Source organism: Rhodococcus sp. RDE2 (assembly GCF_020885655.1).
Lineage (GTDB): Bacteria > Actinomycetota > Actinomycetes > Mycobacteriales > Mycobacteriaceae > Rhodococcus > Rhodococcus pyridinivorans.
This window is the reverse complement of sequence record NZ_AP025186.1, coordinates 115344-171608: the sequence shown is the minus strand read 5'-3', so window position 1 is coordinate 171608 and position 56265 is coordinate 115344. Positions and strand designations below refer to the sequence as shown.

Sequence of the window (56265 nt, the reverse complement as noted above, 5' to 3'; positions counted from 1 at the left end):
TTCGATCGACACCGAATCCGGCCGTCAGACCCCGACGGTCTTGAGGGCGATGCCGACGTACTTCTGCGCGACGGCCTCGGGGCTGAGCGTGCCCTCCGCGTGGTACCAGCGCGGGATCGACTGGCACATGCCGAGCAGGGCACGCGTGGTCTCGGCGGGATCGTCCACGTCGAACACGCCCGCGGCGACGCCCTCCTCGACGATCTGGCGCACCAGCTGCTCGACGCCCTTGCGCACCGCGCGGTAGCGCTGGCGGTTCTCGGGGCTCAGGTAGCGGGCCTCACCCTCGAGCGCGGCGAGGCGGGCCCGCAGGGTCATGCGCAGCACGATCGCCTCGATGACGTTCGACAGCCTGCGCACCGGGTCGCCGTCGGCGTCCTCGGCGGCGGCGTGGGCTCGGGAGAGCACGTCGCTGGTCGAGAGCTCGAGAAGGGCGATGAGCAGCCCTTCCTTGTTCTCGTGGTGGTAGTAGAGCGCCGGGACGGTGACGCCGACGCGGCGCGCGATCTCCCGCACCGAGGTGCCGTGGAAGCCGGTCTCGTAGAACGCGTCGAGGGCGGCGGTGAGGATGGGACTGAGCTGCATCGGCTCGAGGATGCGCCAGTCCGGGATCGCCTCACCGTTGGTGAGGGTGTCGGCCCCGTCGCTCGAAGCACCCATGAAACCGCACCTACCTACCGATCGCTACTTCATACGGACGCCCCGAGGATACCCGTATGTTTTGCGCTCGAAGGATCGGAAGGTGGGCGGTATCACCCCATCGGGTCGTCGGCACCACCGCGCGCCGTGTCATGGAAGGGCGCGAGGAAGGTTCCCCAGCGCACACACTCCCAGCCACCGCCGGCCACCGGCACCAGTTCGACCGTCTCGGTGTTGGCCAGGTGGTTGGTGATGGCGAAGCCGGACGGCACCTTCCCGAGATAGGCGGCGACGAGGCGGATGGCGGCACCGTGACTGACGACCACAACGTCGCCCGAACCGGTATCGAGATAGTCGCTGCGCAGCGAGTCGAGGACGGGCAGATACCGGTCGAGCACGTCGAGCGCCGACTCACCGCCCGGGACCCGGGCCCGCAGGTCGCCGTTGTGCCATTCCTCGTAGACCTTCATGAACAACTTGTGCGACTCCTCGTCGCTGCGGTCCTCGAGTTCGCCGACCTGCACTTCGTGCACGCCCTCGCGGACGACCGCCTCGAGCGACACTGCCGGTGCCGCGTGCTCGGCCGTCTGCTGAGCGCGGAGTGCCTGCGATGCGACGAGCAGCGACGGCGTCCGCTCGACGAGGTTCTTCCCGAGCGTGCGGGCCTGTTCGACACCGAGCTCGGTGAGCTCCGCCCCGGGGAGTTTCGTGTCGAGCCTCCGGGCGACGTTCGCCACCGTCTGGCCGTGCCGGGCCAGGATCAATCTGCCGCTCACCGTCAGTCCTCTCCGCGCCGCAGCCGGTCGAGCCACCGCGCATCCTCGTCGTCCGACACGGGTGGGACACCGTGTTCGGACACAGCGGGCCACGATCCGAGGAAGCGCACCTGCGCGAAGCGGTGCAGTCCCTGCAGCGCCTCGGCGACCAGCGCGTCGTCGATGTGACCCACACAGTCCAAGTGGAAGAAGTAGGTGCCGTATTCCCTGCGTGTCGGCCGGGACTCGATGCGCGACAAATCGATTCCGCGCGTGGAGAACTCGGTGATGGCACGCACCAGCGAGCCGGGCTCGTTGGGGAGCTGAAGCACCACCGAGGTGCGGTCGACACCGGTGCGCTTCGGTACCGGCCGCGGCTGCGTGATGAGCACGAAGCGGGTGCGGGCGCCCTCGAAGTCGGCGACCTTGTCGGCGAGGACGGACAGGCCGAGCCGCTCCCCGGCGAGCGCCGTGGACACCGCCGCGTCGACCTTGCCGGACGCGACGTCCTCGGCGGCTCCCGCATTGGAGGCCGCGGTCACGACCTCGGCGTCGGGCAGGTGGTCCTCGATCCAGCGCCGCACCTGCGCCGCCGCCACCGGATAGGCGCCGATTGTGCGGACCCGATCGCGGGTGATCCCTTCGCGGGTGACCACCGTGAACGCGATGTCGAGTTCGACCTCCGACACGATCTGCAGGCGCGGCCCGAGAGCCAGTGCGTCCATGGTGGGCGGCACCGAACCCTCGACGGAGCTCTCGATGGGGACGACGGCACCGTCGACCTTCCCGTCGCGCAGGAGTTGCAGGGCAGCGGGCGGGCTGGCGGCCGAGACGCGCTCGACGTCGGCTGACCCGTCGCCGAGCACGTCGAGCGCACCGAGGCTCTCGAAGCGGTCGAGGGCCATCTCGGTGAACGTTCCCGACGGTCCGAAATAGGCGATACGTGGCACGTGTACGAGGTTACGCATCGGTCGTGACCGGAAGGCGGACTCTGCGTGAACCGCATCCGAGCGGCGGACGCGTGTCAGTCGGTGGTGAGGTCGAGCGCCCCGAGTTCCCGGACGACGGTGTCGGTGTCGTCGACCTCGACGACCAGCAGGATCTCCCGCACCGCCGCAGCGGCCTCAGGCACGAGCCGCCGGAGGCGGGTCACGTCGGGAGTCGCGAGGGCGTCCCGGACGTCGAAACCGCTCAGCGCCGCGACGGTGGCGGCGAGCAGCGCGACGACGTCGTCGGTGCCGGTCGCGCGGGCGGCGTATCCGGTGTCGGCGTGCGCGAGGACGGAGAGGAAGTCGGCGACGGCGTCGGCACCGCGACCTGCGGTCAGGCCGGGGATGTGACCGGCCTCGGTGAGCGCGCGAGCGGCGTCGGCGAGCGCGGCGTCGGGCACGTGCGGATAGACCACCAGGGGTGCCGGCGCGGTGATCGCGAGGACGTCCTCGAGCTCCTCGGCCGCGCAGTCGACCTGGTACCGGACCGGACGCCACCCGGCGGGCGAGGGCAGTTCGGCCGAGGCGTCGAGTTCGACGACGAGCTCGCGGGTCGGCGATCCGGTGACGGCAGCGGCCGGGACGACGGGCGGGGCGAGCATGCGGCCGGTCGCGGCGAGGGCGTCGGTGAGGCTGTCGTGCCGGTGCGTGAGCAGCGCGTCGAGCAGTCCGCGGGGCTCGTCGCGGGACGGCGGCATTCCGAGGGGAAGTGGGATCGGCACCGATCCAGGCTACCGACGGACCACTTGCGACCGCGATCACAATCACTTAGGTTTGCCTCACCTACATCGAGAAGGAGGGTTGGCATGCAGACCACCACATCCGTCATCCCCGCGCCGACCACGGCCGAACGCGTACGCACCGCCCTCATCCGTGCCGACACGACGCAGCTCGCGATCGACGGCTGCGACCCGCTCCCCACCTCGGTCCACCATCTGCTCGACGACGGGCAGGTCGCGGTGGTCGTCGCCGAGGACAGCCTCCCCGTCGCACTCGCCTGGCAGGCCGGCAGCGCAGGCATCCCCGCGATGCTCGAGCTCACCGACCACTCCCCGATCGCCCTGCGCAATCCGGTGCGGTCGCTCATCTGGCTCAGCGGCACCCTGCGTCCCGTGGAGCATCCGCGCCGGCTCGCCGCCGAGATCGCGGAGATCCTCCCGCACCCCGAACTCCTCGACGTCGGACACCGCTCCGAACTGCTGTGCCTGACGCTCGACTCCGTCGTCGCCGCCGACACCACCGGGGCCGAGGCGGTCGACGTCACCGACGTCCTCGACGCCGCACCCGACCCGTTCGCCGCACTCGAGACCGAGTGGCTCCAGCACCTCGAACAGGACCACGCCGACATCGTGCGGCAGATCGCGCGACGCATCCCGCCCGCGCATCGCGGCGGACGGATCCGTCCCCTCGGCCTCGACCGCTACGGGCTGCGCCTGCGCGTCGAGTCCGAAGGCGACGACCACGACGTGCGGATCCCCTTCCACGAACCGGTCGACGATCCCGCCGCCCTGGGTCGCGCACTGCGCCTGCTCGTCGGCTGCCCCTTCCGCAACGGACTGCCGCCGCGCACCTGAGCGGTACGCGGCGGCAGGGATCATCCGAACGATCAGACCTTCTGCAGGTCGATACCCTTCGTCTCCTTCATGATCAACGCGGCGACGCCCGTCGCGACGCACAGCGCCATGATGTAGACCCCGAAGATCCAGCCGATGTCGCAACTGGTCAGCAGCTGGTTCAGGTAGGGCGCGGTGCCGCCGAAGACCGCCACCGAGAAGGAGTACGCGAACCCGATGGCCTGGGTACGCAGGCGGGTCGGGAAGCTCTCCGAGAGGGTGCACGACAGGATCGCACCCGGGATCGACACGATGAGCAGGGCGAGGGTGGTCGACACGAGCAGCGTCCACCCGGCCGACGTGATCATCGACGTCAACGGGATCTGCAGCGCGAACATGAGGACCGCGAACCCACCGAGCATCGGGCGCCGGCCGATCCGGTCGGAGAGCCGACCCCAGAAGGGCAGCGAGACCAGAGCGATGACCTGGGCGATGACGAGCATCCAGTAGGCGGTGTCGGCGTCCATGCCCTTCTGCGTGATCGCGTACGTCGAAACGTACGAGGTCCACGTGTAGTGCGCTGCCGTGACACCCGAGGTCATGCCGATCATCAGCAGGATCGCGCGCACGACCACCTTGCGGGGAATGCGCGGTTCGTCGACCCGGGTCTCCTGCTGGTCGAAGACCTCGCTCTCCTCCATGCTGCGTCGCAGGTAGAGAGCGAACAGTGCCAGGAAGAAGCCGAGGAGGAACGGCACGCGCCATCCCCACTCGCCCACGGCGCTCTCGGAGAGCGTCGAGGTGACCGCTCCGCCGATCGTGTACGCCAGCACGGAACCACCGAAGATCGCGACGAAGGCGACGCTGCCCCACATGCCGCGACGATGCGGCGGCGCGATCTCGCTGACGTACGAGTAGGCGGTCGCCGACTCGCCACCGTGCGCGAAGCCCTGCACCACGCGGGCGAACAGCAGGAGCACCGACGCCCACACGCCGATCGACGAGTAGGTGGGCATGAGCCCGATGACGAGGCTGCCGCCGGCCATCATGAGCATGGTCGTGACGAGCACGAACTTACGGCCGCGCTTGTCGGCGATACGGCCGAACACGATGCCGCCGAGCGGTCGCATCAGGAATCCGACGGCGAAGACCGCGAGCGTGGACAGCAGCGCCGAGACCGGATTGTCGCTGTTGAACATCGCCGCGGCGATGAACGGAGCGAACACCGCGTAGGCGCTCCACTCGTACCACTCGAGGATGTTGCCCACGGAGCTGGCGAGAAGAGACTTCTTCTTCGATGCGAGAGTCACCGAAGTTGTTGCAGCTGGATTCTTCTCAGGTGTTTCGATGTTCATGTCCCTACTTCCGGGTCGCAGACTTCCCCTCGGCCCACAGGCCCCTATCCGCACCCGAGCGATCGATCGGTCGGGCGTGTTGAAGTGTGATGGGTCACAAGGACCGCTGTCAAATTGGACACATCACCGAGAACCGGTGGATCGCCTCCCCGCGGCGGAGGACCCGACCGCCCACGGTCCGGCACAATCGCTCCGGTGACGACCCTCCGCGACTGGCTGCGGCCCGCATCCCGCAATCCCGAGCCGCCCCTCGACCCCACCGAGCGTCGCGCGCTGTGGATCGAGATCACCATCGTCCTGCTCGTCACCTTCGGCCTGAGCGGGATCTCGTCGATCCTGTCGCTGGCCGAGGCGGCACTGGCACCGGAACCGCTGTCGGATCAGACCGTCGCCCTGAACACGCCACGCTCGTCGCAGGGGTTCATCGATCTCGCTCGCCAACTCCTCGGCATCGTGCGCCTGCTCGCCTGGGGTGCCCTCGGCCTGTACCTGCTCTGGCGCAGCGGTGTCGGACCGCGACTCGCGGGCCTCGCCCGACCCGGCCTGCGCCGGGACGTGCTGCCCGGGGTGGGACTGGCCGCCCTGATCGGACTCCCCGGACTGGCGCTGTACCTGGTGGCGCGGGCCGCCGGCCTGAACCTGACGGTCGCGCCGAGCCTGCTCGAGGACTACTGGTGGCGACTGCCCACCGAGGTGCTGTGGGCGATCGCCAACTCCGGGGCGGAGGAGATCCTGGTCGTCGCCTATCTCCTCACCCGTCTGCGGCAGCTCGGCTGGTCGGAGAATTCGTCGTTGCTCGCCTCCGCCCTGCTGCGCGGCAGCTACCACCTCTACCAGGGCATCGGCGGCGGGTTCGGCAACGTCGTCATGGGCCTGGTCTTCGGGCGCTACTGGCAACGAAGCGGCCGGTTGTGGCCGCTCGTGATCGCCCACGCGCTCATCGACACCATCGCCTTCGTGGGCTACCAAGCACTGAGGGGCCACGTCTCCTGGCTGCCCTGAACGTAGAGTTGTCCGGGTGAACGGCGACCCTCGCGACCCTCGGAACCGGCCGCGGCCTCCGCAGGGACCTCTCCCGCAGGGCCCTCCTCCCCGGCGGGCTGTACCGCCGAACCCGCAGCGCGGGGTACCGCCACAACGACCCGCCGGACCGCCTCCGTCACAGCGCCGGGGCGCTCCCCCGCCGTCCCCCGAGGGCACCCAGGTGCTGCGGCGCGACGGACGGCCGCAGTCACCGCAGGCGTGGTCGCAGGCGCCCGCGCCGAACTACCGGCCTGCTCCGAGGCAGGACCGGCAGCAACCGCTTCCGCAGCAACGACGCGACTGGGCACCGACGCAGCGACCCGAACGGTTCGCCGAACCCGCCCCGAACCGTCGCCCGCCGCGCGGGAACACACCGCCGCCCGGACCCCCGCGACGTCCCGCAGCACCGCCTTCACGGCCGGCACCGCGACGTCCGCTCGGTGCCCGGCGCATCCTGCGGCGACTCGCGATCGTCCTGGTCGTGCTCGTCGTCGCGATGGGTGCGAGCATGATCTACCTCGACGGCAAGCTCGCGCGCGTCGATGCGCTCGCCGACTACGACGGGCGCGTCGGCGACACCCCCGGCACGAACTGGTTGCTCGTCGGCTCCGACAGCCGGGTGGGACTCACCCCCGAGCAGGAGCAGGAATTCGCGACCGGCGGGGAGGTCGGCGCCGACCGCACCGACACCGTCCTGCTCGTCCACATCCCGCCCGGTGGCGGTGCCACGACGATGGTCTCCCTGCCCCGCGACTCCTACGTGAGCGTCCCGGGCTTCGGCCAGGACAAACTCAACGCGTCGTTCGCACTGGGCGGGCCGCAACTGCTCGTGCAGACGGTCGAGGGCGCCACAGGCGTGCATATCGACCACTACGCCGAGATCGGTTTCGGCGGGTTCGCGTCGATCGTCGACGCGGTCGGCGGGGTCGACATCTGCGTGCCCTATCCGATCGACGACCCGCTCGCCGGACTCAGGCTCGAACCCGGATGTCAGGAGCTCAACGGAGCGCAGGCCCTGGGCTTCGTGCGCACGCGCGCCACTCCGCTCGCCGACCTGGACCGGATGAACAATCAGCGCCTGTTCCTGTCGGCGTTGCTGAGCAAGGCCACGAGCCCCGGCACCTTCCTGAACCCCTTCCGGGCGTGGTCGCTGATGTCGGGTGCGGCCGGGTCGCTGCGGGTCGACGACGGCGACCATCTGTGGAACCTCGCGCGACTCGCGTGGGCGATGCGCGGCGAGACGGTCACCACGACCGTTCCGGTGGGCGGATTCGAGGACGTCTACGGCATCGGTAACGTCCTGCTGTGGGATCGTGAGCGCGCCGTACCGTTCTTCGGGGCCATCTCGGAGGGCGACCCGATCCCGCCGGAACTGCTCGCTCCGGCCCCCTGACGGACGCCGCGAATCGCTGTCGATCTTGGGGAAGGCTGTCCGAATTTTCCGTAGGGTAGCCGATGCTGCCTTGCGGAAGGGTAGCCAACACTTGGATGAAAAACGCGTTGACCTGCACTAACGTCGTGATCATGACGACGATGGGCGATATGACCAAGACCAAGTTCCACACGCTGCTGCACGACCAGATCCGCCACGAGTTCACGGCGTCGCATCAGTACATCGCCATCGCGGTCTTCTACGACAACACCGATCTCCCGCAGCTGGCGAAGCACTTCTACGCGCAGGCCGTCGAGGAGCGCAACCACGCCATGATGATCGTCCAGTACTTCCTGGACCGCGATATGGCCGTCGACCTCACCGGCGTCGACGCGGTGCAGTCGATGTTCGAGGATGCCCGCGAGCCGATCGCGCTGGCCCTCGCCCAGGAGAAGAAGGTCACCGACCAGATCGTCGAGCTCGCCCGCACCGCGCGCGACGAGGGCGACTACCTCGGCGAGCAGTTCATGCAGTGGTTCCTGCAGGAGCAGGTCGAGGAGGTCGCGACGATGACGACCCTGCTGACCGTGGCCGACCGCGCCGGTTCCAACCTCTTCAACCTCGAGGACTTCGTGGCCCGCGAGCTCAACTCGAAGGTGCGCGAGCCGCGCGGCAACGCCCCGCTCGCCGCCGGCGGCGCCATCTGATCGTTCCTCCATCCGGGGACAGCCCACCCGGAACGACGAAGGCCACCTCCTGCAGGAGGTGGCCTTCGTGCTGTCGTGAGCGCGTCAGCGCAGGGTGACCTGGCGGCTGCGCAGGCCGTCGCGCGACCGGCGCTCGGCGGCGGTGAGCGGTTCGTCCACGGCGAGGGCCTCGTCGAGACGCTGCCCGAACTCGATGGTCGGGGCGACCCACTCGTCGGGGTGCTTCTCGCGGTCGAGGTCGAAGACCGGCACCAGCAGACCGTGGGTGCGGAACGAACCGGCGAACCGCGATCCCTCACCGAGGTGCAGGCCGCCCGCCGCGTGCACGCGCGACAACGCCGCCATCAGCGCGTCCTCGTCCTCGGGTCGCACCCAGCGCAGGTGCGCCTTCTCGCCCGGATCGACCCACCACGCGCCGCGCAGACCGTCGCCCTCGAGACGCGCCGACGGCAGCACGGCTTCGTTCGCGTGCTTGACGGTGTGCGCGATCTCGGCGCTCGGTTCGACACCGGCCGGGATCCACCAGTCGAAATCGTTGTGGACGGTGATCGCCGGCACGGCTGCCGGGTCGATCAGCTCCGCCAGCGGCGGGGTGTCGTCGTCGCCGCTCGCGACCTGCAGCGACGAGCCCGGCTCGGCCGTGTGCGCCCAGTGCAGGGCCGCGGCCAGTTCACCCGCCGGGTCCGGCCCGAAGCCGGCGGCGAGCTGCAGGCCGACGTACGCGACCGGCGCACCGTTCTCCTCGCGGACCAGGGCCGCGACCCCGCCGGGGAGGATGGTCGCACCCACGACGCGACGGCCGTCCGCAGCGGCGGGCAGCTCTGCGAGGGCCGACGGCACGAACTCGCGAAGTGCCACGAGATCGCATTCGAAGGCGAGGCCTTCGAAGGGCCGGGACGTCGCGGCGGCCGCCGCTTCCCGCTCGAGTCGGCGCTGCTCGAGCTTCGCGGCGCGATTGCTGCCGGGCTTGGGTCCGCTGTTTCTCTTGCTCTTCTTGGCCACGGCGTCAAACTACACGGCGACCGGTGTCGCGATGTCGCGGTCGCGGGACCGGGTGGGGGTGCTCACCGATCGAAGGCGGAGTCGAGCTGCAGCTTGGTGCGCCCGGGATGGTTGGTGGCGACCCACTCGACGCCCAGCTCGCGGCACAGCTCGACGTCGGCGGGGTCGTCGACGGTCCAGCAGTAGGTGGCCCGCCCCGACAGCGCGGCCCGGTCGACGAGATCGCGGTGCTCGCGCAGCGTCGCGATCGACGGGCCGACGGCCGTCGCGCCGACGGTGGTGGCGGCGCTGCCGCGCAGGTAACGCGAGGTCTCCCCCAGCAGCACGGTGGGCAGCAGCGGTGCGGCCCGGCGGATGCGCCAGACGGCCCCGGCCGCGAACGACATCACCACCACCCGGGAGAAATCGGCGGAGGCCGGGGTCGCGAGACCGAAGCGGGCCAGTTCGGCGAGCAGTTTGCTCTCCACGAGACCGCCGTAGCGGACGGGATGCTTGGTCTCGACGAAGACCTTCACCGGCACGCTCGTGAAGTCCATGACGAGTTCGAGCAGCTGCCGCAGCGTGAGCAGGTCGGCAGGCTCGCCGGGCCGCCCGTAGTCGTACTGCGCGAGCTCGTCGAGGGTCATCTCGCTGACGACCCCGGTGCCGTTCGAGGTGCGGTCGATCGTGCGGTCGTGCACGCACACCAGATGACCGTCGCGGGTGAGCCGCACGTCGCACTCGACGCCGTCGGCGCCTTCCTTCAATGCGAGTTCGTAGGCGCCGATCGTGTGTTCGGGGAGCGCGGCGGACGCACCGCGATGCGCGACGACCCGAGGATGCGCGCTGCGCGTCACGGCGCCACCGCCTCGGCGCGCTCCTCGTCGTCCGCTCGTTCTCCGGCCTGCTCGTCCGGAACGTCGTCCCGGTCCTGGCGAGCCTGTTCCTGTTCGCGCACGGCGGCGGGGACGATGGGCGCGATCGGTGACGAGGCCGGGCCGGTCGCGTGGGTGAACCGGTGACGGCGCAGCGGCCGTCCCCACAGGTCGGTGTCGTCGAACAGGCGCAGGACGTGCAGGGTCGACAGCGCGACGACCGCGCCGAGCGCCGCGAGGACGGCGGTGAGCAGGACACCGTCGGCGCGGGCCTGCAGGGTGTCGCGCTGACGCCACGCGAGCAGCACCACGACGAGCACGCCGTTGACCACCCACAACACCCACCAGGTGCGGATCGCGCGGAGCAGGCGCGGGTCGCGGTCGGCGATCTCGGCGAGGAAGACACCGGGCATCGCGAGGTTGAGGCCCGGAACGACGAGTCCCGCGAGGATGGACAGCGGCGACCGTGACTCGGCGAGACCACGCTCGGCGTAGATGCGCCGGCGCAGGTCGATCAGCCGCAGCCCGGATACGACCGCCGCGGCCAGCGCCACGACCGGCCCGACCACCTGGGTCGCCCATACCGCGGCATCCGACACCGCGAGCACGAGCGGGTCGACGAGACGGGTGCGGTTGTACAGCAACACTCCGTACCGGACGGCCTCGGCGAGGGCCGCGAGACCGAAGACGACGGCGGTGCCGACGAGCAGCGTCGGCGCGAGGTCGGCGGCGGTCTCGGCGCGATCGGGTTCGACGTCCTCGTCCGGGAGCGGATCGAGCAGTCCCCAGCGGGGCATCTCGCGATAGGACGGGGTCTCGGCCGACGGACGCCCACGCGAAGGCGACGCCGGTTCGGTCGTCGGAGGGCCACCCGCAGGTCGCGCGACCCAGCGGAAGTTGCGGCGCGACGGAGGAACCGACCCGTCGGGGGCGACGGGTGAGAGCAGCACACCGCGGCAGGCCGGGCACCACTGCCGCGGCTGATAGGTCACGGGCCAGCGATTCTCACAGCGCACACAGATCTGATAGGCCGACATCAATAGATCTTTGCCGGTTCGTCGCGCTCGGAGACGAGCGGGAGTCCGTGCTTCTGCCACGCCACCATGCCGCCGGCGACCTGGAAGGTCTCATACCCGATGCGAGCCAGGTACTCGACCGCTCCGAGGGAGCGGCCGCCCTGCCTGCAGATCACGTAGATCTCGGCGTCGGGGTCGAGTTCCTCGATGCGGGCGGGCACGTCGGCGAGCGGAATGTGCAGCGCGCCGGGGGCGTGTCCGAGTTCCCATTCGTCGTCCTCGCGGACGTCGAGGAGGACGACCTCGTCGCCGAGTTCGGGTACCAGGTCGACCGACACGGTGGGCACGTCGGAAAAGCTCACGTCTCAATAGTGGCACGCGGCGTGAACGGATGTGGGTGTGGTCGTACCGATCCTGTTCCACAGGTGGGGCCGGTGGGTCCTCCACAACACTCCCCATCAACCCCATCCGCTGGAGTTATCCACAGTTTCCACAGGTTCATCAACAGGTCTATCCACGCATGGGGAATCACACTCGAGACATCTCACAGTGGACAGGCGCCCGCCGATGCCCCGTGCCGGTTCCGGCGCTGAAATGATCGGGTCATGGAATTACGCATCTTCACCGAACCCCAGCAGGGCGCCACCTACGACGACCTCCTCGCCGTCGCGCAGACCGCGGAACGACTCGGCTACGGCGCGTTCTTCCGCTCCGACCACTACCTGGCCATGAACGCCGAGGGTCTGCCCGGTCCGACGGACGCATGGATCACCCTGGCCGGTCTCGCCCGCGACACCTCGACGATCCGCCTCGGCACGCTCGTCACCTCGGCGACCTTCCGCTACCCCGGCCCGCTCGCGATCTCCGTCGCGCAGGTCGACGCCATGAGCGGCGGACGCGTCGACTTCGGCTTCGGAGCCGGCTGGTTCGAGGAGGAGCACCTCGCCTACGGCATCCCCTTCCCCACACTGAAGGAGCGGTTCGACCGCTTCGAGGAGTCCCTCGCGGTCATCACCGGCCTGTGGGACACCCCCGAGGGCGAGACCTTCTCGTACGAGGGCGAGCACGTGCGGATCGAGAACTCCCCCGCCTTGCCGAAGCCCCACCAGCGTCCCCACCCGCCGATCGTCATGGGCGGCGCCGGCAAGAAGCGCACACCGGCACTGGCGGCGCGCTACGCCGACGAGTTCAACGTGCCGTTCAAGTCGCTGGGCGAGACGAAGGTCCTGTTCGAGCGTGTGCGCTCGGCCTGCCGGGATGCCGGACGTGACCCCGAGGAACTGACCTACTCGAACGCACTCGTGCTGTGCTGCGGTCGGGACGAGGACGAGATCGCGCGTCGCGCGGCACGGATCGGCCGTGAGGTCGACGAGCTGCGGGAGAACGGACTCGCGGGCACGCCGCAGGAGTTGATCGAGAAGATCCGCACCTTCGCCGAGGCCGGGACGGAGCGTATCTACCTGCAGGTCCTCGATCTCGCCGATCTCGAGCACCTCGAACTGGTGGCGAACGAGGTCATGCCCGCCGTCGCGGATCTCTGACGCGCGCCCAGCGGGTCAGTGGCTGCTGGTGGAGCCGAGGAACGCTTCGATGTCCCGGCTCCACTCGCGGCTGCGCCGCACCTCGAGACGCCAGTGCGCGAGGGCGAACAGGCCGCCCGCGGCGGCGGACGAGAACGTCCACAGCGACACCCCGGACAGCACGGCGGTGAACTTCGCGGCGGAGGTGGTCAGCGGGGCCTGCGTGTATTCGCCGGTGGTCGCGTCGACCCAGACCGGCACCTCGCTGCCGGCGGTCGCGAGACTGTCGACCTGGACGAGGGCGTGACGCGTCTCGTCGCCCCAACCCCAGGTCGCGGGCGCCGAGGCGATCTTCACGGTCTCGCCCCATCCGGAGGAGTCGCTCAGGGCGTCGGCGTCGAGGACGGCCGTGACGCTGACGCGTTCGGCGTTCTGCTTCTCGGAGAGTTCGAGCTGGGAGCTCCACATGATGGCGGACACCCACACCGCGACGGGGATCAGGAGCGCCATCACGGCGATCATGAGGGTGAAGCAGCGCGCTTCGAGCCTGTCGGTGCGACGCACGAGCGGATCCCGCCTGCGCAGACTTCGCCGTGTGCGCCGCAGATACCCCGCCCTGGTCGTCATGTCGGCAAGCCGTCCCTTTCCCCCTCTGGAATGATCCCTTTTTCCAGCATGCGTCCGCTTTCGGGGAAGTTCAAGGAACGCCAACGCATCTCACACTCGCACTGCGAGCGGAGATGTGGTGTGCGACACCGTCGGACCCTTCGGGCCGGACGTATTCTCAGGCGCCGAGGCCCACCGGGCAGCTCACGCCGGTGGCGTGGACGGGGCAGTAACCGTTGGGGTTCTTCGCGAGGTACTGCTGGTGGTAGTCCTCGGCGTAGTAGAACTGTGTCAGCGGCGCGATCTCCGTGGTGATCTGCCCGTATCCGGCGTCGGCCAGGCGCTTGCCGAACGCTTCGGCCGTGGCCTCGGCGACCTCGATCTGCGTCTCGTCGTGGGTGTAGATCGCCGAGCGGTACTGGGTCCCGTGGTCGTTGCCCTGCCGCATGCCCTGGGTGGGGTCGTGGTTCTCCCAGAACTGCTGCAGGATGTGCTCGTAGCCGATCACCTTCGGGTCGAAGACGACGAGCACCACCTCGGTGTGCCCGGTCCGGCCGGAGCACACCTCCTCGTAGGTGGGGTTGGGTGTGTAGCCGCCGGAATAGCCGACCGCGGTCGAGTAGACGCCGTCGAGCTGCCAGAACTCCTTCTCGGCACCCCAGAAGCAGCCCATGCCGACGACTGCGGCCTGCAGACCCTCGGGGAAGGGGGGAACGATGCGGTTGCCGTTGACGTAGTGGGTCTCGGGAACGGGCAGCGGTTCGGCACGTCCGGGGAGCGCGTCCTCGCGCGTCACCATCTGCGACTTCGAACCTGCACGGGCGAGGATCTCGTCGAACCAGGACATGACCCGATGCTACGCGCGGGTCGGAGCGGCAGTCCGTTCGTCGGAAGCGACCTGCTTCGGCGCGAGCCAGCGGCTCTTGATCCAGTGCGCGGCCGGAACCTCGACGCTGCGGTACAGCACCTCGGCGACGAGACCACAGCCGATCAGCAGCAGCACGATCGCCGCGGTCGCGCCGACGAGACCGACGGTGTTCTCGTAGATCCGGTACATCACGAGAGTGTGGGTCAGGTAGATGCAGTAGCTGCGGGTCGCGACCCAGGAGACGACGGCCGAGCGCGCGAACCGTCCGTCGTACCGGGCGACCAGCACGACCGCTGCGAAGACCACCGACACTGTCCACAGGTAGCGGCTGCCCGACCAGTAGACGTTGATGTCCGTGGCCATCACGATCACCGCGATCTGCGCGAACATCGCCGCCAGCAGGGCGCGCAGCGAGATCAGGCCGGCCCATCCGAAGTACACGATCTGCCCGAGGAACAGGGTCGGCAGTGTCGACGCGATCTTCGACAGGAACGGAACCGTGTACGGCTCGGGCACGTACAGGTTGTAGAGGAGCACCAGCATGCACAGCACGGCGCCGAGCATCGGCACCGCCACCGGCGCCGTCCGCAGCAGCGACCGTCCCGCCACGCACCACAGGTAGAACGAGATCTGCGCGGCGAGCGTCCACACCACGCCGAGCACGATCACCTGCGGTTTCAGGAAGAACGCGCCGAGGAAGAAGGACAGGAACGCCTCGGAGACCGACACGGTGGTGTGACCGCTGAAGGTGCCGTTGATGCCGAGCCACACGAGCACGACCGCGGCGAGGATCGCCACCCAGAAGGCCGGCAGGAGCCGCGCGGCCCGGGCGATGAGGAACTTCCGGCGGTCCTGCCGGATCGCGGACCGGGTGACGAGCATGCCCGTGAGCATCATGAACGCCGTCACGCCGACGGACGACAGGTGCTGGTTGAGGCCGGCGCCCTTGACGAGCACCTCGTAGGTGAGGTCGATGCCCCACCAGCCCGTCCCGAGGTCGTCGATCAGGTAGAAGGCGATGTGGGAGTAGAGCACGGCCGCGACCGCGACGAACCGGACGACATCGACGCCCGGCAGATCCACACGCGGTGCATCGGCCCCGCGTGTCGGTTCGTTCAGGAAGGGCCGAAACACGCGCCAATGTTAAGGTCCCGTTCACGCAGCTGTTGCCGATGGTCCCGTTATCCGGCTGTTCCCGCTGGTGAGGGACGTTTCCGGAGGCAGGGACGGTTTCGGGTGCTCTCCGACACAGTCGGGGTCCGATCGTGTCCGCATTACGGCGAATGTTGCGGACGGTGTAGTTATGGACTTGGGTGGAAACCCGAAAAGGTACGGAATAACTGCACGGGCCGAACGGCCCGGTGAAGAAGGGACCCTTCGTGGCTGAATACACACTTCCGGACTTGCCCTACGACTACGCAGCGCTCGAGCCGCACATCTCGGCGAAGATCATGGAGCTGCACCACTCGAAGCACCACGCCACCTACGTCGCCGGTGCGAACACCGCTCTCGAGAAGCTGGCCGAGGCTCGCGAGAACGGCACCATGGCGGCCCAGGCGACCAAGCTCGAGAAGGACCTCGCCTTCCACCTGGGTGGTCACACCAACCACTCCGTCTTCTGGAACAACCTCTCCCCCGAGGGTGGCGACAAGCCCGAGGGTGAGCTCGCTGCCGCGATCGACGACGCCTTCGGCTCGTTCGACAAGTTCCGCGATCACTTCTCCGCGAACGCGAACTCCATCCAGGGCTCCGGCTGGTCGATCCTCGCGTGGGATTCGATCGGACAGCGTCTGATCATCGTCCAGCTGTACGACCAGCAGGGCAACATCCCGATCGGCCTGACCCCGCTGCTCATGCTCGACATGTGGGAGCACGCCTTCTACCTGCAGTACCAGAACGTCAAGGCCGACTACGTCAAGGCCTTCTGGAACATCGTCAACTGGGCGGACGTGCAGGCTCGCTTCGAGCGCGCTCGCACCGCCACCTCGGGCCTGATCGTCTAGTACGGATCGGTCACAGGTCGCGAGACCGACAGCGAGGGCGCCGGGAGACCGGCGCCCTTCGTCGTCTCCGGGGCCTGGTCTTCCCCCTCCGCTACAGAAATCGCCATTCGCCGCAGCAATTGCTGAGGCGGATAGCAAAAGGTGGAGCGGAAGTGCTGGCACTCGACACCTCTTGTGTGCCAACGGAGAAAACGGGCATTCTCCCCTTACCGACCGAGAGGGAGGAGTGGGATGAACGCCGAGGAACACAGCCGCATCGAGCTGTCCGCATTCCAGTCCGACGGGTCGCTTCGAGGTTTCGTCGTCTCGGGCAGATGGCCCGCGACCACCCGTGAATGGGCCCAGGTGCTGGCGATGACGGTGCGGATCGCGTCGCTGCCGGGACTGCTGCCCACCTCGACGGTGTTCGGGGTCAAGGAAGAACTGCCCGACGACCCCGCACCCGGAACCGTGGGTCTCGTGGTCGCCGAAGGTCCGGTGCTCGGCGAGCGTGCCGTGCAGCCCGGACGGTTCGCCGAGCATCAACCGCCGGCGCTGATCATGCTGCATCCCCCGTCGGAGACGACGCCGTCACTCCCGGAGAATGCCGGCGCCGCCTCGGGCTGCGTACTGCTCCCCGGGATCCCGCATCTCGGACTCGAGCATCGCGCCGCGTGGGTCGAGGCCGAACCGGACGGCACGGTGACGGCGCTGGTCAGCAAGGTGGGAGTGGATCCGGGCAACGATCCCGACACCGCGATTCTGGCCATGCTGCTCGCGTCGTGAGGGCGCCCTGACAATGAGAGTTCGGTTCTCCGAAAGTTAGCATTGCCTTTACAGAAATCGGTTCGCCGGGCTAACGTTGTCGTCGACGAAGGGGAGTAGCCCCCAATCGCAGGGTCGACATACTGGCGGCGCCCGAGAACGGCAACGCCCGGCCCCGCGGACCGGATCATCCTCCGGTGGGCGAGACCTTCGGCCGCTGGTCGCACCGTGCGTCCGGCGACCGGAGGAAGCCCCGTTTCCTCCATACGGAAGGAGGAAACGCATATGTGGTCCGCTCTCGTCCTGTCCTTCGCAGTCGTCTTCGTCGCCGAACTCGGCGACAAGTCCCAGCTCATGGCGATGACCTTCGCCCTGCGCTATCGCTGGTGGGTCGTCCTGTCGGGGATCCTGTTCGCGACCACCGCGGTCCACCTCGTGTCGGTGGCCGTCGGGCACTATCTGGGTGTCGCGATCCCCGCGACCGCCATCTCCATCGTCGGCGGCATCGCCTTCCTGATCTTCGGCGCGTGGACGCTGCGCGGCGACTCCCTCGACGACGACGAGCAGTCCAAGGCCGGACGCGTCGCGCGCTCCGCCTTCCTCGCCGTGACCTCGGCGTTCTTCCTCGCCGAACTCGGCGACAAGACGATGCTCGCGACCATTACGCTCGCGACCGACAACAACTGGGCCGGGGTGTGGATCGGGTCCACCGTCGGCATGGTCGCCGCCGACGCACTGGCCATCGTCATCGGTGCCGTGCTCGGCCGGCACCTTCCCGACAACGCCATCCGCTACGGCGCCGCCGCCCTGTTCTTCGGCTTCGGGGTGTGGATGCTCGGCGACGGCATGTTCCCGGAGACCGGTGCCGTGGGACCGATCGCCGGCGCGGTGGCCCTGCTGCTGTCCGTCGCCGCGATGGTGGTCGTCCGCCGGCGTGCCCGCCGGGTCACCGAGGACGAGGCTCCGGCGCTCATGCGTCCCTGATCACCGTTCCGAACAGTGTCTTTCCGCTCCGGACAGGAGTATGCTTGCCGATAGGCAAATAAATTCGGAGGTGGTTCCATGTCTGAACTCACGGACAGCGCCCCTCGATCCGAAACTCCTCCGTTCGACGCGGAAGACGTCCATCGTCTGCGTATCGCGATCGGACGGATCTCCCGCCGCATGGGCATGTTCGCCTCGGAGGAAGGGCTGACGCGTTCGCAGTCGACCCTCCTCACGACCGTCGCCCGCCACGAGACGATCGGAGTCCGCGACCTCGCGGAGATCGAAGGGCTCAACCCCACCATGTGTTCGCGCATGGTGGGCAAACTCGAAGACGCCGGGTTGCTCACCCGGTCCCCCGACGCCGACGACAAGCGCGTCGTCCGCGTCCACATCACTGCTGCCGGTGCCGCACTGTCGGCGGAACTGCGCGATCGCCGCACCGCCCTGTTCGCCCGTCACCTCACCGAGCTGAGCGACCGGCACCTCGAAGCTCTGCACGACGCACTGCCCGCCCTCGAGGCCCTCTCGCAGCGCGTCGCCGATTCACCGCGTCCCTCCACCGAGGGGGGTCGCCCGTGACAGTGCTCGCCGACATCAGAGGACAGACCTTCGCCGCTCTGCGCGGCCCCAACTTCCGCCTCTACATCAGCGGCCAGGCCGTCTCGCTCATCGGCACGTGGATGCAGACGGTCGCGCAGTCGTGGCTGGTCCTGCAGCTCACCGGCTCCCCGACCGCCATCGGCGTCGTGCTCGCGCTGCAGACCGTGCCGATGCTGCTGCTCGGCCCCTACGGCGGCGTGGTCGCCGACCGCTCCGACAAGCGCCGGCTCATGATCGGATTGCAGACCCTCATGGGTGTGCAGGCCCTGATCCTCGGTTTGCTCGTCGTCACCGACACCGTCGCCCTGTGGCACGTCTACGTCCTGGCGGTCGCGCTCGGCCTCAACCAGTGTTTCGAGAACCCCGCCCGACAGTCGTTCATGCTCGAACTCGTCGGTCCGGAGGATCTGCGCAACGCCGTGAGCCTGCAGTCGGTCCTCGCGTCGTGCTCGCGCATGATCGGCCCGGCGGTCGCCGGTCTGGTCATCGCCGCGGGCGGACTCGGCGTGTGCTTCCTGCTCAACGCCGCGAGCTTCGTCGCCGTCGTCACCTCGCTGCTGCGACTCGACGTCTCCCGGCTCCAGCGCTCCCCCGCCGCCGCCCGCGCCAAGGGACAGCTGCGCGAGGGCTTCGCCTACGTCCGCAGCACGTCCGATCTGGCCGTCCCGCTGCTGATGATGGCGCTCGTCGGGTGTCTGGCCTTCGAGTTCCAGGTGGTCCTGCCAGTCCTGGCCGACCACACCTTCGCAGCCGGTGCCGGGGCCTACGGCTTCCTCACCGCCGCGATGGGCGCCGGATCGGTCGTGGGTGGACTCGCCGTCGCCACCTGGGGTCGCACCGGAACCCGGCCGCTGATCCTCACCTCCCTCGCGTTCGGCATCGCCATGGCGGTCGCCGCCGCGGCCCCGAACCTGACCACGCTCATCGTGCTCATGGTGATCGTGGGCGCACTGAGCGTGACGTTCACGTCCACGACCAACAGTTCGCTGCAGCTCGCCTCCGCGCCGACGATGCGCGGACGGGTGATGGCCCTGTGGTCGGTCGCCTTCCTCGGCTCCACGGCCATCGGCGGTCCCATCGCCGGATGGGTCTGCGAGCAGTGGGGTGGCCGGGCCGGACTGCTGCTCGGTGCCGTCGCGTGTCTCGTCGCCGCGGCGATGGGAGTCGTCGCACTGCGCCGCCGGACCGCGACCCCCGCGGAACCCGCGGCCGTGACCGGTTAGGGTTCGTGACGAACGACACTCACACGCCGTAGGGCTCTGTGAGAGAACCCGACGGAGTCGGACTCGGTGCCAACGAGCCCGAACCCGTCGGGTTCACGCAGCCCTCGGCTCGGGACAGGAGATACGAACAGTGGAGATTCAGGGATCCGCCGCACTGGTGACCGGTGCCGCATCCGGTCTCGGCGCCGCAACCGCACGCCGCCTCGCCGACGCCGGAGCCACCGTCTTCGGCCTCGACCTGCAGCAGTCCATCGACCGCGTCGGCGATGCCGCACCCGCGGGTGTCACGCTCCTCGCCACCGATGTGACCAGCGGCGACGAGGTGCAGGCCGCCGTCGACCGCATCGTCGAGTCCGGTGTTCCGCTGCGCATCGTCGTCAACTGCGCCGGTGTCGGCTGGGCCGGCCGCATCCTGTCGAAGAACGGCCCGCACGACCTCGAGCTGTTCCGCACGGTCATCACCGTCAACCTGCTCGGCACCTTCAACGTCATGCGCCTCGCGGCCGACGCGATCTCCAAGACCGAGACGGTCGACGAGTCGGGTCAGCGCGGCGTCGTCATCAACACCGCCTCGGTGGCGGCGTTCGAGGGCCAGATCGGCCAGATCGCGTACTCCGCGTCGAAGGGTGGCGTGCACGGCATGACCGTCCCCGCCGCACGCGACCTCGCGCAGTTCGGCATCCGCGTCAACACCATCGCCCCCGGCATCGTCGACACCCCGATGCTCGCCGGTGTCACCGAGGAGTACCGCAAGGGCCTCGAGGCCGGTGTGCCGTTCCCGTCGCGGCTCGCCCAGCCCGCCGAGTACGCGCAGCTCGCGCAGATGATCGTCGAGCACGACTACCTCAACGGCGAGACCATCCGCATGGACGGCGCGCTGCGCATGGCGCCGCGGTAACCCTTCCTCCGGTAATCCCGCCTCTTCCGTGCGCGTTTCCGGCAGTTCCGGCTGCCGGGAACGCGCACGTGCGTTAGACCGGACCCATGCGGATCGTTCTCGCCGTGGTGCTCGTCGTCGCGCTCGTCGGCGTCGCCGGCTGGGCGTTGCAACGACGCCTGATCTATTTGCCCGACAGCTCCACTCCCCCGTCCGCTGCGACCGTCCTGCCCGGCGCCGAGGACGTCGTGCTCACCACCGACGACGGTCTCGAGCTCGACGCCTGGTTCGTGCCCGGTCGCGCCCCCGACGGTCCCGGAGCCGGCTTCACGGTTCTCCTCGCTCCCGGTAACGGCGGCAACCGCCTCGGCCGCGTCGACACCGCCGCCGACCTCGCCGCGGCGGGTTTCTCGACGCTCCTGTTCGACTACCGCGGGTACGGCGGTAATCCCGGCACCCCCACCGAGGAGGGTCTCGCCGCCGACGCCCGCGCGGCCCTCGGGCATCTCCGTGCACGCGACGACGTCGACCCCACCCGGTTGCTGTACTTCGGGGAGAGCCTCGGCTGCGCCGTGGTCACCGCGCTCGCCGTCGACGAACCACCCGCCGGGATGCTGCTGCGCTCGCCGTTCACCGACCTCGCCGCCGTGGCCCGGCACCACTATCCGTTCGTCCCCGCCGCAGTGCTGAAGGACGAGTTCCCCGTCGCCGAACTCGTCGGCCGCATCGACGTGCCGATCACGGTCGTCTACGGCACCGCCGACAGCATCGTCCCGCCCGCCCAGAGCACGGCGGTCGCCGATGCCGCCCGGCAGTTGCACGAGCGGGTCGAGCTCGACGGTCTCGAACACAACGATCCGCCGATGTTCGGCGCGCCCGTGGTGGACGCCCTGATCCGGCTCAGAGCAGGCCTGTGAGCCTCGCGGAGCCGTCGACGAGGAATCTCACCAGATCGGGATCCGGCTGCACCTTCGCGGCCGACCCGTGCAGGTACAGGCCGCCGACGACGAAGGACGACGAGTCGCGGATCGGGACGGCCAGCGCCGCCCGGCCCAGCCGCGTCTCCTGGCATTCCCGCGCGTAACCGAACGAGACGATCTCGCGCAGCTCCCGCGCCAGCGACTCGCGGTCGCACATCGTGAACTCGGTGAGCCGGCGCAACTCGGCGTCCGGGGCCGCCCCCGGCACGTGTGCCAGCATCAGCTTGCCGATGGCATTGGCGTGCAACGACTTCGACAGCGTGGTGATGGCGACGATCTCGTGGTCCGGATCCTGGTCGACGAACCGGAGCCGGCTCCCGGCGAAGGACGCGACGTGCAGCCCGAAACGCGTGCACCCCCGCAGATCCTCCATCACATCGTGGAGCGATTCGGACGGAGTGGATTCCGCTGCGGCCTGGGCGAGTTCGGCGGTACGACGACCGAGCGCGAAACCCGACAGGTCGGGGACGCGCACGAGATAGCCGTCTGCGACGAGCAGGTTCAGCATCCGGTAGGCGGTGGCGGGAGGCACTCCGGCGAACGCCGCGATCTCCTTGGCGGTGGTGCCGGGACCGAGCTGTGCGACGGCCTCGAGCATCCCCAGCGCCTTCTGCACGGCATGGGGTTGTCGTCCTCCGAAAGGTGTCTCGGAGGACCGGATCGGCACGTGCGCGGTCACATCCGCTCCTCCTGTGTGCCCCCCGTGACGATCTGCGGCCGACCGTGCTCGTCGAGGACCAGTGTCCCCGCCCCCGGCAGCAGATCGGTGGTCTCGACGGTGTCGAAGGCTCCGATCGTCGCGAGACTCTGCGGGCGGAGCCGGCGCAGCACCGCGTGCCAGACCGGTCCCGACACCAGGAGCGCGACGAGCGCCACCGGCACGACGAGCAGCGAGTGCGTGACCCCGTCGACGGCCGTTCCCACCAGCAGACCGCCGCCGAGCAACGCGACGAACACCGCCGCGACCCGCGTCCAGGTGGTGTCCTCACCGATGCGGTGCAGGAACCGCAGCGACGCCACCGCGACCAGCGTGTACGCCGCGACCAGCGCGACCTCGACGACCCCGTCGAAGACGGACGAATCCGCGTCCGCCGCCAGGGTGTACAGGACGGCACCCACGACACTCACTGCGACGAACGCCGCCACCGCGAGATAGGGGGTGCGCAGGGTGCCGTGCACGCGGGCGAGGGCGGACGGCAGTACCCGTTCGACACCCATCGAGTACAGGAGCCTCGAGCCTGCCTGGGCGCAGCCGAGCGTCGACGCGAACCACGAGCACGCCATGCCCGTCTTCACGGCGAGCACGACCGCCCACGACGCGCCGGAGTCGACACCGTCGAAATACGCTCCGATGATGAGCGATCCGCGTCCGGTAAGCGAGGCGACGGCCGCGAAGACGAACAGCGCCCCGACGACGAGAGGGGTGATCAGCACCGTCCGGCTCACGGTGACGAGCGGCCGACGGGCCTCGGGTCCGAAGAACGCCGCGCTCTCGAAACCGGCCATGGACAGGACGGTCATCAGCGCCAGGAAGGGCAGCAGACTCAGCGGTGAGACCGGCAGTTCGCTCGTCGTCGAGCCACCCGTCGGCGCGACCAGCATCGTCGCGACGATCAGTACCAGCGAACACGTTTCGACGAGCAGGATCGCGCGGGTCGCGAACCGCACCCCGCGAATCGCGATCAGGGCGACGACCCCGCCGAGCACCGCCGTCGTCACCAGCCACGGTCCCGTCCCCGGAAGATGCAGTCCGGCAAGCTCGCCGATGTCCAGTACGGTGCGTGCTCCCTGGGCGAGCACGGAGATCGAGATGCCGAGATATCCGACGATGAGTGCCGTGCCCGTCACGAGGGCCGCGCGCGTGCCGAGTCCCTGGAAGACGAAGCTGTAGAGCGATCCCGCTGCGGCCAGGCGTCGAGTGAACTGTGTGATGCACCATGCGACCAGCACGACGACGCCGGTCGTCGCGGCGATGGTGAGCACACCGCCGAGTCCCGGAGCGCTCACGGTCATCCACAGGGCGATGAACACCATGCCGGTGGCGGGGGCGATCGTCGACAGCGACTGTCCGATCAGATCGAGCTGGGACAACTGCCGGCGGCCGAGCGCGTGCAGGGGTGAGCGCACGTGAGCCCCGGTGGGTTCCGCGTCCTGCGCGCGGTCGATCGCCGCCCGGAGTGCTGACGTCACGACCGTGGTCCTTTCACTGATTTCGTCCGGACGCTAGCCCCGTTCTGTTACAGCTGCATTACCTGCGCGAACACGACGTGCCGTCCAAGTGGGAATCCGCTCGCGGCGGCGCTGCGAGGTACATCACGCCGCCGCCTTCCCCATGGAGTCGCGCGAACGCAAAAGCCCACGTCGCCGAGGCTCGGTCCCACGGATTTCCGCGGCTCGCGTTCTCGTTCGAGGTGTCCCCGTTCGTTTCTCCGGCGTCGCATGCCCGACTCGAGACCACAGCACGATGTGTCCATCCCCACCTGCGAGGGATCCGCCGGGACCTCGAGAAGGTCCCGCAGCGAAACGGAAGGAGTGGTCGCACACATGCTGTGGGTGCTGATCGCATCGATCGTCGGAGGCACGCTGTTGCTCGCCGGCATCCCCAAGACCCGGGACCGCCAGGGTCTGCTGCGCACGGTCCGCGGGTACAAGCTGCTGCCCGCGCCGCTCGAGGACGCGGTGTCGTTCGCGCTGCCGTGGGCCGAGATCGTCCTCGGTGCCGCGCTCGTCACGGGCATCGCCGGACGGTGGGCGGCCGCAGGCGCCGCGCTGCTGTTCCTGTGCTTCTTCGGCGGCCTGACGATCAACCTCCTCCGAGGCCGTCGTGACCTCGACTGCGGCTGTTTCGCATTCGGTTCCCACGATGTCCCGCGGATCGGGTGGTTCCATGCGGTTCGGGCCGGCGCGTTCGTGCTCGTCTCCGCAGCCCTGGCCCTCGTTCCCGCCGGCGCACCGTCGCTCGCCGAGCACCTCCTCGCCGTCGCGCTCGCCGCGCTGGTGCTGGTCGTGGTCGTCACCGCGGCACAGTTGCGGTCGATCGTGCATCCGGGTCGGCGCCCGGTCGACGACCACCTGACGAAGGCCTCGATCGAACTCCGTGCCGCCTCGACCCTCTCGCGGTACTGACAAATCCGAACGGAGAAATCTGTGAACACCTTCCTGCTGATCGCGGTCATCGTGCTGGCCGTCGCCGTCGCGGCGCTGTTCCTCATGCTGCTCGCCCTCGCCCGCGAGATCGGGCGCGTGCAGGTGCGTCTCGGCCCCCTCGGCGCCCGGATGATGGACACCGGCCCGAAGATCGCCCAGGTCGGTCCGAGCTTCCGCGGCCTGAAGGACCACCTCGGCCGCGAGATCGGTGTCGGCGGCCACCGCGACAGGGCGCAGCTGCTGCTGTTCACCGCGCCGTCGTGCTCGACCTGCAAGAGCCTGCTGCCCGGCGTCAAGGCGATGGCGAAGGCGGAGAAGGACCTCGACGTCGTCATCATCTCGGACGGCACGCCCGAGGAGCACCAGAACTTCCTCGCCGGTTCGGGTATCGGAGCCGAGCTCAGCTACGTCGACGCCCGCGATGTGGGCATCGCCTACCAGGTGGGCACCACTCCGTACGGCGTGATCCTCGACGAGCACGGCAAGATCCAGGCCAAGGGCCTGTGCAACCACATGGCGCAGGTCGAATCCCTCCTCAACGCACTCGAATCCGGTACGCCGTCGCTGCAGCACCTGCACGAGGCAGCCAAGACTCGCGCCGCAGCCGGTCTGTGATCTGCGAGCGCCGACCGCGCCGTCGGTACGGGCGGAATCTCATCCCCTTCTCGAGATCGGAGTACGTCGTTGGACCTCAGACCCTCATCCGGTGAACCGGAGATGCACGAGAACCGATATCCGGTGGACGAAGCCACCGTCAAGGAACAGGCCGAATGGATGGCCGGCCGCGGTGGATCCTTCATCGGCCGCACCGGACGCAAGATGTCCGAGCGGGTCTCCCGCCGTTCGGTGATCAGCAAGATCGGCCGGTGGACGATGGGTGTCTCCGGTGTGGCACTGATCAGTTCGCTGCCCGTCACCCGCACGGCCCTGGCGCAGGAGCCGCCGGCCCCCGCCCCCGCCGAACCCGAACCGTTCGTGCCGGTCTACGACGGCAAGGATCCCGCCGAGTGCGAGTACTGGCGCTGGTGCAACATGGACGGCACCTCGTGCGCGGCCTGCAACGGCGGCGGCGTCACCACCTGTGCACCGGGAAGCCGTCCCGGAGCGGAGTTCTGGGTGGGGTGCTGCACGCATCCCGACACCGGTAAGACCTACCTGATCGCCTACTACGACTGCTGTGGTGCACCGTCGTGCTCGAACGCCTTCTGCGGTGAGCCCGACATGCAGGCCATCATGTACAACCCGGTCTCGGGCAGCTTCGACCAGGAGATCATCTGGTGCGTGTCCGACGAATCCCAGTCGTACACCTGCACGATGGCACCGATCATCGGTGAGGACTGCCAGACCCGTCCTGCCGCACGACCGAAGGTGGGCGCCGGATCATGAAGCGCACCCAACGGGCGGTCGCCGCGACCGTCCCGCTCGCTCTCGCACTGTCCCTCGCGGCGTGCTCGAGCGACGACGACAGCGCCTCGTCCGCTGCGGCGGGCGAGGTCAGCTACCCGACCGTCCCCTACACCACTCCCGGTGAGGGCATCTCCCTCGGCCACGACGACCAGGAGATCGGCGACACCATCCCGGAACCCGTGCACGTCTCGGAGATCCAGCCCGCGAGCGAGAACGACCTGCTCGCGGTCCTCCGGACTCCGGGCGGGCTCGAGATCGGTGTGAACGTCCTCGACCCGGTCACCGGCGTCGCGGGCAGCCGCATCGTCGTGGGCCCCGGCATCTGGGATCCCGTCATCCACGGCTTCGTGGGCGAGAGTTCCTCGGACCCGGCGGTTCTCGCCGCCGAGGTGTGGCGGCCCCGCGGTTCGCGCGGCCAGGCCGACTTCACCGTCACCACCTACTCGGGCGACCTGCTCGAGCCGGACGAGATCGAACTGCCCGACTACGCCCGCGCGCACTCGCGCCCCGGCTCCAGTGCCGTCACCTCGGACGGGAAGTACTTCGTGACGTGGGACGACGGCCTGTACGGCGTCCGCGTCGTCGATCTCGAGGCCGGCGAGGAGAGCGGCGCGCTGCAGATCATCGGGTGCGGGCCGTTCACCTGGCTCGTCGACCACGAGCTCTACAGCGTGTGCGAGGACACCCGCGAGCTGATCCAGATCTCCATCGACGATGCCGGTGTCCCCACGGAGACGGCGCGCACGAAGGTGCTGCCCGACGACTTCGTCAGCAACCGCAAGGTGACCTGGGCCGCGGACGCGAAGAAGGCGCTGCTCGTCGGCGCGACCGGCGACGTCTTCGTCTTCGACTTCTCGAACGGTCTGCCGGAGGATCCCGTCGCTCCCATCGGGAACGCGGGTCAGGACGGTGGCCGCTTCGCGGAGAACGCCATCAACAACACCGGCGACCGGATCGCGATCGAGTACACCGACAGCGAGATCCATCCGCACTCGGCGCGCGGCGGCGACATCGTCAAGGTCGAGTTGTTCGACGCCGCCGGCCTCACACCGATCCGCACCCTCGATCTCGAGGCGCTGGGGCTGACGGACATCGCGTCCATGGCCTTCTCCGTCGACGGATCGATCCTGTACGTGGTCGGTTCGGGCCCCGAGGTCGACGGCGAGTCGGCCCAGCGCATCGTCGGTGTCTCGGCGAGCGACGGCGCCGAGGTCAGTGCTGCCGAGGTCACCGGCACCGTCGACGACATCCGTTCCCTCCTGACCCCGCAGGTGATCCGATGACACGACCCGGTACCGGGCTCGTGCTCGACCGCCGACGCTTCCTCCGCCTGGGCACCCTCGGTGCCGGGGCGGTGGGGCTCGGCGCCCTCGGGTTCGGTGCCGCCGCCTGCAGCTCCGGTACGTCCGGGCAGCAGGCGGCGGCCGCCGAGCTCGACTACATCCGTCCCACCGACCCCGAGGTGGCCGCGGCCGAGGCGGCCCGCACCACCTCGGGGGCGACGGCCGCCTTCGCGCTCGCTGCGGGTGTGGGCGCCGTGGACCTCGGTGGGCGGATCGTGAACACGTGGACCTACGGCGGGGCCGCCGTCGCACCCGAGCTGCGGTTGTCGAAGGGCGACCGTGTGCGGGTGTCGGTGGACAACGGGCTTCCGCAGGAGACCACGCTGCACTGGCACGGCATCCGGATCCGCAACGACATGGACGGTGCGGCTCCGGTCACGCAGGAACCGATCGGCGCCGACGGCGGCCGGTTCGAGTACGACTTCGTCGCACCCGATCCGGGCACCTACTGGTACCACTCGCACAGCGGACTGCAGGCCGACCGCGGCCTGTTCGGAGCCATGATCATCGAGGACCCGAACGACAAGACCGGCGCGGACGCCGACGCGGTGCTCGTGCTCGACGACTGGGTCGACGGTCTGGGCACCACCCCCGACGCGGTGATCGCCGCGCTCAACCCGCAGGTCGCCGGGCACGGTCATGCCGGGCACGGCGGTGGGTCGGCCGAGTACTCGGACGCCGATGCCTCGGTGGCGCAGCAGATCACGTCGGCGGGCCACGGGGACTCCGTCCCGCTCGGCGGCATGACCCAGCACATCGCGTACCCGCTGCACCTGATCAACGGGCGCCCACCGAACGATCCCGCTGTGGTGGAAGCCGCTGCGGGACAACGGTTGCGACTGCGGATCATCAACGCCGCCGCGGAGACGCCCTACCGCTTCGCCGTGGCCGGTCACGAACTGACCGTCGTCGCCGTGGACGGTTTCGACGTGCAGCCGACGACCGCCGACACCGTGATCCTCGGCATGGCGCAGCGGGTGGACGTGCTCGTCACGGTCCGCTCCGGTGCGTGGCCGATCGTGGCGAAGGTCGAGGGTCGCGACGGCTACGCGTCGACCGTGCTGCGGTCCCACGACGCGGTTCCGATGTCGAACCCCGATGTGGGAGCAAACATCCCGGAGCTGAACGGGCGACTGGTACCCGAGAGCGAACTGCGGCCCGCCGAATCGGTGTTGCTCGAGAAGCGGGACGTCGACCGTGACTACCGTGTCGAGCTGATCCAGGCGGGCGACCGCTACGTGTGGGGCATGGCCGGCCCCGACGCCGGCCGACTGGTGATGAAGGAGGGTGAACGGATCCGGATCACGATGGTCAACTCGTCGCCGATGTGGCATCCCATGCACACCCACGGCCACACCTTCGCCGTACCGAGTTACGGCGGTCTGCGACGCGACACCGTCAACGTGCTTCCGAGGACCGAACTCGCCATCGAGTTCGACGCGGACAATCCGGGCGAGTGGATGTTCCACTGCCACAACGCCTATCACTTCGAGGCAGGAATGACCGCGAATCTGCGGTACATCCGGTGAGGACGAGATCATGAAGAAGTTTCTTTCCGCGATCGCGGGCACGACACTCGCGATGGGACTGCTGACCGGATGCGGCAGTGCGGACGCCGACGAACCCGCCGTCGTCATCGAGGTCTCCAACATGTCGTACAGCCCGGCCTCGGTCACCATCGAGAAGGGCCAGACCGTGCAGTGGCACTTCGACGACTCGGGCCTGCCGCACGACGTGGCCGGTGACGGACCGCTCGAAGGTGACCTGAAGAGCGAACTGCTCACCGAGGGCACCTACGAGTACACCTTCGACGAGGCCGGCACGTTCACCTACCACTGCACGCCGCACCCCGCGATGGTCGGCACGATCATCGTCGAATGAGGCGGATCCGGTGGGGCGTGGCCGCGTTCGCGATGCTGGCCGCGACCTCGTGTGCGGGCTCCCCCGCCGGTCCGGACGCGGAGATCGTCGTGCGCGACGTGCACTTCGCACCGGTGGACGTGACCGTACCGGTGGGCGGCACCGTCCGGTGGACGTTCGACGACGGCGGGGTCCTGCATCACGTCGGATCGGAGGGCGAGTTCGACAGCGGCATCACCCCCGAGGGGAGCTTCGAGCACACCTTCACGACGCCGGGCGTCTACGAGTACCACTGCTCGGTCCACCGGTACATGACCGGAACCGTCACCGTGACCGGGTGACGGACAACGCCGTCCGCCGTCCGATCGCACCCTAGAGCACCACAGCAAAGGAGCATCCCAATGACGGAAACACTCGTGCGTGAGCCCCTGGCTCACCCACCCCTCGGAGTCGACGTACCGGAGATACGCCCGACGCTCGAGAACGCCGTCGCGAAGAAGACCCGCGGCGGCCTGATCGCCGGTGCCGCGGTGGTCGGCGCCGCCGCCGGTCTCGTCGCGGCTCCCTCGACCCCGACGGCCATGACCGCCGCGGTGATCGCGACCGGTGCGGTGACGGCACTGGCCGCCAACTGGTCGACCTGCGGCATGTCGGTGGCCGGCGTGGTCGCCGCACCGAAGCAGCCGGGACGCCGCGGGTCGTCGACCCCGGTCCGCCGGCTCGGCTGGCACGCCCTGGGATCGCTCGCGACGGGCATCCCCACCGGCGCGCTCTTCGGTGCACTCGGTGCGCTCGTGACCGGCTCGGTGCCGTGGGCGTGGATGCTCGCGGCCTGGGGCGTGATCGCACTCGGCTACGGCCTGCACGAGCTGGGCATGATCACCCTGCCGGCGCCCATGCGGCGTCAGCAGCTCCCCCGCCATCTGCGGCGCACGATGGCGCCGTGGAAGGTGTCGCTGCTGTTCGGCGCGCTCATCGGCCCCGGCTTCATGATCTTCATCCGGTCCAGCGCGTACTACCTGCTGGTCCTCGGCGTGATCGCCTCGGGTTCGCCGGTGCTCGGCGCCGCGATGTTCGCGACCGTCAGTCTCGGCCGCTGCATGCCGAGCGTGCTGGCCATCCTGCACACCCGCCGCGGTGGTTCGATGCCCGGCTTCCTGTCGGCGATGTGCGTCATCGACCGTCGCGTCCAGACCCTCACCGGCGGTGTCCTCATCGCCCTGGCGGCCTTCGCTCTTGCCGCACTGGTCTGATCTCCCGTGCGTGGTTCCGGTGGCCGATGCCGCCGGAACCACGCACGTGGCATGCTCTGCGCTACAGGTCCTCGATGAACGGGATGTCGAGCACCGCGCGATCGCTCATCCACTCGCGCAGGATCTTCGTGGCGATCACGTCGTCCTCGTTGTACTCGAGCAACCGCACACGCTGCGCCGGATCGGGCTCGCCCGCCATGCCCACGGCCTCGCGATACCAGCTCATCGACGCCTCTCCCCCGGCCTCGGCGTCGCGCCAGTGATGCCCCGCGATCGGTGCGATCTTCTTGAGCCCCTTGCCGTTCGGGCACACGAACTGGTCGGTGACGGCCTGGAAGATGTCGACCCACTCGTTCGAACCGATGAACGCCTTGACCTCCGCGAGCTCCGGCACACCCGGGAAGCCGTGGAACCGCCGCGCCGACGACAGCAACCACTTGTCCTCCGCCGACCGCGAATAGCAGTAGGCCGCAAAGGTCTTCCCGCGACGTTCGGCCGCGCGCCGCTGATCCGACAGCCAGCGCCAGAACTCGGCGAACGAGCGCGCCTCGTCGTCGGTCGGCACGGGCTCCCACGTCGCGAACGGGATGTACTCGGAGGTCGACCCCGAATTGAGCAGCGTGCCCCACAGATAGGCGCCGTGCTCGTGGTAGCTCTCCATGTCGATGTCGACCTCGACGTCGGCGCGGTGGACGTGCACGTGCCGGTAGCGACGCACGAGCGGCGCACCGGCGATCCATGCCCGCGCCGTGACGATCGCGTCCTCGAACGAACCCTGCGGCCACGCTTCCGGTTCCTCGCCCTCCCACCGGGCGAGGCCGTCGATGGTGTGCACCTCGAGTTCGCGCAGCACTGCGGCGCGTTGCCCCGGCGCGACGAGCGACACGTCCCGGGTGACGGTGAGTTCGGCGCGGCAGCGGTCCCACCACGGGCAGGTCTTGCACTCGCCGATCTGCGACGGCGCCGTCGGAGTGAGACCCCGCGCGATCTCGAGTCGGTCCGCCAGGCGGGCGTCGTAGTCGTCGAGGATCTGGTCGAGATCGTGCACGAGGATGCAGTCGCCGCCGTATCCGATCGCGCCGGCGACCTTCGCGGGGCTCGCGAGTCCGTGACGTTCGAGCATCCGGTACAGGTGCGCGAGGCGCATCTGGTCGCGCACCTGACTGCGCACCTTGCGGGTCTCGTCGACGGCGGGTGCCCACGCGAACAGGTCGGTGGTCAGCGCGCCGCGTCCGGGATCGGTGACCTTGTGGTTGACGACGATCACCGGGATGTAGCCGCCGTGTTCGGCGTCGCGCAGCAGGATCTCCGAGCGGCCGCGGCGTCCGGTGTCGGGTTCGCTCGGCAGCACCGCACCCCAGATGCGGTCGGCGCCCGCGCGGCACGCGTCGAGGGTGCGCTCGGCGCGCTGCGACATCGGTCCTTCCGGGGCGACGAGCACCCACCCGTCCGGGTCGGCGTCGAACAGCGTCTGGCGGATCGCCTCGCGATGCGCAGCCGCCGCCTCCTGGCGTTGCCGCGCACCCGGATTCTCGGGTGCACCTGCGAGTTCGTCGGGGAAGGTGGCGTCGAGATAGACCCGGTGGCGGCACCTCGTCAGCGCAGCGGCCTCGAGGGAGACGGCTGTGCGCTGTGACACTCCGCGTTCGGGCCGCGGTAGTTCTCCGGTTGCGTCCACGACATTCCAGGGTATTCCCTGCACAGGCGACGGCTCGCAGCAGCACCGTCACGTTAGGCTGACGCGGGGCGCCGGAGCGTCGTGTCGTACCGAATGGAGGGTGCTGTTCGATGGGGTTGTTCACACGGAAGCGTCGCGCGACTCGCAGGGCGGAAGCGAAGGCGCTGAGGACCAAGGCGAAGCTCGAGGCCAGACTGGTCGCGAAGAATCGGTTCAAGAACGACCGGCGGGCAGCGAAGGCCCGGGCGAAGATCGACAAGAAGCTCGCGAAGTCGCAGGTCAAGCTCGACCAGGAACTCGCAAGGTCGCAGGCCAAGGTCGAGAAGGAACAGATCGCGACCCTCAAGGCACAGAAGAAGGCCGCTGAGAATCAGGGCCTCACCGCGGCGAAGGTGCGCCGCTATCTCGGCGTCGCGCGTCTGCTCGCGCCGGTGCTCGTCCCGATCGTCTACCAGGCCGTGACGGCGCTGCGCGGTCAGCTCGATTCGCGTCGCGCGCAGCAGCTCGGGGTGCCGATCGAGGAACTGGGTTCGTTCACCGGTCACGGTGCCCGGCTCAGTGCCCGCATCGCGGGTGCGGAGCAGTCGCTCGCGAAGGTCGAGCAGCGCAACCCCAAGGACGCGGAGACGCAGAAGTTCGCCACGGCGACCCGCGAACGCCTCACCGATCTGACCGCCGCCGTGCAGACGGCCGAGCAGATGCCGGCCGCGCGCCGGAAGTCGGCGCATGCGGCGATCTCGTCGGAACTCGACGGCATCGAAGCGGATCTTCTCGCGCGCCTCGGCGTGCGCTGACACGGCCTGCACATCAGGAACGAGCACGACCGACAGTGACCAGGTACCCGACCGTTCTCGGCACCACCGCGGGCATCGCCACCGCGGTGCTGGCGGTGGCCGCCCACGGCTCCGCCGGCGGTGGTGTGCCGACGGGACCGGTCGCGGTATTGCTGGTCGCGGTCGCGGCGGTCGTCGGGATCCTCGGCGCGCACCAGCCGTCGCTGTCCCCGCTCGTGCTCCTCGCGGGTGGGCAGGCGGCCACGCACGTCGCGCTCACCGTGCTGGTGCCCGGTCACGAACACCTGTCGGTGTCCATGCTGGGCGCCCACGTGCTCGCCGTGGCCGTGTGCGCGGTGCTGCTCACCGCTGCGGCCCACGTGTACGCGGCGTGCGGCACCGCGCTGCGGGTCGTGCTGCTGCGCGGCCCCCGGGTCGCCGCGCCCGCCGTGCTCACCCCGACCTCGTCGACCGACCGGCTCGTGTGGGGACGTGCACCCCCGGCCATCTCGCGGAGAGGACCACCGCTCGCCACGGTTGTGCCGTGACGATCGATCCTCCAACCACGAGAAAGACCCATACATGTTCGAGTTCTCCCGTCGCGCCCTCGTGGGCGCGACAGCAACCGCTGCGCTGATGGTCGCGGGCGCCGGCATCGCTTCGGCCCACGTCACCGTCGTCGCACCCGGAGCCGAGCAGGGCGGCTACACCGTCCTGACCTTCCGGGTCCCCACCGAGTCCGAGACCGCCGGCACGACGGCCGTCACCGTCGAGCTTCCGGGCCTGCGCTCGGCGCGCACCGAGCCGTTGCCCGGCTGGACGGCGACCGTCGAGAAGGATCCCGAGTCGCAGCTCGCGACCTCCGTGACGTGGACCGCCGAGCCGGACGTGCAGGTCGGGCCGGGACAGTTCCAGCAGTTCGTCCTGTCCGTCGGGCCGCTGCCCGAGGAGGACGAGGTCGCCTTCCCCGCGATCCAGACCTACAGCGACGGCGAGGTCGTGGCGTGGGACGAGATCGCGACCGGCGACGAGGAGCCCGAGCGTCCTGCCCCGAGCCTGACGCTCGCGGCGAGCAGCGGCGACGGGCACGGCGGCAGCGGCGACGCGCACGCCACCGAGACCGCGCAGACCGCCGGCGCGTCGGAGGGCACCACCGACAGCACCGCGCGCTGGCTCGGCGGTATCGGCCTGGTGCTCGGCGCGCTCGGTGCCGCACTCGGCCTCGGCGCTGTGATCCGGGGGCGGCGGGCATGAAGCGCATCCTCGTTCTCCTCGCCGCGCTGATCGCGGCGCTGACTCTGTCCGTCGGTTCCGCGTCCGCCCATTCGGTGGTGCTGTCGAGCTCGCCCGAGGACGGCGAGCAGATCGCGGAGGCACCCGATCGGGTGACCGTGACGTTCAACGAGAACCTGCAGGAGCAGTTCGCGGCCCTGACCGTCGTCGGGCCGGACGGCAACCTGTGGTCGAAGAGCGACCCGATCATCGAGGGTGCGACCGCAGCCGTCGAACTCGACGGTCTCGGCCCCGTGGGCGAGTACACGATCGCCTACCGGGTGACCTCCGCCGACGGGCATCCCGTCAGCGGAACCCGCACCTTCACGCTCACCCAGGAGGGAACCGGCACGCCCGGTGAGGCGGCGTCCGGTGACACCGCGACCGGTGAGACCGGCGCGGAGTCGGGCGAGAGCGACAGCAGCGGACCTGCCGTGTGGTGGTTCGTCGTCGCAGGTGTCGTCGTGGTCGCCGCAGGTCTCGCCTTCGCGCTGCGCAAGCCGAAGGCCTGACCCGCATGATCCCGGAACGCCGGCAGTGGCTCGTCGTGGCCGCTGCCGGCGTTGCCTTCGGAACCGTCGCGGGCATCGCCGTGGCCGGTTCGCTCGCCCTGCCCGCCCCGTCGAGTTCGGTGCGGGCGATCGGGCTGTGTGTCGGCTCGACCGTGCTCGGACTCGCGGTCCTGGCGGTCATGGTGCAGCGGCAACGCCGTCCCGCGGTCTCCTCCGACACGCTGTGGCGGACGATCGCCGCGCTCGGCGGTGTCTGGCTCGCGCTCGCGAGCGTCGACCTCGCCTGGGCCGCGTCCACCGCGGCCGACGTTCCCGCCACGGACCTGGACGTGGGGCGGTTCGGGCAGTTCGTCGGCACCACCACGGGACGCGTGGATGCGGCGGCATGGGTGTGCATCGCCGCGATCGTCGTCGTCGCCGCTGTGGCGTACCGCCGGTCGGCGTCGTGGTCCACCCTCCCGGTGCTCGTCGCCGCGGCGCTCGCGTTGATCGCCCGCCCGGTCACCGGCCACATGGCGCAGCAACCGCTGGGATCGCTGTTCAACGCCGTGCACGTGCTCGCGGCCGCGGTGTGGTTCGGGGTGCTCGTGGCGCTGGCCGTCACCGTGCGGGGCCGCGGAGGATGGGCGGAACTGCTGCCGCGCTACTCGCAGCTGGCCGTGCGGTGCGTGGTGGCGTTGGTGATCACGGGCGTGGTCGACGCAGCGGTGCGGCTCGGTTCGGTCTCCGCGCTGCTGGGCACCGGCTACGGACGCGTCGTGCTCGCGAAGGCGATCGTGCTGTGCGCCCTGCTGGGGCTCGCGTGGAACTGGCGGCGCAACTGGCTCCCGGCAGCCTCGGCGCACCGCCTGCCGGAGGAGGAGTCGCTGCGCAACGCCGTCCTCGAGGTGTGCGCGATGTCGGTGGCGCTCGGGCTCGCGGCAGGGCTCGCAACCACCGGCTGAACCGTCACAAGGACGCCGCGCGTTCCAGGTCCTGCACGAACGAGCGGAACATGTCGTCGCGCTGCGATTTCGCCCGCAGCACCGCCGACGGGTGCACGGTGACGACCACCGCCGGATCGCACGACCCGCACAGCTCCTCGGGAAGGTGCAGGACCTCACCGCGGTGTTGTGTGAGCTTGAAGTCCTTGCCGAGCAGCGACTGCGCGGCGGTGGCTCCGAGGCACACCACCACGTCGGGGCGGACGGCATCGAGTTCGGCCTCGAGCCACGGGCGGCACGCCGCGACCTGCCCACCCGACGGTTTCTTGTGGATCCGTCTGCGGCCGTTGGCGGACCGGTCGAAGCGGAAATGCTTGACGGCGTTGGTCACGTACACCGTGCCGCGATCGATGCCCGCGCGTTCGAGGGCCTTGTCGAACAGGTGCCCCGCGGGCCCGACGAACGGTTCTCCCGCGAGGTCCTCCTCGTTGCCCGGTTGTTCGCCGACGAACAGCATGCGCGCGTCGCGCACCCCTGCGCCGAAGACCGTCCGCTCGGCGGCCTTGTAGAGATCGCATCCCCGGCATCCCGCGGACGCGGCGGCGAGTTCGGCGAGGTCGCGGCTGTCGGGTACGTACTCCTGCGCGCCGGGATAGGTCACCATGGCTGTCGCATACCCGGCTTCACCGCGGTTGCACCAGTCGCGCGATCCAGGCGCGGCTGTCGGCGGGGTCGATGACGTCGTCGAGTTCGAAGCTCGTCGCCGCCTGCAGGGCCTTGCCCTGCTGGTAGGCGAGGGCGACGAGCCGGTCGAACAGCTCCTCGCGCTCCCGGGGTGTCTCCGCGGCGTCGAGTTCCTTGCGGAATCCGAGACGCACGGCTCCCTCGAGTCCCATTCCGCCGATCTCCCCCGTCGGCCACGCGACGGTGAATTCGGGTGCGTGGAAGGATCCACCGGCCATCGCCATCGCGCCGAGGCCGTAGCCCTTGCGGAGGATGATCATGCCGAACGGGACGGTCAGGCGTGCGCCGGCGACGAAGAAGCGTCCGAAGCGGCGCACGGTGGCGTCCTTCTCCGATTCCGGTCCGACCATGAATCCCGGTGTGTCGCACAGACTCACCACGGGCAGCCGGTGCGATTCGCACAGTTCCAGGAAGTCCGCGGCCTTGTCGGCGGCCTCGGCGTCGATCGCCCCGCCGAGGTGGGCACTGCTGTTGGCGAGCACGCCGTAGGCGGCGCCCTCGACGCGCATCAGGGCGGTGACGATGCCGACGCCGTAGTCCGGGCGCAGTTCGAGCACCGATCCGCGGTCGGCGATCGCGTCGATCGCCGATCGCACGTCGTAGGCGCGGAGACGGTTCTCCGGCACCACATGTCGCGCGAGACGCGGGTCGGGTGCCTGCCGGTCCTCGTGCGGCGCGGTGAAGTAGGCGAGATATCGCCGGGCGACGTCCACGGCGTGCGCCTCGTCGCGCGCCGCGACGTGCACGACCCCGTTGCGGCGTTGCACGTCGATCGGTCCGATGTCCTCGGGGCGGTGCACCCCGAGCCCTCCGCCCTCGATCATCGCGGGACCGCCCATGCCGATAGTGGCGTCGGGGGTCGCGATGAGCACGTCGCACACCCCGGCGAGCGCGGCGTTGCCCGCGAAGCAGCGGCCGGAGACGACCGCGACGGTGGGCACGCGTCCGCGCAGTGACGCCATCGAGCGGAAGGTGGGCAGGTCGAGTCCCGCACCGGAACCGGCGTCGACGTCCCCGGGTCGCCCGCCGCCACCCTCGGCGAACAGCACGAGCGGCACCCGCCGCCGGGCGGCGAGTTCGAGCAGCCGATCGGTCTTGCGGTGGTTGTTGCGGCCCTGGGTGCCCGCGAGGACGGTGTAGTCGTAGGACATCACGACCACCTCGGCCCCACCGATCCGGGCGGTGCCGCCGACGAGCCCGTCCGCGGGGGTGTTCGCGATCAGGTCCTCCTCGCTGCGGCGGCCGCGCTGCGCGGCGAGGACGAGCGGTCCGTATTCGACGAAGCTGCCGTCGTCGACGAGGTCGGCGATGTTCTCGCGTGCCGTGCGTCGGCCCCGCCCGTGCCGCTTCGCCACGACCTCGGGTCGCGCCGCGTCGGTGGTGATCTCGTGTCTGCGACGGATCTCGTCGAGGTCGGCGCGGTCGGCGTCGAGGTCGACGGCGGCGATGTCGTCCGTCGCGGTCTCCGCGTCGAACAGGCGGACCACCGCGAGCACCGTGCCCGGGTCGACGGTGCGGCCCGGCTCGACGAGCACACGTTCGACCACGGCACTGCCGGGTGCCCGGATCTCGTGCTGCATCTTCATCGCGTCGAGAACGGCGAGCGGCGCACCCGCCGGAACGGTGTCGCCTGCGCGGGCGATCTCCACGACCGTGCCGACCATCTCGGCGCGCACCGCGTGTTCGTCGGCGCGCAGATCCGTGTACTCCACCGGCGCGGCCGTGGTGGTGTCGACGAAATCCGCGAGCCGCTCCCCCAACCACGTGGTGTGGATACTTCCGGATCGGAACTCCTTGTCGTCCAGGATCTTCTGCAGAAGGTCGCGGTTGGTGTCCACACCGTCGACGACGAACTCGCCGAGTGCAGTCGACGCCTTGCGCAGGACCGCCGCGCGGTCGCCGGAGCGCACGTACGCGACGACCTTGGCGAGCAGCGAGTCGTAACGTCCGGTCACCTCGAGGCCGGGCCGGCCGTGGGTGTCGACGCGGATGCCCGGTCCGGTGGGTGGTGTGAACGCGGTGAGCGTCCCGGCGGCGGGCAGGGCGATGCCGTCGGCGCGCGGCATCTCGGCGTTGACGCGCACCTGCACCGCGATGCCCTGCGCCGCCGCAGGACGTCCGCCTATCCCGCTGCCGTCGAAGGTGATTCCTTCCGGGAGACCGAGTTCGTCGAATCCCGCCCCGCGAGCGATCGCGATCTGGGTCGCCACGAGGTCGACGCCCGTCACCTCCTCGGTGACGGTGTGTTCCACCTGGATCCGGGGGTTGACCTCGAGAAACACGAAACCGTCGTCGTGGACGAGGAATTCGACGGTGGACAGTCCGTGGCACCCGACGTGCCCGATCAGCCGGACCGCCGCGCCGTGCAGCGCCTCCCGCAGGGCGTGGGGCAGATCGGGCGCGGGTGCGATCTCCACGAGCTTCTGGTGCCGACGTTGCACGCTGCAGTCGCGATCGCCCGACGCCACCGCGCGGGTACCCGACCCCGATTCGGCAGCCACGACCTGCACCTCGACGTGCCGGGCACGCTCGACGAGCGCCTCGGCGTACAGCCGGTCGTCGTCGAAGGCGGCGTGCGCTTCGGCAGCGGCGAGCCGGAGCGCCTCGTCGAGATCGGCGGCATCGCGGACCACGCGCATGCCGCGACCGCCACCACCTGCCAGTGCCTTGACGACGATCCCGCCCGGACGGTCGCGCAGGAAGGCCCGCACGGACTCCGGATCCGTCGCCTCGACGGCGGCGGTCACCGGGATGCCGAGTTCCTCCGCCACCGAGCGGGCGGCCCGCTTGTCGCCGAGGATGCGCAATGCTTCCGGGGACGGCCCGACGAAGGTGAGCCCGGCGTCCGCGCAGGCCTGTGCGAAGGCGGCGTTCTCGCTGAGGAATCCGTAACCGGGATGCACGAGCGTGCATCCCGTCGCCCGGGCGACACCGACGATCGCGTCGGGGTCGAGATAGGCCGAGGGACCGGACCCCGGCAGGGCCTCGGCTCGCGTGGCGGCGCGGACGTGCGGAGCGTCGGCGTCGTCCGTGGCGTGGACGGCGACGGTATCGAGTCCGAGCTCCCCGGCCGTGCGGACGACACGCAACGCGATCTCACCCCGGTTGGCTACGAGCAGCATCGACGATCCTTCCCTCGGCAGCGGTTGTATCCACTCCTACTCCGATGGCGCCCGCACCGCAGACCGCCGTCTCACACGACGACGACGGGGCGGTGACGTAGGGCGCGACCGAGGCCGAGCGCCATCAGCACGGACGTGATCGAGGCCGTCGCCATGATCGCGGCGAGCACGACCACCTGGAAACGTCCGGCCTCCACCGGCGACAATCCGCCGAAGATCGCGCCGACGAACGCGCCGGGCAGGGTCACCAGGCCCGTCGTCCTCGTCTGGTCGGTCGACGGGATCATCGCCGCGTGGACGGCGAAGCGCGCGGGTGAGAGGGTCGCCTGCCGCATGGTCGCGCCGAGCGCGAGCCATCCCTCCACCTCGGGCCAGTGGTCGTCGACGGTTTCGTGGAAGCGGCGACCGGCGAGGGTCGCGACCGTCATGGTGTTGCCGATGATGATGCCGCCGAGCGCGAGCGCGTAGCGCGGGGTGGCCTCCACCGCGCCGGTCGCGAAGACGATGCCCGCCGCGACGAGTACACCGGTCGACATCGCGGCGGCCGTCGCCCCGCGCACGACGGCCGCGTTCCCGATCCGCCGGCAGGCCGTCCACCACGCGACGGTGAACATCACGACGAGCACCACCGCGACCCATCGGGCGTCGGTGATGACGCCGGAGAGCACGACGCTGATGAGCGCGAGCTGGACCGCACCGCGGGCGATGGCACCGACCGGCGCGAATCGGTGCGGGACCCGGAACGCCCACAGCACCGCCGTCGAGATCGCGGCGAGGGCGAGGACGCCGACGATCGTGCGGATCAGGACGGTCGGGTCGATCACAGGGTCGACGTTAACGGCCCTGGGCCGGCGTGAGGCCCTGATCGGACCCGAGAGAAGGGTGCGGACCTATCGGCGTTCGGGCGCGGCGTGCGGCAGATCCGCGGCAGACGCCACCGGCCAGCGCAGCGGGTCGGGACCGAGCGTGCGGAGCTGCTCCACCTGCTCACGGCACCACACCGAGACTTCACGGCGTCCCTCGACGACGTCCTCGGCGAATTCCGTCCAGTCGACCCATTCGGTGTCGTGCACCTCCGACGGCTCGGGGACCGGCGCGGGCCCGTCGTAGAGCACGCGGAAGACGGGGCAGATCTCGTTCTCGACTATCCCGTTGTCCATCACCGCGCGGTAGCGGAAGGACGGCAGGACCACCTCGATGTCGTGCACGTCGAGCCCGAGTTCCTGACGCAGCCGGCGGCGCACGGCCTCGGTGAGCGGCTCGTCCGGCGCCGGATGACCGCAGCAGCTGTTCGTCAGGACACCGGGGAAGGTCGACTTGTCCAGGGCGCGCCGGGTGAGCAGAACGTTGCCGTGGGGGTCGAAGACGTACGACGAGAAGGCGAGGTGCAGCGGGGTGTCGGTGGTGTGCACCGTGGCCTTCGGTTCGATCCCGACCGCGCGACCTGCGTCGTCGAGCAGCACGACCTGTTCCATGTGTTGTCCTGTTCTGTATTCGTGTCCGAATGCCGGCTCGGCCGGGCGGGCCTCACCGGCCGAGCGGCGCGGTGGGCTTCCCCAGTCTCGACCGTGAACGCAGCGTGGTCCAACCGGCCGAGGCCAGCCGTGGTGCCGCCACCGACAGGCGCCGGCGCCGCGACACGCGTGCGCGCTGGTGGAGTACCCGGTATCCGCTCTCCTCCACCGCCCGCAGGATGTCGCCGTAGAGGACGAAGGCGGTCCGCATCGCGGGACGCACCGTGGGGTCGAGCAGGTCGATGCCCGGTTCGGCCACACGGTAGATCGAACGGGTGTGCGCGATCAGGTGCGCGAGGGCGCGCTCGAGCCGCACGTCGCGCTGCCCGGTCCGGCGGCAGTGCCACAGCAGGTCCTCGTCCACGTCGAAGGCGGCGAGGATGTCGGTGGGCAGGTAGATGCGGTCGCGGTCGAGGTCCTCACCCATGTCGCGGATGAAGTTGGTGAGCTGGAAGGCCTCACCGAGTGCGGCGGCGGGGGCCTCGGCCCGTTCGCGTGCGCCCTCGATCCCGAGGATGGGCAGCATCTGCAGCCCGATGACGGCGGCCGAGCCGTACATGTACTCCGACAGTTCGTCCATCGTGCGGTACCGCGAGCGGAACAGTTCGGTGCCGGGGATGTCCATCCGCATCGATCGCAGGAAGGCGTAGTAGTACTCGTGCGGGATGTCGTACCGCTGCGTGGTGTCGACGAGGGCCCGCAGCACGAGACCGAATTCGTCGTAGGTCGGCGGCCTGCCCCCGAGCGCGTCGGACAGACGGCGTTCGAGCGCGTCGAGAACCGGCGCCGCGTCGACCGGTTTCACGTCGACGATGTCGTCGACCATCCGCGCGAAACCGTAGAGGGCGTGCACCCCGGCCCGTTTGGACGCCGGGAAGATGCGGGTCGCGAGGAAGTAGGTCTTGCCGTGACGCCGATTGAGCTCACGGCACAGCTGATACGCCTCGTGCAGATCGGGATCGATCCCGTCGAGTTCACCCATGAGCAACCGCACCTGCTTCCATCGGAATCGACATCGTCGTGGGCCCGGCGGACGCACCACCGGAAATGCGTTCTGCGGCAAGACGCCCGGAGATGAGCACGGTCGGGACGCCGACACCCGGCGTGGTACCCGACCCGGCGAGGACGAGATTGTCGACGCCGTGCACGAGGTTGGGGCGGCGGAAGGGTCCGGTCTGCCGGAACAGGTGCGCCGCCGAGAAGGGGCTGCCGTCGAGCATGCCCTTGTCGGCCCAGGTCTGCGGGGTGTCGAGGTGGTCGATCCGCATCGAACTCGCGAGTCCCCGATAGCCGCGCTGCTCGAGGACCTGCTGGATCTCCCGCATGTACGGCCTGCCGAGTCGGCCCCAATCGAGGGGTGCGGCAGCGAGATTCGGGCACGGAGCCAGCACCGAGACCGGCTCGCACTCGACACCGCCGCGCACGACCTGCAGGGACGGATCGGTCACGGCGGGTCGCGTGATGAGCAGGGACGGATCGGCCATCAGCCGGCCGCGGCCGCGCGGTGCGGCGATCCGCGCGAAGGTCTCGGCCCACTCCTCACCGAAGTCGATGGTGTGGTGGGAATCCGGCCAGGCCTGCGTCACGTCGGTGGGCACCGTGCCGTGGAAGACGACGGCCGAGGGCGACGCGACGGTGGCGCTGCGGGCGCGGCGGCGCTGCGGGACCCCGGCGCGCAACAGCAGGTCGTCGACCACGGGCAGGTCCACGGTGAGGACGACGGCGTCGGCCGCGAATTCCCGGCCGTCCACGGAACGCACGCTCTTCGCGCGGCCGCCGTCGACGCGGAGTTCCGACACCTCGACCCCGGTGTGCACGGTGCCGCCGTTGCGGACGAGCGCATCGACCATCGCGGCGGCGATGGTGGACATGCCGCCCTTCGGGAAGTAGACGCCGAGCGAGGTGTCCATGTGGGCGATGGCGCCGTAGACCGCCAGGGCCGTCGACGGCGCCGTGCCCGCGTACAGGGCCTGGAAGGTGAAGATTCGCCGGAGCCGGTCGTCCCGGATGAACGACCCGACGCGCGATCCGAGCCGGCCGAAGCCGCCGAGCCGGACGAGATTGGCGGTGTCGCGCAGCGCCGCGGGTGTCGATACGAGGTCGAGCGGCGAGTCGAAGTTGGAGTCGATGTAGCGGTCGAACTCGGCGTCGAAGATCGACGCGAGCCAGCGGCGCAGCCGCCGGTATCCGCCGGCCTCCTCGGGACCGCACACGCGGGCGATCTCGGCGGTCATCTCGTCCGGATCGGAGTACACGTTCAGGGCGGTGCCGTCGGCGAAGCGCGCGTGGTAGCCGGGGGCGAGCGGGGTGAGGGCGAGCGACGGGGTGGTCGAGTCGAAGGATTCTCCGACGGCCGTGAGCGCGTCGGCAATGAGGTTCGGCATCGTCAGCACACTGGCGCCGTTGTCGATGTCGTAGAGATGCCGCCCGTCCTCGAACACCGGGTACGTACCCACGCGACCACCAACCGTGTCCTCGCGTTCGAGGACGGTGACGCGCTTGCCGGCACCGGTGAGATGGAGCGCCGCGGACAGTCCCGCGAGTCCCGCACCCACCACGACGACGGACTCGACAGGACCGCCGACGGCCCTCACGCCTTGCCTCCCTGCGCGCGCGGGGTCGTCTGCTCCGTGCGCGTACGCGCTTCCATGAACAGCTGGAGGAAACCTACGGACGGGTGCGGGTGCCGATTCTCGTTCTGCCGGGCTTCGTAGTTGGGCATGATCGGTGTTCCTCTGGTCGTCGCCTGAGCCGCGTGGGCGTGCGTAGTGGTTCGTGTCTGTCGGTTCGGAGTGACGGCCCTCACGCCGTCTCTCCCCGTATTCGGAGCCGGTCGTCGAGCGGATGGGTCGGGTCTGCGGATTCGTCCCGCCCCTGGACGGGCGCGATACGGTCGAGGTATGGCTGCCCGCAAGACCGCTGTGCTCCGACGGCCGTCGGAGACCGACGACTACCTCTACGAACCCGTCGATCGCAGGATCAGAGGTGAGTGGTTCGGCCGGACGGTGGTCGACAGCACCCGGGCCGTGTTGGTGTGGGCACCCGGCAAGCCCGTCCCGTTCTATGCCTTTCCCCGCGAGGACGTCCGGCTCGATCTGATCGCGGCCTCCCTGTCGCCGAGTCGCTCCAGGCAGGACGTCTGGCAGTGGTACGACATCGTCGTCCGCGACCATCGGGCCTATTCACCGGTCTGCCAGCTCGACGTCGACGGTCTCGACGACCGTCTCGTCTTCCAGTGGTTCCGGTGGGGCGAGACCGGGCCGGGCGAGGACCTCGACGAGGGCGAACGGTGGTTCGAGGAGGAGACCGAAGTGTTCACCCATCCACGCGATCCCTATCACCGCGTCGACGCCCTGCGCAGCTCCCGGCACGTGCGGGTGAGCATCGGCGACGTCGTGGTCGCCGAGACCCGCAACCCCGTGCTCGTGTTCGAGACCGGCCTCCCGACCCGCTACTACCTCCCTCCCGAGGACGTCGACTTCTCGGTGCTCGAGGAATCCGAGTGGCGGACGAGCTGCCCCTACAAGGGCGTGGCCCGGTACTGGTCGTTCTCCGGCACACCGCCGGCCGAGAACGTCGCATGGTCGTATCCCGAGCCGTTCCCCGGCATGGAGTACATCGAGGGATACGTGTGCTTCTACGACGATGCCGCGGAGATCACGGTCGAGGAGTGAGTGCGTCGGCTGCGGGACGCAGCGCTGCCCCGATCCCCGAGCCGCGGGCCTGGCGCGCGCTGGCGGCCCTGTGTGTGGGTCTGTTCATCACCCTGCTCGACCAGTCGCTCGTCGCGGTGTCACTGCCGCGCATCCGCGAGGATCTGGACGCGAGCATCAACCAGGTGGTGTGGGTGTCGGCGGCCTATCTGCTGACCTTCGCGGTGCCGCTGCTGGTCACCGGTCGTCTCGGCGACCGCTTCGGTCAGCGCAACGTCTACCTGGTGGGCATGGCGATCTTCACGGCCGCGGCCTTCGCGTGCTCGATGGCGCCGACGATCGAGTGGCTGATCGCGCTGCGTGCGGTGCAGGGGTTCGGCGGGTCCCTGATCAACCCGCAACCACTGAGCATCATCCACCGGATCTTCGCCCACGACCGACGGGGCGCGGCCACCGGTGTGTGGAGCGCGGTGGCCAGTTCGGCGGGTCTGTTCGGGCCCGTCCTCGGTGGGGTGCTCGTCGGTACCGGCGGGTGGCGGTGGGTCTTCTTCGTCTACATCCCGTTGGGCCTGATCTCTCTGGTGATGGTCGCGCGGTACGTGCCGAGACTGCCGACCGGTGCGCGTCGCATCGACGTGCTGAGCGCTGTCGTCTCGCTGGTCGCGGTCACCGGCGTGATCTTCTCTCTGCAACAGGGTCCCGAGGTCGGCTGGACGGTGTGGGTGTGGGTCGTCCTCGGTATCGGGATCGTGGCGTTCGGAATGTTCGTGCGACTGCAGCGCACCGCGGCGGCCCGCGGCACCGAGGCGCTGGCCCCGCTCGGGTTGTTCACCCGCCGCAACTTCACCCTCGGAGTGACCGCCGTAGCGACGCTGGGCTTCACGGTCTACGCCGTGAACCTGCCGATCATGCTCTACCTGCAGGTGGGGCAGGGACTGTCCGCTCAGGTCGCGGGTCTGATGCTGGTGCCGATGGGCGTGATCTCGGTGATCATGGCGCCGTTGATCGGACGGGTCACCGACCGGGTCGCGCCGGGCCGGATCTCCCGGATCGGTTTCTCCGCGATGATCGCGGCGATGGTGTCGTTCGGTGTGGCGATGCACCTCGAGGCGACCGTCGGTTGGTTCCTGATCCCGATCGTGCTGCTCGGTGTCGCGAACTCGTTGTGCTGGGCCCCGAACTCGACGATCGCGCTGCGCGACCTGCCCGGTGACCTCGTAGGCGCAGGTTCGGGTGTGTACAACACCGCCCGGCAGGTCGGTGCGGTGCTCGGTGCGGCCGCCCTCGGCGCGGTGATGCAGATGGGTGAGGGGACGCTCGGATTCGGTGCCGCGATGGGCAATGCGGTGCTGCTCCCGGTGGTCTTCCTCCTGGTGGGACTGGTGGCGGTCTCCCGTTTCCGAGAGAGTTCCACCGTCACCAGCGCAACGGGTGCGTGAGCAACCGTCATCGGCGCAACAGGTGCGTGACCAGGCGTCCGCCTTCCTCCAGGGACATGTGGGGAAGATAGGCACGACCGACCGCGATCCCGATGGTCGGCAGCGCCGCCGGGTCCGGGAACACCATGTACAGCGGGCGGTAACGGGGCTGGAACTTCGCTTTGAACGCCAGCAGCGAGCGGAATCCGTATACCGGTTCGAGCGTGCGGCCGAGCAGATCGAGCAGGGCGTCGAGGGCTCCTCGGTCGAGTCCGGACCCACCGTCCACACTCGCGAGGGGTGCCCCCGACAAGCTCAGGAATTCGAGGCCCTCCTCGGCGGCGGACCGTGCCGCGGACGCGATGAGGAATTCCATGGCCGGCCGGAAGCCGTCCGAACGTCGCCGCATGAAGTCCAGCGTCAACCCGACCACCTTCCCGTCCCGGTGGACCGGCATCCACGACGTGATCGCATGGACGTGGTCGTTCGCGTCGACCGCGAGCAGCAACCGGACTTCGGGATCGCGCAGTTCGGCGACTCCTCCGAGCGTGAACCCCATCTCGGGCAGTCCCTTGTCGGCCACCCATTCCTCGGAGATGTCGACGATCTGCTCGGTCACCGACAGCGGCGCGGCGGCGAAGGTCGTCCATCGCGCTTCGATCCCGTCCTTGGCAGCACGGTTGAGGGCCGTGCGGACGTCCTGGAACTTCTTGCCCTTGAAGGCGAGGTCCGCGAGATCGACGACGGTCTCCTCACCCACCTGCAAACAGGTCCAACCGTGGTCCCGGGCGATCGCCGCCGTCTCCTCGCCCACCGAGTACAGGCACGGTGTCCATCCGTTGCCGAGGCAGTACGCCGCGAACTCGTCGATCGCCTCGGTCATCGAGGCGCGCTCACCGATCGGATCCGTCGCCGTCAGGGCGACACCCGAGTGGACCCGATACGCCACGGCGTGCCTGCCGTCGGCGCCGAACCAGTACCGATTCCCCGCCCAGGTGGTCATCCACGACATCGATCCGCCGCCCGGGTCGTGCAGGAGTTCTCGCACCCGCTGCTCGTCGCCGAGGTCGACCCCGGCAGGGGGCACGAGGAAGCTGCGCCACAGGAGCACGCAGAAGGCGACCCAGACGATCACGCCGATCCACTCGAACAACAGGGTGGCGGCGGTGTCGAGGGGCATCACGGGAGGCTCGAAGAGCTGGAGGTAGACCGGCGGAAGGAGCCGGCGCGGCGCGTCGCGGAGCAAGGTGCCGATGCCGGGATCACGATCGAACCCGTCCGCCACCAGCGTGCCCACCACCACGTACGTCACGAGCGCGATGCCTGCGGCGGCTGCGGTTCCGATCCATACCCGGCGATAGGTTCCCCGCGGTGCACGGACATCGAACAGGGTGCGGGTCAGCAGCAACAGGGCGAGCACGGAGACCAGCGCGAGGAGTGGCGCGAGTTCCATGGATACGGAGCTGTGCCGGTGGATTCCGTACAGCAGGGAGCGGGTCTCGTCCTGTTCGGTCACGCGGACGATCGTGCTCGCGGCGGCCACGACGATCAGCACGACGTGTCCTCCGACCGAGAGGAACCATGCTGCGCGCCGCCCTCGACGCAGCCCTTCGGCACCGATCAGCAGCAGTACCGACGGCATGAGATTCGCGACGAGCGGACCTGCACCGGAGAGCCGAAGGGCCTGTTGCCCTTTCCTGCACTCGTCGTGCAGCGCGGGATCGGCACACACTTCGACAAGTTCTCGCGGGGTGTAGGGAACCTGCTCGAACAGCTCGCGTAGCGCGGACAGCGGGCCGATCGAGTGCGGGGAGAGCGCCGCGAAGATCGGGCCGAGCACGCTCGCTGCGACCACGAGCGCGACGAGCGTGCGGCGTTCCCGGATGGTGCCGCCGAGCACAGGACGGCGCACACCGCGTCCGAACAGGAGCGGGCCGGCGAGCAACCCGGCCAGCGCGACGGTCACCCTGTTCACGTCCTGCAGGTGTCCGGCGAACAAGGCTGCGGTCACCAGGAACACCAGCAGGAGTGTCCGGATGCGGCGACGCCACAGGGTGCCCATCGCGGTGGTGGAGGCGAGCAGGACGCCGAGCACCCAGGCCAGCGGGTCCTCGGTGAGGTGGGTGTGCAGTTCCCGCCCCCACACGTTCGGCACCAGCGAGGCGACCTGGGCCACGAGCAACGCGAGTGCCGCCCCCAGTCCCTGCGAGGCGAGAGCGGCGAGCGTGAACCTTCGGCTACCGATGCGACGTTCGACCGGCACCGCAACGGTGAGGATCGCAATACTCCCGAGCACGTACTCACCTGGACCGGAGGCGAACAACCCCGAGGTCCACAGCGTCCACAGATGCCCGTCCGCGATGTTCGGAATCCCCAGCGACACCTCGGATGCCGTCGCGCGGGGTGGGCCGTTCCGTGTCGAGCCGGTGGTGACCGCCAGGAACCAGATCAGTACAAGCAGTCCGCACGAGACGGGTGCCCGGAGCACCGCCGCCCCTGTGCGGGACATCAGTTGCCGAGCCCGAGCCGGTGTGCGAGCCATGGCAACTCCTTCTCGAGCCCTGCGGCCCACAGGGCGAAACTGTGTGTTCCCGGCAGTTCGGTGAGGTGGACATCCATCCCCGCTTCTCGAGCCGCCGAGACGAGTTGTTCCACTCCGGCACGGTATTCGGAATCATCGAGTCCCACCACGAAAGCCCCGGCGGAATCGGGATATCGATTGCGTGCGAGCAGGTCGGCAGGATTGTTGCGCGCGAATGCTTCCGCATCGCCGCCGAAGACGTCGCGGATCGTCGCGTCCCTGTTGCCGAGAGTGGGCTCGGCCTGCCCCGAGAAGTCGAGGAAGGTCGGATAGACGTCGGGGCGGGTGGTCGCGAGTTGCAGGGCGCAGGTTCCGCCGTACGACAGCCCGCCCACGGCCCACGCCATCGGATCGTCGTCGACCTGCAGGTTGTCCCGCACCCAGGCCGGTACGTCGACGGCGAGATAGGTCGCCGCGTTGCCGAGATGCGAGTCGACGCACAAGGGATTGTCGAACTGGCCTCCGGTGCCGTCCGCGAGCACGACGACCGGTGCCAGGCCATGATGCTGCGCGGCATAGGCATCCAGGGTGGACGGGAGATGTCCGCCCACGAGCCAGTCCTCCGGGCTACCGGGTTGTCCGGCGAGCAGTACCAGCACCGGCAGTTCCGGTCGTGGATCCGAGAAATAGGCCGGTGGGAGGTAGACGCGGGCTTCCCGCGCCCGGAATCCGGAGACCGTTGCGGGAATCGTCACAGAGGTGACCGCACCGGTCGCAGGCAGGTCGTCCGGCGCCGACCAGTCATCCACCGACACGGTCCGCGATGCTCGGAGGGTGGGGTCGTCGAAGGAGACGCTTCGGTAGTCGCTGATGCCGAGAACAGCCCGAAGGGTGGGGTAGGCGTCGTAGACCGCGTCGATCCGGCCCGCGGCAGAGACCACGACGAGTACCGCCGACACCACGAGTGCCGTCGCGACGAGTGGGCGGGCCCGGTCGCGACGGCGTACGAACCATCGTCCGATCAGGAACGCGACAGCAAGTAGTGCCACCGCCACCCATCCGTACACCACCCACGGCAAACGGTCCGGGAAGGGCTTCCACACCTTCTCGACCAGGAGTGCTGCCACTGCCGTCAGGCCGAGGGCGGCCGTCACGGCGAGGGGCACTCCGCGTACGAGCCACGCCCGGTAGCGGCGGACGAGCAACACGATCAGGCCGATGACGGTGAGGATCGCGAACACCGCGGTCGCCGTCGGGGTGGTCAGCGGTATCCCCAGCACTCCGTTCACCATCCCGGTCGAGGACATGGCGATCAGTATGCGCGGACGAACAGGGGGAACCCATGCGAGAATATTGCTCTCTTTATCAAGAACATAATTTACATAGAAGAGAATTTGCACTACTGTAAAGATTCATGGCTGCAATTGCGTCGGACGCCGTCCGCACCGTGACGATCTCCCATCGCGAACGTAAACGCGCCCGCACGTGGACGGCGATCCACCTCGCCGCCGCCGAAGCCGCAGCACGCCACACCCGCCTGTCCGACATCACCGTCGAGACCATCGCGGAACAGGCAGAGGTCTCACCGCGCACCTTCTTCAACTACTTCCGATCGAAGGAGGACGCCGTCCTCGGCCTGTCCTCCCCCGTCATCGACGACGCCGTCGCCGTCGCCGACGACTTCGACTTCGCGCCGGGCGACGACCTCGTCGAGAAGGTCGCCTTCCTGCTCCTCGCGGTCTTCCGCACGGCGGCGAGCCGTCGCGCGATCGATTACGACGAGTACATCGCGCTCATGGACCGCCATCCCGAACTCGCGCGCAGACGCTTCCAACACATCGACGACGTCGAAGCCGTCGTCGCCGAGCTCGTCACCGAACGACTCGCGGCGACACGACCCACCGATACGGTCGGCACTATCGAGGACACCGCCGACATGATCGTCACGGTCGCCGGCGCCCTCATGCGCTCCGCGCTGCGCCCGCTGCTCACCGCCCCCGGGAAGACGGAGGCCGACGCCGATTCGGTCCTGCATCGCACCTGCGTGTTGTTCCGGGAGGTCACGCGACCGTGACCGACCCATTCCGAGACGAGATCGAAAGAGCCACGCCAGCAACGGAACAGAGCACCCCGCGGGTCACCTTCGTCTTCGCCGGCCTCATGCTCGCCATGCTGGCCGCGTCGCTCAACCAGACCGTCCTCAATCCCGCCCTGCCGACCATCGTCGGCGAACTCCACGGCGTGGACCGGATGCTCTGGGTCATCACCGCCTACATCCTCGCGTCGACGATCACGATGCCCGCCTACGGCAAACTCGGGGATCTCTTCGGACGAAAACCACTTCTGCTCACCGCGTTGACGATCTTCGTCGCCGGATCGACGATCGGCGCTCTCGCCGGGGACATCACGTGGCTCATCGTCGGCCGGGCCGTCCAGGGCGCCGGTGGCGGTGGCCTGATGGTGTTGTCGCAGGCCACCATCGCCGACGTGATCCCCGCTCGCCAGCGCGGGAAGTATCTCGGCATCATGAGCAGCGTCTTCGCCCTGTCGTCGGTGGCCGGGCCGTTGCTCGGCGGATGGTTCACCGAAGGTCCCGGCTGGCGGTGGGTGTTCTGGATGAACGTGCCGCTCGGTGCCGTCGCCGTCGTCGCGGCGCTGGTCTTCCTGCGCCTGCCCCGCGTCTCCGGTTCGGGCCGGCGGATCGACGTGCTCGGCATGGCCGTGCTGTCCGTCGTCACGACGCTTCTCGTGCTCGTCGCGACCTGGGGCGGTTCACGCTATCCGTGGTCGTCGCCGGTCGTGATCGCGCTGATCGCCGCTACGGCGGCCGGTGCGGTGCTGTTCGTCGCGGTGGAGCGACGCGCCGCCGAACCCGTGATCGGCCTGCACCTGTTCCGCGACCGCAACTTCGATCTCGTCACCGCAGCCGGATTCGTCATGAGCGTCGCACTGTTCGGCGTGGCCGCCTACATGCCCACCTACCTCCAGATGGTCGCGGGCGTGAGCGCCACCGCCGCCGGTCTGCTGATGCTCCCCATGATGGGGACGTTGTTCCTGACGTCGACGCTGGCGGGACGGTACGTCACGAGAACGGGCCGCTACAAACGGATCCCGATCATCGGGTCGGTCTTCGTCACGGCCGGTCTGGCACTCCTGTCGACCCTCAAGGTGGACACCCCGATCTGGGTGCTGGGCTGCTGGTTCGCCGTGATCGGCGTCGGATTCGGCACATCCATGCAGCTTCTCGTGCTGGTCGTGCAGAATTCCTTCCCCGTCGAGGAGGTCGGCACCGCGACGGCGGGCAACAACTACTTCCGGCAGATCGGCGCGACCCTCGGTTCCGCCGTCGTCGGCAGTGTCTTCGCCACGCGCCTGGCCGGTGGACTTTCGGGAACCGGCATCGACAATCCGGATTCGCTGACCCCCGGCGCGGTCCGGGCACTACCCGACGCGCTCCGGCAACCGGTTCTCGAGGCGTACAACGACGCGCTCGTCCCGATCTACCTGTACATCGCGCCGCTCGTGGTGGTCGCGGGGGTCCTGCTGTGTCTCGTCGTCGAGAAACCCCTCGCGACCACCATCGTGCGGAAGAACGATCCGGCTCCTAGCGACCCGGCAGCCAGTGCATCGACTTGACGAAGGGGGCGAGCATCTTCGCCCACACCCGCCGCGGAAGTCCGCGCGGCCCGTCGAGATTGAGCAGGCGCGTGGTCGCGATCGTCTGCGCCTCGGTGTACTTGTACAGGCCCTCCGCGCCGTGCCGGCGTCCCATGCCGGAGATGCCCATACCGCCCATCGGCGCGTCGGTGCTACCCCACGCCGGAGCATATCCCTCGTCGACGTTCACCGTGCCGGCACGCACCCGCGCCGCGATGGCCTCGCCCTGCGCCTTCGTCGCACCCCACACCGACGCGTTGAGCCCGTACTCGGTGTCGTTGGCCTCGCGGATCGCCTCCTCGACGTTCTCCACCGGATAGATCGACACCACCGGGCCGAACGTCTCGTTCCGGTAGCACTCGGCGTCCTCGGGCACGTCGGTGAGCACGGTGGGTTCGAAGAACAGCGGTCCGAGATCGGGCCGCGCCTTCCCGCCGGCGACGACGGTCGCGCCCTTGGCGACGGCATCCTCGACATGCCGGGTCACCGTCTTGACCTGGCTCTCGCTGATGAGGCAGCCCATCTCGGTACCGAAGTCGTAGTCGGGACCGAGCGACATCTCGCGTACCCGCGCCCCGAACATCCGGATGAACTCGGGGGCGATCGACTTCTCGACGTAGATCCGCTCGATCGAGATACACAGCTGCCCGGAGTTCGAGAAGCATGCCCGCACTGCGGCGTTCGTGACCTCGCGCAGGTTCGCCCCGGAGGTGACGATCATGGGGTTCTTGCCGCCGAGTTCGGCGGAGAACCCGATGAGGCGCCGGCCGGCCTGCTCGGCGAGGAGACGCCCGGTCTCCGACGAACCCGTGAACATCAGGTAGTCGGAGTTCTCGACGATCGCGGTGCCCACCACGGTTCCGGGCCCGGTGACCACGGCGAAGACGTCGCGGGGAACGCCGGCCTCGTAGAGGAGTTCGACGACGGCGAGCGCGCAGTAGGGCGTCTGGCTGTCGGGCTTGAGCACCACGCTGTTGCCCGCGAGCAGGGCGGGGATCGCGTCGGAGACCGCCAGCGTCATCGGGTAGTTCCACGGCGCGATCACGCCGACGACACCCTTGGGATGGTGCAGGACGGTGGTCTTCGTCAGGACCGGCAGCATGCCCGTGGCCTTGCGGGGGCGCAGCAGCTTCGGTGCGACGCGCGCGTAGAACCGCGCGGTCATCGAGATGTCGAGCACCTCTTCCTGCGCGGAGACGCGGGACTTGCCGGTCTCTGCCTGCGCCATGTCCATGAGCTGCTCGCGCCGGGAGAGCACGAGTTCGCGGTAGCGGTGCATGATCGCGGCGCGCTTGTCCACGGGCAGCTTCGCCCACGCGACCTGCGCGGTGCGGGCCCGGTCGATCGCGGCCTTCGCGTCCTCGGCCGTGCCGACCGGCACGGTGGCCAGTTCCCGTCCGGTGAACGCCTCGACGACGGGGCGGGTGGTCCGCTCGGCGGCGTCGGGGATCGCGATGAGGTCGGCAAGACGCTGGAAGGTCGCAGCGCTCGGAGCTGGCATGATGCACCCCTACCGGTGAGTAGTACTTGCGGTTTCACCAAACCTACCCGGGCGGGGTGTGTGCTGTCACACAGGCGCGGTGTCGAGCCCGCTCTCCCGTTCGCCGTGCTGTTCGGGCCCTGCCTGGACGATTCCCTGGGCGACGTCGGCGAGCGGGACGTTGCTGTCCTGCGAGAGCCTGCGCAGCAGTTCGAACGCCGCGATGGCGTCGATGCCGAAACGTTCCATGATCATGCCCTTGGCCTGCCCGATGATGTCGCGGGTCGCCAGGGCGGACGCGAACTGCCCCTGGCTGCGCGCCGCACTCATCGCCATCGCCGCATGGGCGGCCAGGACCTCGGCGGTCGCCTCCGCGAGCGGATCGAACGCATCGGCCTCGGAGGAGAACATGTTCAGCGCACCCATGCTCTCCTGATCGAGATACAGCTGGAACGACAACGTGCTGAGCACGTTCGCCTCCACCGCGGCCTTCGCGAAACGCGGCCAACGCGTCTCCTTCCGCAGATCGTCGGAGCGCACCACGAGGCACTTCGCGCTCGCATCGAGGCACGGCCCCTCACCGAACTGCTCCTGGATGTCGTCGAGGTGTTCGGCGAGTTCGCAGGTCGCGGCGAGGGAACGGAACTGCTTGCGGCCCGTCACGATGAGGATGTCGGCGCAATCGGCCCCCTCCACCAGTTCGACCGCAGCCGCCGTCACGCCGCGCAGTGTCTCGTCGAGATCCGTCGGGTGATAGAAACCGCGAGCGAGCTGCGCCATACGGCGCCCCAGATCGCCCGCTTCCGACGAACGTGTCATGGTCCATCCCTTCTCCGCGGAATTCATCATCCGACGGATCCGACGACCGGATTGCCGGATTACGCACTTTCTACACAACCGCCCCCTCGTCGGAACACGACCTCTTCAGTTCTACCCTCGATAGGCTGGACTGGTGGATCCGCCGGTCACCCGGTATCTGCCCCGTGACGGTCACAACCTGGCCTACGGGGTGGTCGGCGCAGGTCCCGCCGACGTCGTGTGGTTCTTCGAGGTCCAGATGCACCTGGATCTGCTGTGGACCGATCCCTACATGCACTCGCTCTTCGAACGCCTGGCGACCTACTCACGCGCCGTCTACTTCCAGCGCCGCGGTTTCGGGCTCTCCGATCCCGTCGATCACGTGCCCACCATCGAACAGCAAGCGGAGGACGTCCTCGCCGTCATGGACGCCGAGCAGATCCGGCACGCGACACTCGTCGGGATCCACAGCACGTGCGGACCGCAGGTGCTCGTCGCGGCGACCGCCCCCGAACGGGTCAACGCGTTGATGCTGATCGCACCGTACTGCGAACCGCTGCTCGACTACGACCGGCCGCCGCACGGGTGGACGGAGCCCGAGATCGCCGAGTTCGTCGAGCTGTGGCGCGACGCCGTCCGGCACTGGGGTGAGGGACGCACGGTTCCGTTGACCGATGGCCACGTCGACAGTCCCTACAACCGCCGGCTGATGGCCATGCTCGAGCGGTGCTCCGCGTCGCCGAGCACGATGAGCGCGCACCTCGAGGCGAGCCTGCGGATCGACTATTCGCACGCCCTCGGCTCGGTGCAGTGCCCGACGAAGGTGGTGCTGGTCGCCGGGGGTTCGATACCGGTGGGTCCTGCGAGACATCTGGCCGATCTGGTGCCTCACGGAGAGCTCGTGATCACCCGGCCGTCACCGCGTGGCGCCGCACTCGGCGAAGCGTGGTCGCAGGTCCAGACGATGGTCGAGGAACTCGTCCGCGGGTCCGTCCCACCCGTCGATGCCGGCCGACGTTTCGCGGCGACCCTGTTCACCGACATCGTGGGGTCGACCAAGCTCCTCGCACGCATCGGTGACACCTCCTACCGGGCCCTGCTCGCGCGTCACGAACGTGACGTGCGGTTCGCCGTGACCGAAGCGGGTGGGCAGCTGGTGAGCACCGTCGGGGACGGCACCTTCAGTCTGTTCGACGGGCCCGTGGCCGCCGTGCAGTGCGCGGCGCGGATCGTCGCGGAAGCCCGCCGCCTCGGGTTCGAGGTGCGCGCCGGGGTGCACGCCGGCACCGTCGAGCCGACCGGGACGGACGTCACCGGCCTGACGGTGCACGTGGGGGCGCGCATCGGCGCGGCGGCACGTCCCGGCGAGGTGCTCGTCTCGAGCCACGTGCGTGAGCTGGCCGGTGGATCGGGGCTGCAGTTCACCGACCGGGGGTCGCATCGGCTCGCCGGTGTGCCGGGCAAGGTCCGTCTCTTCGCCCTGACCGGCGGGCAGCCGTCCCTGCAGGCACCGCGGA

The 56265-nt window shown here is 69.3% G+C and carries 56 protein-coding genes (1 of these 56 cut by a window edge); 30 read left to right on the top strand and 26 right to left on the bottom strand.

Going from position 1 to position 56265, the window contains the following annotated elements; translation table 11 throughout:
* Nucleotides 1–24: 24 nt before the first annotated feature.
* From LPH33_RS00805 to LPH33_RS00790, 4 genes are all read right to left on the bottom strand, one after another.
* Nucleotides 25–660, bottom strand: a complete 636-nt coding sequence (locus LPH33_RS00805) for a TetR/AcrR family transcriptional regulator (protein WP_006553412.1) — start codon at nt 658–660, stop codon at nt 25–27.
* Nucleotides 661–752: 92 nt separating this feature from the next.
* Complete coding sequence (locus tag LPH33_RS00800) at nt 753–1415, bottom strand: histidine phosphatase family protein (RefSeq protein ID WP_229566762.1); 663 nt, start codon at nt 1413–1415, stop codon at nt 753–755.
* 2 nt (nt 1416–1417) lie between these two features.
* The gene (pheA, locus tag LPH33_RS00795) at nt 1418–2344 is read right to left on the bottom strand and encodes a prephenate dehydratase (protein WP_016691825.1); all 927 of its coding nucleotides are present in this window, start codon (nt 2342–2344) and stop codon (nt 1418–1420) included.
* A 74-nt stretch (nt 2345–2418) separates the two neighbouring features.
* Entirely contained in the window at nt 2419–3081 is a 663-nt protein-coding gene (locus tag LPH33_RS00790; RefSeq protein ID WP_160876664.1) for a hypothetical protein, read from the bottom strand.
* A gap of 108 nt (nt 3082–3189) precedes the next feature.
* On the opposite strand from LPH33_RS00790, the gene LPH33_RS00785 reads away from it, so the two are divergent.
* Nucleotides 3190–3957 (top strand): DUF2470 domain-containing protein, encoded by a 768-nt coding sequence (locus LPH33_RS00785; RefSeq protein WP_016691823.1) that lies wholly within the window; start codon nt 3190–3192, stop codon nt 3955–3957.
* A 32-nt stretch (nt 3958–3989) separates the two neighbouring features.
* On the opposite strand, the gene LPH33_RS00780 is transcribed toward LPH33_RS00785, so the two are convergent.
* On the bottom strand, nt 3990–5291 hold the full coding sequence (locus LPH33_RS00780) for an MFS transporter (protein ID WP_229566760.1): 1302 nt from the start codon (nt 5289–5291) through the stop codon (nt 3990–3992).
* A 195-nt stretch (nt 5292–5486) separates the two neighbouring features.
* Here LPH33_RS00780 and LPH33_RS00775 point away from each other — a divergent pair, with 195 nt between their 5' ends.
* From LPH33_RS00775 to LPH33_RS00765, 3 genes are all read left to right on the top strand, one after another.
* Complete coding sequence (locus LPH33_RS00775) at nt 5487–6293, top strand: CPBP family intramembrane glutamic endopeptidase (protein ID WP_088896836.1); 807 nt, start codon at nt 5487–5489, stop codon at nt 6291–6293.
* 202 nt (nt 6294–6495) lie between these two features.
* Nucleotides 6496–7707 carry an LCP family protein gene (locus LPH33_RS00770; protein WP_229566758.1) on the top strand — a complete coding sequence of 404 codons (1212 nt, stop codon included), beginning with the start codon at nt 6496–6498 and terminating at the stop codon, nt 7705–7707.
* 140 nt (nt 7708–7847) lie between these two features.
* Entirely contained in the window at nt 7848–8393 is a 546-nt protein-coding gene (locus LPH33_RS00765) for a ferritin (protein ID WP_229568520.1), read from the top strand.
* An 84-nt stretch (nt 8394–8477) separates the two neighbouring features.
* Here the strand turns inward: LPH33_RS00765 and LPH33_RS00760 are convergent, their stop codons facing one another.
* The 4 genes from LPH33_RS00760 to LPH33_RS00745 form a co-directional block, all read right to left on the bottom strand.
* On the bottom strand, nt 8478–9395 hold the full coding sequence (locus LPH33_RS00760; protein ID WP_088896838.1) for a DUF5926 family protein: 918 nt from the start codon (nt 9393–9395) through the stop codon (nt 8478–8480).
* Between the two features lie 62 nt (nt 9396–9457).
* Nucleotides 9458–10231: a glycerophosphodiester phosphodiesterase gene (locus tag LPH33_RS00755; RefSeq protein WP_088896839.1), complete on the bottom strand. Its 774-nt coding sequence runs from the start codon at nt 10229–10231 to the stop codon at nt 9458–9460.
* Complete coding sequence (locus LPH33_RS00750; protein ID WP_229566756.1) at nt 10228–11286, bottom strand: DUF4328 domain-containing protein; 1059 nt, start codon at nt 11284–11286, stop codon at nt 10228–10230. The genes LPH33_RS00755 and LPH33_RS00750 overlap by 4 nt, the downstream gene beginning before the upstream one ends.
* Complete coding sequence (locus tag LPH33_RS00745) at nt 11286–11612, bottom strand: rhodanese-like domain-containing protein (protein ID WP_060652314.1); 327 nt, start codon at nt 11610–11612, stop codon at nt 11286–11288. Before LPH33_RS00745 ends, LPH33_RS00750 begins: the two co-directional genes overlap by 1 nt.
* A gap of 258 nt (nt 11613–11870) precedes the next feature.
* On the opposite strand from LPH33_RS00745, the gene LPH33_RS00740 reads away from it, so the two are divergent.
* Nucleotides 11871–12806, top strand: coding sequence for an LLM class F420-dependent oxidoreductase (locus LPH33_RS00740; RefSeq protein ID WP_229566755.1), 936 nt, complete (start codon nt 11871–11873; stop codon nt 12804–12806).
* Nucleotides 12807–12821: 15 nt separating this feature from the next.
* On the opposite strand, the gene LPH33_RS00735 is transcribed toward LPH33_RS00740, so the two are convergent.
* The 3 genes from LPH33_RS00735 to LPH33_RS00725 form a co-directional block, all read right to left on the bottom strand.
* A complete protein-coding gene (locus LPH33_RS00735) occupies nt 12822–13412 on the bottom strand; it encodes a hypothetical protein (protein WP_229566753.1) in 591 nt (196 codons plus the stop codon).
* A 157-nt stretch (nt 13413–13569) separates the two neighbouring features.
* On the bottom strand, nt 13570–14238 hold the full coding sequence (msrA, locus tag LPH33_RS00730) for a peptide-methionine (S)-S-oxide reductase MsrA (RefSeq protein WP_006553397.1): 669 nt from the start codon (nt 14236–14238) through the stop codon (nt 13570–13572).
* A 9-nt stretch (nt 14239–14247) separates the two neighbouring features.
* Nucleotides 14248–15342, bottom strand: coding sequence for an acyltransferase family protein (locus LPH33_RS00725; protein WP_145691302.1), 1095 nt, complete (start codon nt 15340–15342; stop codon nt 14248–14250).
* Between the two features lie 296 nt (nt 15343–15638).
* On the opposite strand from LPH33_RS00725, the gene LPH33_RS00720 reads away from it, so the two are divergent.
* From LPH33_RS00720 to LPH33_RS00690, 7 genes are all read left to right on the top strand, one after another.
* The gene (locus LPH33_RS00720) at nt 15639–16262 is read left to right on the top strand and encodes a superoxide dismutase (RefSeq protein WP_006553395.1); all 624 of its coding nucleotides are present in this window, start codon (nt 15639–15641) and stop codon (nt 16260–16262) included.
* 231 nt (nt 16263–16493) lie between these two features.
* Nucleotides 16494–17027, top strand: coding sequence for a hypothetical protein (locus LPH33_RS00715; protein WP_016694588.1), 534 nt, complete (start codon nt 16494–16496; stop codon nt 17025–17027).
* Between the two features lie 264 nt (nt 17028–17291).
* The gene (locus LPH33_RS00710; protein WP_160876622.1) at nt 17292–17990 is read left to right on the top strand and encodes a TMEM165/GDT1 family protein; all 699 of its coding nucleotides are present in this window, start codon (nt 17292–17294) and stop codon (nt 17988–17990) included.
* A gap of 78 nt (nt 17991–18068) precedes the next feature.
* Nucleotides 18069–18572, top strand: a complete 504-nt coding sequence (locus tag LPH33_RS00705; protein WP_202400174.1) for a MarR family winged helix-turn-helix transcriptional regulator — start codon at nt 18069–18071, stop codon at nt 18570–18572.
* A complete protein-coding gene (locus LPH33_RS00700; RefSeq protein ID WP_229566751.1) occupies nt 18569–19816 on the top strand; it encodes an MFS transporter in 1248 nt (415 codons plus the stop codon). Before LPH33_RS00705 ends, LPH33_RS00700 begins: the two co-directional genes overlap by 4 nt.
* A 130-nt stretch (nt 19817–19946) precedes the next feature.
* Complete coding sequence (locus LPH33_RS00695; RefSeq protein WP_006553390.1) at nt 19947–20714, top strand: SDR family NAD(P)-dependent oxidoreductase; 768 nt, start codon at nt 19947–19949, stop codon at nt 20712–20714.
* A gap of 86 nt (nt 20715–20800) precedes the next feature.
* Entirely contained in the window at nt 20801–21610 is an 810-nt protein-coding gene (locus LPH33_RS00690; protein ID WP_229566749.1) for an alpha/beta hydrolase, read from the top strand.
* On the opposite strand, the gene LPH33_RS00685 is transcribed toward LPH33_RS00690, so the two are convergent.
* Both LPH33_RS00685 and LPH33_RS00680 read right to left on the bottom strand, forming a co-directional pair.
* Nucleotides 21594–22352: an IclR family transcriptional regulator gene (locus tag LPH33_RS00685; protein WP_160876618.1), complete on the bottom strand. Its 759-nt coding sequence runs from the start codon at nt 22350–22352 to the stop codon at nt 21594–21596. The genes LPH33_RS00690 and LPH33_RS00685 overlap by 17 nt on opposite strands.
* Nucleotides 22349–23863, bottom strand: coding sequence for an APC family permease (locus tag LPH33_RS00680; RefSeq protein ID WP_229566748.1), 1515 nt, complete (start codon nt 23861–23863; stop codon nt 22349–22351). Before LPH33_RS00680 ends, LPH33_RS00685 begins: the two co-directional genes overlap by 4 nt.
* 354 nt (nt 23864–24217) lie before the next feature.
* Here LPH33_RS00680 and LPH33_RS00675 point away from each other — a divergent pair, with 354 nt between their 5' ends.
* The 8 genes from LPH33_RS00675 (at nt 24218) to LPH33_RS00640 (ending at nt 30683) form a co-directional block, all read left to right on the top strand.
* Nucleotides 24218–24799: a MauE/DoxX family redox-associated membrane protein gene (locus LPH33_RS00675; RefSeq protein ID WP_229566746.1), complete on the top strand. Its 582-nt coding sequence runs from the start codon at nt 24218–24220 to the stop codon at nt 24797–24799.
* 21 nt (nt 24800–24820) lie between these two features.
* A complete protein-coding gene (locus LPH33_RS00670) occupies nt 24821–25435 on the top strand; it encodes a redoxin domain-containing protein (RefSeq protein ID WP_016694597.1) in 615 nt (204 codons plus the stop codon).
* Between the two features lie 102 nt (nt 25436–25537).
* The gene (locus LPH33_RS00665) at nt 25538–26206 is read left to right on the top strand and encodes a methylamine dehydrogenase light chain (RefSeq protein WP_059382063.1); all 669 of its coding nucleotides are present in this window, start codon (nt 25538–25540) and stop codon (nt 26204–26206) included.
* The gene (locus LPH33_RS00660) at nt 26203–27510 is read left to right on the top strand and encodes a hypothetical protein (RefSeq protein WP_145690281.1); all 1308 of its coding nucleotides are present in this window, start codon (nt 26203–26205) and stop codon (nt 27508–27510) included. Before LPH33_RS00665 ends, LPH33_RS00660 begins: the two co-directional genes overlap by 4 nt.
* Nucleotides 27507–29099, top strand: coding sequence for a multicopper oxidase family protein (locus LPH33_RS00655; RefSeq protein WP_229566744.1), 1593 nt, complete (start codon nt 27507–27509; stop codon nt 29097–29099). The genes LPH33_RS00660 and LPH33_RS00655 overlap by 4 nt, the downstream gene beginning before the upstream one ends.
* 10 nt (nt 29100–29109) lie before the next feature.
* Nucleotides 29110–29451, top strand: coding sequence for a cupredoxin domain-containing protein (locus LPH33_RS00650; RefSeq protein ID WP_145690282.1), 342 nt, complete (start codon nt 29110–29112; stop codon nt 29449–29451).
* Nucleotides 29448–29771, top strand: a complete 324-nt coding sequence (locus LPH33_RS00645; protein WP_088896849.1) for a cupredoxin domain-containing protein — start codon at nt 29448–29450, stop codon at nt 29769–29771. Before LPH33_RS00650 ends, LPH33_RS00645 begins: the two co-directional genes overlap by 4 nt.
* Nucleotides 29772–29831: 60 nt before the next feature.
* A complete protein-coding gene (locus LPH33_RS00640; protein WP_160876606.1) occupies nt 29832–30683 on the top strand; it encodes a methylamine utilization protein in 852 nt (283 codons plus the stop codon).
* Between the two features lie 61 nt (nt 30684–30744).
* Here LPH33_RS00640 and LPH33_RS00635 read toward each other — a convergent pair whose 3' ends face one another.
* A complete protein-coding gene (locus LPH33_RS00635; protein WP_229568519.1) occupies nt 30745–32322 on the bottom strand; it encodes a TM0106 family RecB-like putative nuclease in 1578 nt (525 codons plus the stop codon).
* 149 nt (nt 32323–32471) lie between these two features.
* On the opposite strand from LPH33_RS00635, the gene LPH33_RS00630 reads away from it, so the two are divergent.
* Genes LPH33_RS00630 through LPH33_RS00610 form a run of 5 tightly spaced genes read left to right on the top strand, consistent with a single transcriptional unit; the run spans nt 32472 to nt 35862 of the window.
* Nucleotides 32472–33155 carry a DUF6474 family protein gene (locus LPH33_RS00630; RefSeq protein WP_229566742.1) on the top strand — a complete coding sequence of 228 codons (684 nt, stop codon included), beginning with the start codon at nt 32472–32474 and terminating at the stop codon, nt 33153–33155.
* A gap of 35 nt (nt 33156–33190) precedes the next feature.
* Nucleotides 33191–33682: a hypothetical protein gene (locus LPH33_RS00625; RefSeq protein ID WP_229566741.1), complete on the top strand. Its 492-nt coding sequence runs from the start codon at nt 33191–33193 to the stop codon at nt 33680–33682.
* 34 nt (nt 33683–33716) lie between these two features.
* Complete coding sequence (locus LPH33_RS00620; protein ID WP_060652333.1) at nt 33717–34388, top strand: YcnI family protein; 672 nt, start codon at nt 33717–33719, stop codon at nt 34386–34388.
* The gene (locus LPH33_RS00615; protein ID WP_229566739.1) at nt 34385–34918 is read left to right on the top strand and encodes a copper resistance CopC family protein; all 534 of its coding nucleotides are present in this window, start codon (nt 34385–34387) and stop codon (nt 34916–34918) included. Before LPH33_RS00620 ends, LPH33_RS00615 begins: the two co-directional genes overlap by 4 nt.
* A gap of 5 nt (nt 34919–34923) precedes the next feature.
* The gene (locus LPH33_RS00610) at nt 34924–35862 is read left to right on the top strand and encodes a copper resistance D family protein (protein ID WP_229566737.1); all 939 of its coding nucleotides are present in this window, start codon (nt 34924–34926) and stop codon (nt 35860–35862) included.
* Nucleotides 35863–35866: 4 nt separating this feature from the next.
* Here LPH33_RS00610 and LPH33_RS00605 read toward each other — a convergent pair whose 3' ends face one another.
* The 7 genes from LPH33_RS00605 to LPH33_RS26795 all read right to left on the bottom strand — a co-directional run bounded on the left by LPH33_RS00605 (nt 35867) and on the right by LPH33_RS26795 (nt 43943).
* Entirely contained in the window at nt 35867–36505 is a 639-nt protein-coding gene (locus tag LPH33_RS00605) for a UdgX family uracil-DNA binding protein (protein ID WP_016695399.1), read from the bottom strand.
* A gap of 19 nt (nt 36506–36524) precedes the next feature.
* Entirely contained in the window at nt 36525–39707 is a 3183-nt protein-coding gene (locus tag LPH33_RS00600; RefSeq protein ID WP_229566736.1) for an acetyl-CoA carboxylase family protein, read from the bottom strand.
* Nucleotides 39708–39778: 71 nt separating this feature from the next.
* A complete protein-coding gene (locus LPH33_RS00595) occupies nt 39779–40531 on the bottom strand; it encodes an ABC transporter permease (RefSeq protein WP_145690291.1) in 753 nt (250 codons plus the stop codon).
* 66 nt (nt 40532–40597) lie between these two features.
* Nucleotides 40598–41182, bottom strand: coding sequence for an isopentenyl-diphosphate Delta-isomerase (idi, locus tag LPH33_RS00590; RefSeq protein ID WP_016695396.1), 585 nt, complete (start codon nt 41180–41182; stop codon nt 40598–40600).
* Between the two features lie 52 nt (nt 41183–41234).
* Nucleotides 41235–42203 carry a phytoene/squalene synthase family protein gene (locus LPH33_RS00585; RefSeq protein WP_229566734.1) on the bottom strand — a complete coding sequence of 323 codons (969 nt, stop codon included), beginning with the start codon at nt 42201–42203 and terminating at the stop codon, nt 41235–41237.
* On the bottom strand, nt 42196–43815 hold the full coding sequence (gene crtI / locus LPH33_RS00580) for a phytoene desaturase family protein (RefSeq protein ID WP_229566732.1): 1620 nt from the start codon (nt 43813–43815) through the stop codon (nt 42196–42198). The genes LPH33_RS00585 and crtI overlap by 8 nt, the downstream gene beginning before the upstream one ends.
* Nucleotides 43812–43943, bottom strand: coding sequence for a hypothetical protein (locus LPH33_RS26795; RefSeq protein WP_257785283.1), 132 nt, complete (start codon nt 43941–43943; stop codon nt 43812–43814). The genes crtI and LPH33_RS26795 overlap by 4 nt, the downstream gene beginning before the upstream one ends.
* Before the next feature lie 178 nt (nt 43944–44121).
* Here LPH33_RS26795 and LPH33_RS00575 point away from each other — a divergent pair, with 178 nt between their 5' ends.
* A complete protein-coding gene (locus LPH33_RS00575; RefSeq protein ID WP_060652342.1) occupies nt 44122–44895 on the top strand; it encodes a DUF427 domain-containing protein in 774 nt (257 codons plus the stop codon).
* Nucleotides 44892–46313 carry a DHA2 family efflux MFS transporter permease subunit gene (locus tag LPH33_RS00570; protein WP_229566730.1) on the top strand — a complete coding sequence of 474 codons (1422 nt, stop codon included), beginning with the start codon at nt 44892–44894 and terminating at the stop codon, nt 46311–46313. The genes LPH33_RS00575 and LPH33_RS00570 overlap by 4 nt, the downstream gene beginning before the upstream one ends.
* A 7-nt stretch (nt 46314–46320) precedes the next feature.
* Here the strand turns inward: LPH33_RS00570 and LPH33_RS00565 are convergent, their stop codons facing one another.
* Together LPH33_RS00565 and LPH33_RS00560 are read right to left on the bottom strand one after the other, a co-directional pair.
* Nucleotides 46321–48834: a bifunctional lysylphosphatidylglycerol flippase/synthetase MprF gene (locus LPH33_RS00565; RefSeq protein ID WP_229566729.1), complete on the bottom strand. Its 2514-nt coding sequence runs from the start codon at nt 48832–48834 to the stop codon at nt 46321–46323.
* On the bottom strand, nt 48801–50120 hold the full coding sequence (locus tag LPH33_RS00560) for an alpha/beta hydrolase (protein WP_229566727.1): 1320 nt from the start codon (nt 50118–50120) through the stop codon (nt 48801–48803). Before LPH33_RS00560 ends, LPH33_RS00565 begins: the two co-directional genes overlap by 34 nt.
* A 107-nt stretch (nt 50121–50227) precedes the next feature.
* On the opposite strand from LPH33_RS00560, the gene LPH33_RS00555 reads away from it, so the two are divergent.
* Nucleotides 50228–50887 (top strand): TetR/AcrR family transcriptional regulator, encoded by a 660-nt coding sequence (locus tag LPH33_RS00555; protein ID WP_229566725.1) that lies wholly within the window; start codon nt 50228–50230, stop codon nt 50885–50887.
* A complete protein-coding gene (locus LPH33_RS00550; protein WP_229566724.1) occupies nt 50884–52449 on the top strand; it encodes an MDR family MFS transporter in 1566 nt (521 codons plus the stop codon). Before LPH33_RS00555 ends, LPH33_RS00550 begins: the two co-directional genes overlap by 4 nt.
* Here the strand turns inward: LPH33_RS00550 and LPH33_RS00545 are convergent.
* Nucleotides 52418–53971 carry a succinic semialdehyde dehydrogenase gene (locus tag LPH33_RS00545; protein ID WP_229566722.1) on the bottom strand — a complete coding sequence of 518 codons (1554 nt, stop codon included), beginning with the start codon at nt 53969–53971 and terminating at the stop codon, nt 52418–52420. The two genes, LPH33_RS00550 and LPH33_RS00545, sit on opposite strands and share 32 nt — an antisense overlap.
* A 66-nt stretch (nt 53972–54037) precedes the next feature.
* On the bottom strand, nt 54038–54769 hold the full coding sequence (locus LPH33_RS00540) for a GAF and ANTAR domain-containing protein (protein ID WP_229566720.1): 732 nt from the start codon (nt 54767–54769) through the stop codon (nt 54038–54040).
* 133 nt (nt 54770–54902) lie between these two features.
* Here LPH33_RS00540 and LPH33_RS00535 point away from each other — a divergent pair, with 133 nt between their 5' ends.
* Nucleotides 54903–56265: the 5' portion of an adenylate/guanylate cyclase domain-containing protein gene (locus tag LPH33_RS00535; protein WP_229566719.1), read on the top strand. The gene runs 122 nt beyond the window's last position; only the first 1363 of its 1485 coding nucleotides appear in the window; the start codon lies at nt 54903–54905; its stop codon lies beyond the right edge, outside the window.

What these genes read in the sequence shown, in the direction of transcription:
- LPH33_RS00805 (WP_006553412.1), bottom strand. Translation starts at nt 660, where the DNA reads ATGGGTGCTTCGAGCGACGGGGCCGACACCCTCACCAACGGTGAGGCG.
- LPH33_RS00790 (WP_160876664.1), bottom strand. Translation starts at nt 3,081, where the DNA reads ATGCCGCCGTCCCGCGACGAGCCCCGCGGACTGCTCGACGCGCTGCTC.
- LPH33_RS00785 (WP_016691823.1), top strand. Translation starts at nt 3,190, where the DNA reads ATGCAGACCACCACATCCGTCATCCCCGCGCCGACCACGGCCGAACGC.
- LPH33_RS00780 (WP_229566760.1), bottom strand. Translation starts at nt 5,291, where the DNA reads ATGAACATCGAAACACCTGAGAAGAATCCAGCTGCAACAACTTCGGTG.
- LPH33_RS00765 (WP_229568520.1), top strand. Translation starts at nt 7,848, where the DNA reads ATGGGCGATATGACCAAGACCAAGTTCCACACGCTGCTGCACGACCAG.
- LPH33_RS00750 (WP_229566756.1), bottom strand. Translation starts at nt 11,286, where the DNA reads ATGTCGGCCTATCAGATCTGTGTGCGCTGTGAGAATCGCTGGCCCGTG.
- LPH33_RS00740 (WP_229566755.1), top strand. Translation starts at nt 11,871, where the DNA reads ATGGAATTACGCATCTTCACCGAACCCCAGCAGGGCGCCACCTACGAC.
- LPH33_RS00735 (WP_229566753.1), bottom strand. Translation starts at nt 13,412, where the DNA reads ATGACGACCAGGGCGGGGTATCTGCGGCGCACACGGCGAAGTCTGCGC.
- msrA (WP_006553397.1), bottom strand. Translation starts at nt 14,238, where the DNA reads ATGTCCTGGTTCGACGAGATCCTCGCCCGTGCAGGTTCGAAGTCGCAG.
- LPH33_RS00715 (WP_016694588.1), top strand. Translation starts at nt 16,494, where the DNA reads ATGAACGCCGAGGAACACAGCCGCATCGAGCTGTCCGCATTCCAGTCC.
- LPH33_RS00710 (WP_160876622.1), top strand. Translation starts at nt 17,292, where the DNA reads ATGTGGTCCGCTCTCGTCCTGTCCTTCGCAGTCGTCTTCGTCGCCGAA.
- LPH33_RS00705 (WP_202400174.1), top strand. Translation starts at nt 18,069, where the DNA reads ATGTCTGAACTCACGGACAGCGCCCCTCGATCCGAAACTCCTCCGTTC.
- LPH33_RS00690 (WP_229566749.1), top strand. Translation starts at nt 20,801, where the DNA reads ATGCGGATCGTTCTCGCCGTGGTGCTCGTCGTCGCGCTCGTCGGCGTC.
- LPH33_RS00675 (WP_229566746.1), top strand. Translation starts at nt 24,218, where the DNA reads ATGCTGTGGGTGCTGATCGCATCGATCGTCGGAGGCACGCTGTTGCTC.
- LPH33_RS00665 (WP_059382063.1), top strand. Translation starts at nt 25,538, where the DNA reads ATGCACGAGAACCGATATCCGGTGGACGAAGCCACCGTCAAGGAACAG.
- LPH33_RS00660 (WP_145690281.1), top strand. Translation starts at nt 26,203, where the DNA reads ATGAAGCGCACCCAACGGGCGGTCGCCGCGACCGTCCCGCTCGCTCTC.
- LPH33_RS00655 (WP_229566744.1), top strand. Translation starts at nt 27,507, where the DNA reads ATGACACGACCCGGTACCGGGCTCGTGCTCGACCGCCGACGCTTCCTC.
- LPH33_RS00650 (WP_145690282.1), top strand. Translation starts at nt 29,110, where the DNA reads ATGAAGAAGTTTCTTTCCGCGATCGCGGGCACGACACTCGCGATGGGA.
- LPH33_RS00645 (WP_088896849.1), top strand. Translation starts at nt 29,448, where the DNA reads ATGAGGCGGATCCGGTGGGGCGTGGCCGCGTTCGCGATGCTGGCCGCG.
- LPH33_RS00640 (WP_160876606.1), top strand. Translation starts at nt 29,832, where the DNA reads ATGACGGAAACACTCGTGCGTGAGCCCCTGGCTCACCCACCCCTCGGA.
- LPH33_RS00630 (WP_229566742.1), top strand. Translation starts at nt 32,472, where the DNA reads ATGGGGTTGTTCACACGGAAGCGTCGCGCGACTCGCAGGGCGGAAGCG.
- LPH33_RS00620 (WP_060652333.1), top strand. Translation starts at nt 33,717, where the DNA reads ATGTTCGAGTTCTCCCGTCGCGCCCTCGTGGGCGCGACAGCAACCGCT.
- LPH33_RS00615 (WP_229566739.1), top strand. Translation starts at nt 34,385, where the DNA reads ATGAAGCGCATCCTCGTTCTCCTCGCCGCGCTGATCGCGGCGCTGACT.
- LPH33_RS00610 (WP_229566737.1), top strand. Translation starts at nt 34,924, where the DNA reads ATGATCCCGGAACGCCGGCAGTGGCTCGTCGTGGCCGCTGCCGGCGTT.
- LPH33_RS00605 (WP_016695399.1), bottom strand. Translation starts at nt 36,505, where the DNA reads ATGGTGACCTATCCCGGCGCGCAGGAGTACGTACCCGACAGCCGCGAC.
- LPH33_RS00600 (WP_229566736.1), bottom strand. Translation starts at nt 39,707, where the DNA reads ATGCTGCTCGTAGCCAACCGGGGTGAGATCGCGTTGCGTGTCGTCCGC.
- idi (WP_016695396.1), bottom strand. Translation starts at nt 41,182, where the DNA reads ATGGAACAGGTCGTGCTGCTCGACGACGCAGGTCGCGCGGTCGGGATC.
- LPH33_RS00585 (WP_229566734.1), bottom strand. Translation starts at nt 42,203, where the DNA reads ATGGGTGAACTCGACGGGATCGATCCCGATCTGCACGAGGCGTATCAG.
- LPH33_RS26795 (WP_257785283.1), bottom strand. Translation starts at nt 43,943, where the DNA reads ATGCCCAACTACGAAGCCCGGCAGAACGAGAATCGGCACCCGCACCCG.
- LPH33_RS00575 (WP_060652342.1), top strand. Translation starts at nt 44,122, where the DNA reads ATGGCTGCCCGCAAGACCGCTGTGCTCCGACGGCCGTCGGAGACCGAC.
- LPH33_RS00565 (WP_229566729.1), bottom strand. Translation starts at nt 48,834, where the DNA reads ATGGCTCGCACACCGGCTCGGGCTCGGCAACTGATGTCCCGCACAGGG.
- LPH33_RS00560 (WP_229566727.1), bottom strand. Translation starts at nt 50,120, where the DNA reads ATGTCCTCGACCGGGATGGTGAACGGAGTGCTGGGGATACCGCTGACC.
- LPH33_RS00555 (WP_229566725.1), top strand. Translation starts at nt 50,228, where the DNA reads ATGGCTGCAATTGCGTCGGACGCCGTCCGCACCGTGACGATCTCCCAT.
- LPH33_RS00545 (WP_229566722.1), bottom strand. Translation starts at nt 53,971, where the DNA reads ATGCCAGCTCCGAGCGCTGCGACCTTCCAGCGTCTTGCCGACCTCATC.
- LPH33_RS00540 (WP_229566720.1), bottom strand. Translation starts at nt 54,769, where the DNA reads ATGACACGTTCGTCGGAAGCGGGCGATCTGGGGCGCCGTATGGCGCAG.